General features: G+C 38.5%; 49 protein-coding genes (2 of these 49 cut by a window edge). 33 read left to right on the top strand and 16 right to left on the bottom strand.

Annotation, left to right across the window (positions count from 1 at the left end; translation table 11 throughout):
- The 4 genes from betB to I6F44_RS09635 form a co-directional block, all read right to left on the bottom strand.
- A protein-coding gene (betB, locus tag I6F44_RS09650) for a betaine-aldehyde dehydrogenase (RefSeq protein WP_101217061.1) crosses the window boundary here: on the bottom strand, nucleotides 1–1,211 show its 5' portion. 253 nt of this gene lie to the left of the window's left edge; 1,211 of the gene's 1,464 nt are visible here — the first part of the coding sequence; the start codon lies at nucleotides 1,209–1,211; its stop codon lies beyond the left edge, outside the window.
- Between the two features lies 1 nt (nucleotide 1,212).
- The gene (betI, locus tag I6F44_RS09645) at nucleotides 1,213–1,788 is read right to left on the bottom strand and encodes a transcriptional regulator BetI (RefSeq protein WP_010553010.1); all 576 of its coding nucleotides are present in this window, start codon (nucleotides 1,786–1,788) and stop codon (nucleotides 1,213–1,215) included.
- A gap of 378 nt (nucleotides 1,789–2,166) precedes the next feature.
- Complete coding sequence (locus I6F44_RS09640) at nucleotides 2,167–2,502, bottom strand: hypothetical protein (RefSeq protein WP_197173680.1); 336 nt, start codon at nucleotides 2,500–2,502, stop codon at nucleotides 2,167–2,169.
- Nucleotides 2,502–2,759 carry a DUF3081 domain-containing protein gene (locus I6F44_RS09635; RefSeq protein WP_002958616.1) on the bottom strand — a complete coding sequence of 86 codons (258 nt, stop codon included), beginning with the start codon at nucleotides 2,757–2,759 and terminating at the stop codon, nucleotides 2,502–2,504. Before I6F44_RS09635 ends, I6F44_RS09640 begins: the two co-directional genes overlap by 1 nt.
- A 146-nt stretch (nucleotides 2,760–2,905) precedes the next feature.
- Here I6F44_RS09635 and I6F44_RS09630 point away from each other — a divergent pair, with 146 nt between their 5' ends.
- The gene (locus I6F44_RS09630) at nucleotides 2,906–4,186 is read left to right on the top strand and encodes a flavohemoglobin expression-modulating QEGLA motif protein (RefSeq protein WP_197173679.1); all 1,281 of its coding nucleotides are present in this window, start codon (nucleotides 2,906–2,908) and stop codon (nucleotides 4,184–4,186) included.
- Between the two features lie 71 nt (nucleotides 4,187–4,257).
- Here the strand turns inward: I6F44_RS09630 and I6F44_RS09625 are convergent, their stop codons facing one another.
- The 4 genes from I6F44_RS09625 to I6F44_RS09610 are packed head-to-tail and all read right to left on the bottom strand — an operon-like array spanning nucleotide 4,258 to nucleotide 8,862.
- Complete coding sequence (locus tag I6F44_RS09625) at nucleotides 4,258–5,061, bottom strand: DUF1338 domain-containing protein (protein ID WP_197173678.1); 804 nt, start codon at nucleotides 5,059–5,061, stop codon at nucleotides 4,258–4,260.
- Nucleotides 5,062–5,097: 36 nt separating this feature from the next.
- Entirely contained in the window at nucleotides 5,098–6,564 is a 1,467-nt protein-coding gene (astD, locus tag I6F44_RS09620) for a succinylglutamate-semialdehyde dehydrogenase (RefSeq protein ID WP_169060575.1), read from the bottom strand.
- A 7-nt stretch (nucleotides 6,565–6,571) separates the two neighbouring features.
- On the bottom strand, nucleotides 6,572–7,606 hold the full coding sequence (gene astA / locus I6F44_RS09615) for an arginine N-succinyltransferase (protein WP_007580762.1): 1,035 nt from the start codon (nucleotides 7,604–7,606) through the stop codon (nucleotides 6,572–6,574).
- A 50-nt stretch (nucleotides 7,607–7,656) separates the two neighbouring features.
- Nucleotides 7,657–8,862: an aspartate aminotransferase family protein gene (locus I6F44_RS09610; protein ID WP_007580760.1), complete on the bottom strand. Its 1,206-nt coding sequence runs from the start codon at nucleotides 8,860–8,862 to the stop codon at nucleotides 7,657–7,659.
- Nucleotides 8,863–9,056: 194 nt separating this feature from the next.
- Between I6F44_RS09610 and I6F44_RS09605 the strand changes: the two genes are divergently transcribed.
- The 3 genes from I6F44_RS09605 to I6F44_RS09595 all read left to right on the top strand — a co-directional run bounded on the left by I6F44_RS09605 (nucleotide 9,057) and on the right by I6F44_RS09595 (nucleotide 11,405).
- Nucleotides 9,057–9,485, top strand: coding sequence for an Lrp/AsnC family transcriptional regulator (locus I6F44_RS09605; RefSeq protein ID WP_002958609.1), 429 nt, complete (start codon nucleotides 9,057–9,059; stop codon nucleotides 9,483–9,485).
- Nucleotides 9,486–9,762: 277 nt separating this feature from the next.
- Nucleotides 9,763–10,134 (top strand): hypothetical protein, encoded by a 372-nt coding sequence (locus I6F44_RS09600; RefSeq protein ID WP_197150310.1) that lies wholly within the window; start codon nucleotides 9,763–9,765, stop codon nucleotides 10,132–10,134.
- Between the two features lie 101 nt (nucleotides 10,135–10,235).
- Nucleotides 10,236–11,405 (top strand): cache domain-containing protein, encoded by a 1,170-nt coding sequence (locus tag I6F44_RS09595; RefSeq protein WP_197173677.1) that lies wholly within the window; start codon nucleotides 10,236–10,238, stop codon nucleotides 11,403–11,405.
- Between the two features lie 59 nt (nucleotides 11,406–11,464).
- Here the strand turns inward: I6F44_RS09595 and I6F44_RS09590 are convergent, their stop codons facing one another.
- A complete protein-coding gene (locus tag I6F44_RS09590) occupies nucleotides 11,465–12,397 on the bottom strand; it encodes a hypothetical protein (protein ID WP_007580756.1) in 933 nt (310 codons plus the stop codon).
- 383 nt (nucleotides 12,398–12,780) lie between these two features.
- Here I6F44_RS09590 and I6F44_RS09585 point away from each other — a divergent pair, with 383 nt between their 5' ends.
- The 10 genes from I6F44_RS09585 to rluF all read left to right on the top strand — a co-directional run bounded on the left by I6F44_RS09585 (nucleotide 12,781) and on the right by rluF (nucleotide 28,343).
- Nucleotides 12,781–13,083 carry an isoamylase early set domain-containing protein gene (locus tag I6F44_RS09585; protein WP_007580752.1) on the top strand — a complete coding sequence of 101 codons (303 nt, stop codon included), beginning with the start codon at nucleotides 12,781–12,783 and terminating at the stop codon, nucleotides 13,081–13,083.
- 9 nt (nucleotides 13,084–13,092) lie between these two features.
- Nucleotides 13,093–15,087 (top strand): 4-alpha-glucanotransferase, encoded by a 1,995-nt coding sequence (gene malQ / locus I6F44_RS09580; protein ID WP_197173676.1) that lies wholly within the window; start codon nucleotides 13,093–13,095, stop codon nucleotides 15,085–15,087.
- Nucleotides 15,088–17,295 carry a 1,4-alpha-glucan branching protein GlgB gene (glgB, locus tag I6F44_RS09575; RefSeq protein ID WP_165725470.1) on the top strand — a complete coding sequence of 736 codons (2,208 nt, stop codon included), beginning with the start codon at nucleotides 15,088–15,090 and terminating at the stop codon, nucleotides 17,293–17,295.
- Nucleotides 17,288–19,351 carry a glycogen debranching protein GlgX gene (gene glgX, locus I6F44_RS09570; RefSeq protein WP_197173675.1) on the top strand — a complete coding sequence of 688 codons (2,064 nt, stop codon included), beginning with the start codon at nucleotides 17,288–17,290 and terminating at the stop codon, nucleotides 19,349–19,351. The genes glgB and glgX overlap by 8 nt, the downstream gene beginning before the upstream one ends.
- Nucleotides 19,344–21,881: a glycogen/starch/alpha-glucan phosphorylase gene (locus I6F44_RS09565; protein ID WP_121954772.1), complete on the top strand. Its 2,538-nt coding sequence runs from the start codon at nucleotides 19,344–19,346 to the stop codon at nucleotides 21,879–21,881. The genes glgX and I6F44_RS09565 overlap by 8 nt, the downstream gene beginning before the upstream one ends.
- A 14-nt stretch (nucleotides 21,882–21,895) precedes the next feature.
- Nucleotides 21,896–23,197: a glucose-1-phosphate adenylyltransferase gene (gene glgC / locus I6F44_RS09560; RefSeq protein ID WP_197173674.1), complete on the top strand. Its 1,302-nt coding sequence runs from the start codon at nucleotides 21,896–21,898 to the stop codon at nucleotides 23,195–23,197.
- A gap of 81 nt (nucleotides 23,198–23,278) precedes the next feature.
- Nucleotides 23,279–24,814 (top strand): glycogen synthase, encoded by a 1,536-nt coding sequence (locus I6F44_RS09555; RefSeq protein ID WP_197173687.1) that lies wholly within the window; start codon nucleotides 23,279–23,281, stop codon nucleotides 24,812–24,814.
- Nucleotides 24,815–24,903: 89 nt separating this feature from the next.
- Nucleotides 24,904–26,118 (top strand): EAL and HDOD domain-containing protein, encoded by a 1,215-nt coding sequence (locus tag I6F44_RS09550; protein ID WP_101216972.1) that lies wholly within the window; start codon nucleotides 24,904–24,906, stop codon nucleotides 26,116–26,118.
- Between the two features lie 30 nt (nucleotides 26,119–26,148).
- Complete coding sequence (locus tag I6F44_RS09545) at nucleotides 26,149–27,219, top strand: DUF418 domain-containing protein (protein WP_197173686.1); 1,071 nt, start codon at nucleotides 26,149–26,151, stop codon at nucleotides 27,217–27,219.
- A gap of 86 nt (nucleotides 27,220–27,305) precedes the next feature.
- Nucleotides 27,306–28,343 carry a 23S rRNA pseudouridine(2604) synthase RluF gene (gene rluF / locus I6F44_RS09540; RefSeq protein WP_197173673.1) on the top strand — a complete coding sequence of 346 codons (1,038 nt, stop codon included), beginning with the start codon at nucleotides 27,306–27,308 and terminating at the stop codon, nucleotides 28,341–28,343.
- Nucleotides 28,344–28,365: 22 nt separating this feature from the next.
- Here rluF and I6F44_RS09535 read toward each other — a convergent pair whose 3' ends face one another.
- A complete protein-coding gene (locus I6F44_RS09535; RefSeq protein ID WP_197173672.1) occupies nucleotides 28,366–28,950 on the bottom strand; it encodes a hypothetical protein in 585 nt (194 codons plus the stop codon).
- Nucleotides 28,951–29,009: 59 nt separating this feature from the next.
- The gene (locus I6F44_RS09530) at nucleotides 29,010–29,267 is read right to left on the bottom strand and encodes a MetJ regulator of methionine regulon (protein WP_197173671.1); all 258 of its coding nucleotides are present in this window, start codon (nucleotides 29,265–29,267) and stop codon (nucleotides 29,010–29,012) included.
- A 242-nt stretch (nucleotides 29,268–29,509) separates the two neighbouring features.
- Between I6F44_RS09530 and I6F44_RS09525 the strand changes: the two genes are divergently transcribed.
- Nucleotides 29,510–29,842 carry a PBPRA1643 family SWIM/SEC-C metal-binding motif protein gene (locus I6F44_RS09525; RefSeq protein WP_024592175.1) on the top strand — a complete coding sequence of 111 codons (333 nt, stop codon included), beginning with the start codon at nucleotides 29,510–29,512 and terminating at the stop codon, nucleotides 29,840–29,842.
- Between the two features lie 109 nt (nucleotides 29,843–29,951).
- Here I6F44_RS09525 and I6F44_RS09520 read toward each other — a convergent pair whose 3' ends face one another.
- On the bottom strand, nucleotides 29,952–33,020 hold the full coding sequence (locus tag I6F44_RS09520) for an efflux RND transporter permease subunit (RefSeq protein WP_197173670.1): 3,069 nt from the start codon (nucleotides 33,018–33,020) through the stop codon (nucleotides 29,952–29,954).
- 2 nt (nucleotides 33,021–33,022) lie between these two features.
- Nucleotides 33,023–34,105 carry an efflux RND transporter periplasmic adaptor subunit gene (locus I6F44_RS09515; RefSeq protein WP_197173669.1) on the bottom strand — a complete coding sequence of 361 codons (1,083 nt, stop codon included), beginning with the start codon at nucleotides 34,103–34,105 and terminating at the stop codon, nucleotides 33,023–33,025.
- 122 nt (nucleotides 34,106–34,227) lie between these two features.
- Between I6F44_RS09515 and I6F44_RS09510 the strand changes: the two genes are divergently transcribed.
- Nucleotides 34,228–35,130, top strand: a complete 903-nt coding sequence (locus tag I6F44_RS09510) for a LysR family transcriptional regulator (RefSeq protein ID WP_197173668.1) — start codon at nucleotides 34,228–34,230, stop codon at nucleotides 35,128–35,130.
- Nucleotides 35,120–35,425, top strand: a complete 306-nt coding sequence (locus I6F44_RS09505; RefSeq protein WP_165741271.1) for an MGMT family protein — start codon at nucleotides 35,120–35,122, stop codon at nucleotides 35,423–35,425. The genes I6F44_RS09510 and I6F44_RS09505 overlap by 11 nt, the downstream gene beginning before the upstream one ends.
- A gap of 57 nt (nucleotides 35,426–35,482) precedes the next feature.
- Here I6F44_RS09505 and I6F44_RS09500 read toward each other — a convergent pair whose 3' ends face one another.
- Nucleotides 35,483–36,061 carry a DJ-1/PfpI family protein gene (locus I6F44_RS09500; RefSeq protein WP_197173667.1) on the bottom strand — a complete coding sequence of 193 codons (579 nt, stop codon included), beginning with the start codon at nucleotides 36,059–36,061 and terminating at the stop codon, nucleotides 35,483–35,485.
- Between the two features lie 264 nt (nucleotides 36,062–36,325).
- Here I6F44_RS09500 and I6F44_RS09495 point away from each other — a divergent pair, with 264 nt between their 5' ends.
- Nucleotides 36,326–38,230 (top strand): DUF4365 domain-containing protein, encoded by a 1,905-nt coding sequence (locus I6F44_RS09495; protein WP_197173666.1) that lies wholly within the window; start codon nucleotides 36,326–36,328, stop codon nucleotides 38,228–38,230.
- A gap of 513 nt (nucleotides 38,231–38,743) precedes the next feature.
- On the top strand, nucleotides 38,744–41,266 hold the full coding sequence (locus I6F44_RS09490; protein WP_197173665.1) for a metallophosphoesterase family protein: 2,523 nt from the start codon (nucleotides 38,744–38,746) through the stop codon (nucleotides 41,264–41,266).
- 133 nt (nucleotides 41,267–41,399) lie between these two features.
- Here I6F44_RS09490 and trhA read toward each other — a convergent pair whose 3' ends face one another.
- Complete coding sequence (trhA, locus tag I6F44_RS09485; RefSeq protein ID WP_197173664.1) at nucleotides 41,400–42,029, bottom strand: PAQR family membrane homeostasis protein TrhA; 630 nt, start codon at nucleotides 42,027–42,029, stop codon at nucleotides 41,400–41,402.
- A gap of 219 nt (nucleotides 42,030–42,248) precedes the next feature.
- Here trhA and I6F44_RS09480 point away from each other — a divergent pair, with 219 nt between their 5' ends.
- The 3 genes from I6F44_RS09480 to I6F44_RS09470 all read left to right on the top strand — a co-directional run bounded on the left by I6F44_RS09480 (nucleotide 42,249) and on the right by I6F44_RS09470 (nucleotide 46,911).
- Nucleotides 42,249–44,600, top strand: a complete 2,352-nt coding sequence (locus tag I6F44_RS09480) for a TonB-dependent receptor (RefSeq protein WP_197173663.1) — start codon at nucleotides 42,249–42,251, stop codon at nucleotides 44,598–44,600.
- An 88-nt stretch (nucleotides 44,601–44,688) separates the two neighbouring features.
- Nucleotides 44,689–45,039: a hypothetical protein gene (locus I6F44_RS09475; protein WP_101216961.1), complete on the top strand. Its 351-nt coding sequence runs from the start codon at nucleotides 44,689–44,691 to the stop codon at nucleotides 45,037–45,039.
- Nucleotides 45,040–45,426: 387 nt separating this feature from the next.
- Nucleotides 45,427–46,911: a cellulase family glycosylhydrolase gene (locus I6F44_RS09470; protein WP_197173662.1), complete on the top strand. Its 1,485-nt coding sequence runs from the start codon at nucleotides 45,427–45,429 to the stop codon at nucleotides 46,909–46,911.
- 65 nt (nucleotides 46,912–46,976) lie between these two features.
- On the opposite strand, the gene I6F44_RS09465 is transcribed toward I6F44_RS09470, so the two are convergent.
- Complete coding sequence (locus I6F44_RS09465; protein WP_197173661.1) at nucleotides 46,977–48,668, bottom strand: alkaline phosphatase D family protein; 1,692 nt, start codon at nucleotides 48,666–48,668, stop codon at nucleotides 46,977–46,979.
- A gap of 298 nt (nucleotides 48,669–48,966) precedes the next feature.
- On the opposite strand from I6F44_RS09465, the gene I6F44_RS09460 reads away from it, so the two are divergent.
- The 11 genes from I6F44_RS09460 to I6F44_RS09410 form a co-directional block, all read left to right on the top strand.
- Nucleotides 48,967–49,239 (top strand): hypothetical protein, encoded by a 273-nt coding sequence (locus I6F44_RS09460; RefSeq protein ID WP_197173660.1) that lies wholly within the window; start codon nucleotides 48,967–48,969, stop codon nucleotides 49,237–49,239.
- Nucleotides 49,240–49,474: 235 nt separating this feature from the next.
- On the top strand, nucleotides 49,475–50,053 hold the full coding sequence (locus I6F44_RS09455) for an LON peptidase substrate-binding domain-containing protein (protein ID WP_121955582.1): 579 nt from the start codon (nucleotides 49,475–49,477) through the stop codon (nucleotides 50,051–50,053).
- Between the two features lie 68 nt (nucleotides 50,054–50,121).
- Entirely contained in the window at nucleotides 50,122–50,745 is a 624-nt protein-coding gene (locus I6F44_RS09450; RefSeq protein WP_010552978.1) for a sigma-70 family RNA polymerase sigma factor, read from the top strand.
- Nucleotides 50,738–51,418, top strand: coding sequence for a ChrR family anti-sigma-E factor (locus I6F44_RS09445; protein ID WP_197173659.1), 681 nt, complete (start codon nucleotides 50,738–50,740; stop codon nucleotides 51,416–51,418). The genes I6F44_RS09450 and I6F44_RS09445 overlap by 8 nt, the downstream gene beginning before the upstream one ends.
- Before the next feature lie 8 nt (nucleotides 51,419–51,426).
- Entirely contained in the window at nucleotides 51,427–52,380 is a 954-nt protein-coding gene (locus I6F44_RS09440; RefSeq protein ID WP_007580711.1) for a YbgA family protein, read from the top strand.
- The gene (gene phrB, locus I6F44_RS09435) at nucleotides 52,380–53,774 is read left to right on the top strand and encodes a deoxyribodipyrimidine photo-lyase (protein ID WP_197173658.1); all 1,395 of its coding nucleotides are present in this window, start codon (nucleotides 52,380–52,382) and stop codon (nucleotides 53,772–53,774) included. The genes I6F44_RS09440 and phrB overlap by 1 nt, the downstream gene beginning before the upstream one ends.
- A gap of 1 nt (nucleotide 53,775) precedes the next feature.
- Nucleotides 53,776–54,204, top strand: coding sequence for a nuclear transport factor 2 family protein (locus I6F44_RS09430; protein WP_197173657.1), 429 nt, complete (start codon nucleotides 53,776–53,778; stop codon nucleotides 54,202–54,204).
- Between the two features lie 2 nt (nucleotides 54,205–54,206).
- The gene (locus I6F44_RS09425; RefSeq protein WP_024591087.1) at nucleotides 54,207–54,917 is read left to right on the top strand and encodes an SDR family NAD(P)-dependent oxidoreductase; all 711 of its coding nucleotides are present in this window, start codon (nucleotides 54,207–54,209) and stop codon (nucleotides 54,915–54,917) included.
- On the top strand, nucleotides 54,914–56,170 hold the full coding sequence (locus I6F44_RS09420) for an NAD(P)/FAD-dependent oxidoreductase (protein WP_197173656.1): 1,257 nt from the start codon (nucleotides 54,914–54,916) through the stop codon (nucleotides 56,168–56,170). Before I6F44_RS09425 ends, I6F44_RS09420 begins: the two co-directional genes overlap by 4 nt.
- The gene (locus I6F44_RS09415; protein WP_197173655.1) at nucleotides 56,163–56,900 is read left to right on the top strand and encodes a DUF1365 domain-containing protein; all 738 of its coding nucleotides are present in this window, start codon (nucleotides 56,163–56,165) and stop codon (nucleotides 56,898–56,900) included. The genes I6F44_RS09420 and I6F44_RS09415 overlap by 8 nt, the downstream gene beginning before the upstream one ends.
- 37 nt (nucleotides 56,901–56,937) lie before the next feature.
- Nucleotides 56,938–57,671, top strand: partial view of an SAM-dependent methyltransferase gene (locus I6F44_RS09410; RefSeq protein ID WP_165735776.1) — the 5' portion only. The gene runs 529 nt beyond the window's last position; the window shows 734 of its 1,263 coding nt (coding positions 1–734); the start codon lies at nucleotides 56,938–56,940; the stop codon falls past the right edge of the window.

Genomic DNA, 57,671 nt, shown 5'->3' with positions numbered 1-57,671 from the left:
CGTGCAATAACATCGTCTTCGTCGTCAAAAACAAGCACGCTCATTACAGGGCCAAATATTTCTTCTTTAACGATAGTCATATCGTCATTACAATCAATAAACACAGTCGGTGCTACAAAGTAGCCATTAGGTGCAGATTTAGGTGAAAGCGTTGTACCACCGGTTAATAGCGTTGCACCTTCTTCAATACCTTTATTAACGTAGCTCATTACTAGTTCTTGGTGCTTTTTAGAAATAAGTGCGCCAAAATTAGTATTTAAATCTTGTGGGTCACCAGCAATAATGTTTTTCTCAGTGCGCGCTTTAAGCTCATCAATAAACTGCTGATATACATTTTTATGAACGTAAATACGTGTACAGTTAGTACAAATTTCGCCTTGCGTATAAAAGTTACCTAACATAGCAGCGCTAACCGCTTGCTCAATGTTGGCATCATCAAATACTAATAGTGGAGATTTACCACCAAGTTCCATCGTGACATCTTTTAAAGTACCGGCAGCACTTGCTACTACTTTTTTACCTGTGCCTACTTCACCCGTAAATGATACTTTATCAATATCGCTATGCTGCGTTAGCCACTGGCCTACATCGCCCGCGCCTTGAACAACATTAAACACACCTGCAGGTACGCCAGCTTCAACAAATACTTCTGCAAGTTTAATTGCGCCAAGTGGTGTTTCTTCAGATGGTTTAAATATAAATGCATTACCAGCTGCAAGGGCAGGGCCCGACTTCCAACATGCAATTTGTAGTGGGTAGTTCCATGCACCAATACCCGCACAAATACCTAATGGCTCTTTACGTGTGTAGTAAAAATCATCACCAACCATTTGTTGTTGGCCTACTTGTGCTGGCGCGAGGCCTGCAAAGTATTCAATTACATCAGCGCCGGTTTCAATATCAACACAATTTGCTTCTTGCATTGGTTTACCGGTGTCGAGTACTTCTACAAGTGCCAGCTCATCGTTGCGCTCGCGTAAAATAGCCACTGCTTTTAATAAAATGCGACTACGTTCAATGGGGGTCATTGCTGACCACTGAGCAAAACCTTGCTTTGCACTGGCAATGGCTGCGTTTTGAATAAATTCGTCGGCAATTTCTACTGCGTAAATAACCTCGCCCGTTGCTGGGTTTGTTACATCAAATGTTTTGCCGTTCTGGTTTGCAAGAAAATGGCCGTTAATAAAATTTTGATAGACAGGTGTAGTCACGCTAGGCTCCATATTGCTTGATAAGTGAAAGTACGTAGCTTTTTGCTAACTTTTCACTGTGTTTAAACTGATTATTGTCTGATTTACTCAGTACTGCTCTTAACCATAGGCCATCGATCATTGCGGCGCTAAGTTCTGCAGCTTGCTTTGCTTGCTCAATAGGCATTAATTGCTTAAAAGAAAATGCTAAATTACTTTGCAAGCGTTTACTGTTTACGTTTTGTAGTCTGTGTAATTCTTCATCATGCATCGATTGCGCCCAAAAACTTAACCACGTTCGGGTTGTATCATTACGCTGTTGTACAAGCGCAAAGTTGGCTTCGATAATAATCATTAAACGTTCAATGGCATTCGTTTGGTTATTTACTTTACTTATCAAGCCTTGTTTTAAGCTTGTTAGTAAGTATCTAACAGTGGCTTCAATTAACCCCTGCTTACCACCAAAATAATGACTAATAATGCCTGACGATAAACCGGCATTTTTACTAATGCTGTTTATAGTTGTGCCTTGTAGTCCATTAGTTGCAACTGACTCTATAGTCGCGTCAATTAGCTGCTGACGTCTGACAGGTTCCATTCCGACTTTAGGCATAATTTTTATTAATTGAACGTTCAATAAACATAAGCTTAAGGTAATAGCTCTAACAATTCAAGGCTGAAGTAAATATCTAGATGCCAAAATGTAGATTAATCATTAATAAAAGCGCAACTAATGCGATAATGAAGATAAGGTTTTACTTTGTTTTATTTTATTTAAAACAAAGGCTTGTGAATTTTATTTTGAAATTAAATAATAGTAATGATTTGTTTACAGCAATAAATGAATAAAATGATCAATAATCATTAGTGCAGTAATAGTTAGAGTACTAATAGTATTAATTTAATACAAAAGCGCACTAAACCTGCAATTGCTTAGTGCTCTAATAAATTTATATAGAGAGTAAACTTTGTGGTTTTATCGTTTTAAAGCGCTTGGTTTTGGAAGGTCGGCATTATTAATAACGCCTTTAAAAAGTAGGGGGTAACGTCTTAGTCTATTGCCAATATAGTCATCAGCTAAAATTTGCTGGCAAATAAAGTCTATATCTTTGCTTGCTTCAAAAACCCAATCAAAGCGCTCTATAGCCAGTAAAAAACCACGCTTTAAATGAGTTTGAGTACGGTACTGTTCTAAATTGTCTTGAATAATTGAGACTTTGCTTGGATCAGCTCTAAGCTCTTCTACTACTTGGTTTATAAAAGTAGTATTGAGCTTACTGGTAGGGCGGTGTCTGCGTTTTCGTGGGTGCATTAGCTCTCGTTTGCAATGTTATATAATTTTTTCAAAAAGTCGTCTTTATGCTTTTCATGTTCGTAGTCAAGGTGATAAGTATTATGAAAACCAAAGCGCAGTTCAACGCCGCTACCTTGTAGGTATACTGTGTAGCCATCTACGTCTGAATAAGCAGTAACACCTTGATAATGCTTGCCTTCATCAGTCATTTCACCTTTTTGAATTATACGTTCATATACGGCTAAAATCTGTTTATTGTCGATTTCGTTTTTCATGTTTTATGCCCTTCGTTTAGTAACTCATACGATACAGATATGAGGGTCGATCATCTTAAAAACAATAGCTATAAAAGTGTGATATTGCTTTGTAATTTCGCTTTTTTAAATTATGCTCAAAACTCATTTATTGTTGAGCTTAGAGCATGATAGACAAGGCGTTACTACTAAAAACTCGTGAGTTATCGGATCAATTAATTGCATTGCAAACTCCAATTAGGATACTCGATGCTATTAATTGGGATAAACAAACTAAAGAGGAGTTTTTTAGACAGAAATGTCAAAAAAAACCACTCATCGATCGTGCATATTATCAACAGCGCGACCTTGGTTTTGTACCTAGCGAGCTGCGCCAAGCATTTTCTACTTTGCACCGTAACATTATTAACCAATTGGGACAGTTAAATCCGATTGCTCAATATATGGGAAAAATGTGCACCGAGTATAAAACGGTATTAAGTATGCTTGAGTATCGTGGAACGCCAGAGTTTCATGACTTATCAGTGGAGTTATTTGGACACCCTAAAGACTTATTCCATGCTGGTGAGCCCTCACTTTCTGAGCTAGCTAATATGCTAGATAAACCGCTGCAAAATTTACTTATAGCCGACATACTGCCTGACGACCCTAAAAATATTGATGCTGTTGATGCTGTGCGTATTTTGTCTGAGCAAGTAAATGCCAGTATGGCAGGCATAAATGTAGAGGTAATGCTTAGCGATGGTATTGTCAGTGATGCAGCCGCAGGTGCTAATAATATAAAGCTTAATCAAGATGTTAAGTTTTCTCAGCGTGAACTTGATATTTTAGAAGTTCACGAAGGGTGGATACACGTAGGTACCACTCAAAATGGTTTAGCACAGCCGTATTTAACATGTTTGAGTAAAGGCACGCCTAGCTCTACTATTACCCAAGAAGGCCTAGCGGTATTAACCGAAATTATTACTTTAAAATCGACCCCAAGGCGCTTATCTAAATTAGTTAACCGTATTCAAGCGGTTACAAAGGTAATTGACGGTGCTGAATTTGTAGATATTTACCGTGACTATGTAGCGCAAGGTTTATCAAAAGATGACAGTTACACACTAGCGCAGCGTGTATTTAGAGGCAGTACGCCAACAGGTTTGCCTTTTACAAAAGATATTGCTTACATTAAAGGCTTTGTACTAGTTTATAACTTAATACGCGTTGCAATACAGCTTGGTCGAATAGATAGACTCCCTTTATTACTGGTAGGTAAAATATCAATAGATGACTTTAGATTAATATCGCAGCTTCATGATTTAGGTGTAATAGAGAGCCCACAATTTGTGCCTCCACACTTTAAAGACTTACGCGGTTTGGCAACTTGGTTGAGCTTTGGCCGCTTTATTGGCGATTTATCGTTTGAAAAGTTAGAAAACGATTATAAACCGTTATTTTTATAATTAATCAACATAACCTACCGACATAAAAAAAGCCCATAACGGGCTTTTTGAATAAAGTACTTTAGGTTTTGCTATCGAGCATTGGTGCTTTCAAATATTTTGTCAGCTGAGGCTGCAACAAAACCAGTATAAAGCTCACCGTCGGCTTTAGGGTAACGAATAGCAAACTCATAAAAACAGCTAGGGGTGCTCATATCACCGTCACTAAAGGTAACAGAGTATTCATCAGCAAGTGTTGACGATTGCTCTAGTAACACCTCTGGTGAGCCTTTAACTTCGCCGCCTGACGTATTAAGCGAAAAGCCAGCGTCTTTTAGGGCTTGGTTAACATCATGAATGTTATCAAACTTAGCAAGCGTATTAATATTTACGGTAAAGTGATTGGCGCGGTAGCCCCACGCCGACATCCACGCTGCATATTCGCTTTCAGCTAGCAGCTGCTTATAAGTATCGGTGCTTACTTGCCAATGCGTGCCTGAATACAAAAAGTTATCAGCTGTTACTGCGCTTTCATCAATTTTGTCAACCATGTCGGTTACGATGGCTTGTAACTCAGGCGAGCATTTTTCAACTAATAGCTCAGAAATAAACACTTTTGGCTGGTTAGGATCGCTATGCTCGTAGTGCTTTGCATAGAGTTTTTTAGCTTCAAAATGGTACTCACCACATTCTTTGTAACCAATAGCTAAAAAGTGAGCAGCGAGCTTTTCAAGACCCACTTTTTCAATATTAAACGTACGCAGCGCAATATGATCGTTAATAATGTCATCTTGTTGCGTTGACCCTAAAAGGTCATGAATTTTGTCTGCCGATGGTGTTACGTTTAAGTAGTTTTTCCAAAGGCTCTCAAATAATGTGTTTACATCAGTATGCATGTTAAATCCTTAAATCTAAAATTTTGGTTTTATTGCTTATTCAATTACCAAGCCTGGCGCTAGGGTTTGCGGTAAGCTCACTTTGTCTGACTCAACAGATGCCACAGGGTATGCACAATAATCAGCGGCGTAATAGGCACTTGCTCTGTGATTACCACTGGCGCCAATACCGCCAAATGGAGCTGCACTAGAGGCACCCGTAATAGGGCGGTTCCAGTTAACAATCCCTGCACGAATGCGCTTTAAAAAGTGAGTGTAATCATCTTCACTGTCGCTAAGTAAACCTGCAGATAAACCAAAGCTTGTGTTATTGGCTTCAATGATTGCGCTGTCAAAGTCGTTGTAACGATACACTTTAATAAGCGGACCAAAATGCTCTTCATCTGGCATGTCGGTAATGTTTGTTACATCAATAATGCCTGGACTTACAAAACCTGTGCCTGATTTTAATTGCTTAAGTTCAACAAGGATTTGCGCGCCTTTTGAGACTAATTCACTTTGCGCAGCGACCATACCCAGTGCTGCTTTTTCGCTTATCATTGCACCCATAAAAGGCTGCTCTGTAGCAAAGCTGTCGTCTACAACTATATTTTTAGTCGCGCTTATTAGCTTTTCTAAAATAGCATCGCCATTGAGCGATTTTTCAATAAATAAGCGGCGTGCACACGTACAGCGCTGACCTGAGGTAATAAAACCTGATTGAATAATATCGTGCACACCAGCGCTTACATCACTCACGTCCTTTACAATAAGAGGATTATTACCACCCATTTCAAGTGCTAAAATTTTGCCAGGGTGTCCTGCAAATTGCTTATGTAGTAAGTGACCTGTGTTTGAGCTACCGGTAAAAAACAATCCATCTATGTCTTTGTGAGAGGCAAGTGCTTTACCTGTTTCAATTTCACCTTGCACAAGGTTAATAACACCTGCTGGTAAGCCCGCTTTTAGCCAAAGTGAGAGCGTAAATTCTGCAACGTGCGGGGTCAGTTCTGATGGCTTAAATACCACGGTGTTGCCTGCTAAAATTGCAGGAACAATATGCCCGTTTGGTAAATGCCCCGGAAAGTTATACGGGCCAAAAATAGCCACAACGCCATGCGGTTTGTGTCTAATAAACGCTTTTGCACCTGGCATTGGGTTTTCGGTTGTACCGGTACGTTCATGGTATGCTTTTACAGATATAGCTACTTTGCCTGTCATTGCGCCCACTTCTGTGCGGGTTTCCCATAATGGTTTACCTGTTTCGCGTGCAATTATGGTCGCAAATTCTTCACTGTGTTCTTTTAATTGAGCTGCGAAGTTTTCAAGAATGGCTATACGCTCTTCAAGTGGTTTGTCTGCCCATTGTAATTGCGCAGCTCTGGCTGCTTTTATAGCTGAATTTACTTGCTGGGCGTTTGCGCCATTACCTTGCCATACCACATCGCCATTACTTGGATTGATTGACTCAAATGCTGGACCTTGCCCTGCATGCCACTGGTTATTAATTAGGTGTGTATTCATAAATAATTTACAGGCGGAAAAATCGCGCTGCATCTCCTTGACTTAAATTAAGTGCTTTAGCCACATCTTGGCTAATGACGAGAGTATGTTTTGCATGATTGTAATGTGCGTCTTTGGTAAATGTTGCTCTAAAGCCACTTACGCCTTGATTACATACAGCCAGCGTATCAGAGCTATTTTGTGATATGTGATCAAGCTCACCAATAGTAATAGGGCAAACTTGAGAGTCGCGAATGCTGCGAATATTACCAAGCTTTGCTTCAACCGTTGGGCCTGCGTCAAATAAGTCAACGTAGCCTCTGTGCTCAAAACCTTCTTTTTCTAATAATTTTAGCGCAGGTTTTGTTTTTTCATGCACATGCCCAATAACTGCTTGGGCTTTCTTGCTAAGCAAGTTCACATAAATAGGATATTTAGGCATTAACTCGCTAATAAATACCTTATCGCCTAAGCCAACTAAGTGATCCGCTTCTGGAAATTCAATACTAAAAAAGTGCTCTTGCAGCCATTGCCAAAAAGGAGAATGGCCGTCTTCGTCGCTAACACCGCGCATTTCTGCGATAACAGTATCGGCAAAACGCTCGCTATGCTGAGCCATAAATAAAAAGCGTGAACGCGATAAAAATCGACCCGTTAAACCTTTGCGGCTATTTTCGCGCAAAAATAATGTGCATATTTCAGAGCAGCCTGTGTAGTCGTTACACATGCTTAAAATATCAACGGTGTTATATACATTTAAAGTAGGCGAGTGGTGTACTGTTTTACCTAAATGATAATGATATAAAGGCACCGATAAACCTACCGCAGCTTCTATAGCGGTTGTGCCAATAACGTCACCTGTTTCACTGTCTTCTAAAACAAATAAATAGCTTTCATCAAGTGGCTGGTTAATGTTTTTGGCAAAGCTTTTTTCAGCACGTTCAATTTTTTCTTTAAGCTGTGCATCGTCCACAGGTAAAGAGGTAAACCCATGACCGGATTCAATCGCTATTTGTTTAAGCGCGTCAAAATCATTGGCAGTAATAGGACGTAATACTTGCATTTATTGCTTGCTCCAATAGCACGCCTGTAGGCGTGCTAATTTAAACTATATTAACCGTTTACTACATCGCTAACGGCTTTTTCAAAGCGCGCTAAGCCTTCTTTAATATCTTCAAACGGGATAACTAAAGACGGTGTAAAGCGAATTACATTCATGCCCGCTACAAGGTTCATTAAACCATTATTAGCACTTGCTACTAAAAAGTCGCGTGCACGTCCTTCAAATTTATCATTTAGTACTGCGCCAATTAATAAGCCTTTACCACGTACTTCGCTAAATACGTTGTATTTTTCGTTAATTGCGTTTAATCCGTCACGGAATAATTGCTCGCGCTCTTTAACACCGTTTAGTACGTCTGGTGTATTTACTGTATCAAATGCCGCTTCAGCAACAGCACAAGCAAGTGCGTTTCCGCCATAAGTAGAACCGTGAGTACCAATTTTTAAATGCTCAGCAATTGGTGTACGAGTGATCATAGCGCCAATTGGAAAACCACCACCCAATGCTTTTGCCGTTGTTAAAATGTCAGGAACAACGCCTAAACCTTCATAAGCGTATAAATCGCCTGTGCGACCAACACCCGTTTGTACTTCATCAAAAATAAGTAACGCGTTATGTTTAGTACAAAGTTCACGTACTTTTTTAGCAAATTCATCTGTTGGTGAAATAATACCGCCTTCACCTTGTAATGGTTCCATCATAACAGCACATGTTTTATCGCTGATCAGCGCTTCAAATGCTGCTATATCGTTAAAATCACAATGTACTATGTCAGCAGGTTTAGGACCAAAGCCGTCAGAATATGCAGCTTGCCCGCCCACAGTGACTGTAAAGAATGTGCGACCATGAAAACCTTTATTAAATGCAATAATTTGCGTTTTTTCAGCGCCATATACATCCAGTGCATAACGACGCGCTAGCTTAAGGGCTGCTTCGTTTGCTTCTGCGCCTGAGTTTGCAAAGTAAACTTTATCAGCGAATGTTGCTTCAACCATTTTTTGAGCTAAACGAAGTGCTGGCTCATTAGTCATAACATTCGATAAATGCCAAATTTTTTCGCCTTGCTCTTTTAATGCTTTAACTAATGCAGGATGACAGTGACCCAAACAGTTAACGGCAATACCACCAGCAAAATCGATAAACTCGTTATCATTTTGATCCCAAACGCGTGAACCTTCACCACGAACTGGAATGATTGCTGATGGATTATAGTTTGGTACCATTACGTCGTTAAATAAGTCTCTTGTTACTTGCATTTTTACACCTAAATTTAATGGGCTTAGATAAAAGATTAGTTGCTAACTCAAAGAAGAATATAGCCTTTATTCTTCAGCAAACACGTTATTATTTCTTGTAGAGGTCATTATCGAAGGTTAGCTATTAAAATTGCAGTGCTATTTTGTGAAAAATGATTAAAATAAAAGACAAAATAACGAAGAAAATAACCATTATGATAACTCCACAAGATGAAAAGCTACTTTCTGTACTAAAAACAAACGCTAGAGCGAGTATTTCTGATCTTGCTCGAATGCTTGACTTATCTCGTTCAACGGTACAAAGCCGTATGCTCAAACTAGAAGAAACGGGTGTAATTAAAGGCTATAGCGTTGATTATGGAGATGACTACCTCAGTAAAATGGTATCAGCTCATGTGTCTATAAAAGTAAGACAAAAACTAACAACTAAAACAAATATTGAGCTTAAGCAAATTGATGCAATTTCGCAGCTCTATGCCATAAGTGGTGAGTTTGATTTAATTGCTGTAGTACAGGCTCAAAATTTAGAGCAGCTTAGCCATTTACTAGACGATATAGGAAATCTGGATGGAGTAGAGCGCACAACATCTTCTGTTATTTTAGAAACTAAATTTAAGCGTTAATCGCCATTTAAGCCCCGAGTTGTTTAATACTGTTTATATATTAGAAATGACTATAAACATTACTAAATAACGTGTAGTAAATAGTTTATAAATTCTTGATTTATTTATCTTGCATGCTAAAATTAAAAAAAGTTGGTAATTGCGTTTTTAGTAATTACATAACAAGGATTTATTTGCTACTTACATGGATGTAGAGAGTCTCCCTCCCTCGTACTTATGTAAAAAATCGAACTATTTTATAAACAATGCAATACTAATTATTGTGTTAAGGGTAATTATGAAAACGGTTTTTACAGTGATATTATCAATCATACTTATAGGCTATTATTTAACTGCCAAAGCTAGTCATTTTTCGTCAAAGAATACAGAAGTTAATACGTATAGTGATATCTATTTTAAACTCGAAACATCCTCAGTAAATATCAATGAAATAATTGCTGGCGCTACAGATTTTGCTTTAACTATGTGCGCAGATAAAGCCTATCAGGAAGCTTTAGGTAATACTGTTGTTAGCTGCAATTCTCAATTTGAAGAATCTAAAAATGTTTGCTCAAAGCATATTATGAAGAATGCTAAGCAGCACTATACAGACAAAGCTACAGTAACACTGCTAACAGAACGGTTTATTAAGTGTGTAAGCGCTGCATAGCTAGGAAATTAGAGCTGTTACCTAATAATTACAGCAAATAATGCAATTTTAATCTGTTTGGCTACACTTATTTTAATTTGTACATTATTTAGCAATGAATTATGCCTGCATATTTTTTTACCCTCTTATTGGGTTTAACTGAGCCTCTTCAGTTTGGAACAAACTTACCCACCACTGCACCTGATAATGCAGTCAACCAAGTTGAGTGTATTTTATTTGAAATGGGAGCCCCTTTTCAGCTACAAACCTTGCCATGGTTACGCGCACGTCGAGAAGTAAAGTTAGACCGCTTAGATGGTTATTTCACAACTCATTTAATGCCTGAAATGAAGGCCTATGGGCGCATATCATCCCCCATCTTTTTAGAAAGCTGGTACTGGTTTACTCATCCAGAGAGCATTAATAAACCAAAAAATAAAATGCGTTATGGTGCAGTAAGAGGGAGTTACCAGGCTAATTGGTTTAAAACTCAGAATATTATTGCTGAGGTAGAAGTAAATTCATTAGAAGAAATAGTAAATGTTATGCACCATAAGCGGATTGATAGAATTCTACTTGATTTAGACGATTTTGAATTAGCAGCCTCAAAGCTAGGCATTAATGAAGATGAGTATCAAAGAGAATTTTTTAGGTATGTACCTTTGGGATTATTTGCTTCGCATTCACTTATTAAACGCTTCCCTAAATTTATGCAGCAGTTTGATGAAAATATAAATACTTGCGCGCAGGCACCATTTTCACTATCAAAAAGTGAAGAAAAGCAAATACTTGATAGATTGTCCAGTAGTGCTAAAACCTTACTAAACTTACCTAGTTTAGTAGAACAAGTTCAAATAAGTAATGAGTCTCCCTTAAGTGAATCTGAAATTAAAAGACTAGACCAGCTATGGATAAAAGAAAGTAAACAAGTAAAGCACCCTGATGGATTAGCTATGCTTAATTTACCGTTATCTAAAGTATTTAAAAAATGGCAATCTCAATTCAAAGGTGTTGTTACTGAGCTAATATTGACTGATAACCAAGGAAAAAACATCGCTATTAGTAAGCTAACCAGTGACTACTGGCAAGGAGATGAAAATAAGTTTACTAAAACATTTAAACAGTCAAAATATTTTAACTTTGATAGCGTCACATATGATGCATCAACACATCATTTTCAAGTTCAGCTAAGTTTTCCTGTTTTAGATGATAATAATAGTCATATTGGAGTGTTGATTTTAGGTGTTGATGTAGAAAAAGCACTTCATTCGTCAAATGAAAAGAGTAATTAACTCATTACCTTTCACATAAGTTAGCTAAGCTTTAATGCTTTAGCTTAGCTAACTAGATGCTATGGAAGTGTTTTTTCTGAAATAGGTTTTTTTCTTATAACTTCTTTTTTGGCTTTATCAAGCTTTATAAAATAAGCATTACCGCCTATGCCTTTAAACTCTTCATCTGTAAATACAATCGTGTTGTCATCAAAAAAGGTGACTGCTTCTTTTTGAGTAACAATCCCTAAATCTATTTTTGATACATCACCAGAGAAAAACTTATCACCTTCAAAGTTTTCAAATAACCAAAGACTTGTTGAATCAAGTAAGACTAATTTTTTACGATCGGGGCTGAGCGCCGCAGAGGTTATCCAGCATAGTTTTTCAAGCGTGGTACACGTTTTAAAAGAGTCAATTAGCTCAGCATCAAAATTTGCTGCATGATCGCCCACTTTATACACTTTAGTAATACCATCGAAAGGTTCTGTGCGGTTTTTAGTAAATAAATATAAATGACGACCTAGTGCTACAAATGCTTCTAAATCAAAATTGCGGTCATTGGGTTTTATTGGACTGCCATCCATTTCAGGGTAGGTAAACTTAATTATTTCGGCTTGGGTTGTGTTTGTTTTTATATCTATAGGGTTTTCTATTTTATAAATAGTGAGCCATCTACGATCATTTTTGTTATTACCAAAATCCCCTAAAAAAAAGTGCCCAAATTTGTTTTGGGTCATGTCTTCCCAATCAATGTTTTTAGCGTTTTCAACCAAAATTTCTTTGGCGATAGAACCATCTTTGTTAAGGCGGTAAAGCTTGGGTTCGTTGCCTCCGTCGTTAATAGCCCATAGACGTTTTTGTTTATCAAATTCAATACCTGAGATTTCTTTTAATTTAGGATCAACTGAGATTTCTTTTTTACTATAAAGGGTATAGATTGAAGAACCAACAAGTGTGGCTATTATTAAAAAGATGATGGCTATAGTTATTAAAATGCTTTTTTTCAACATGAAAATTATGATATTTCAGAGTATTAAGATGCTGTGTATTATCGCTGATGAAAGTACAGAACAAAAGAATTTTATAAATTTAGGCAATACTTTTGGATTATTTAACTTTAAATTCGATTAAATAAATAATATGTGATGTACGCTTAGTTGGTTCAAATATTGCTCTGTACTACTGAGCTTTTTAAAAAAGATTGTTTATATACTAACCGCACTTTTTAAGTGCAGAAAAAATGAATTGTTGCACTGTAATAATGCGTAAATAAAGTTTTGGTTAACTTACAACGTGTTTAATGATTTTGAATGGAATCCACATCGCCTTTTTGTTTAGTTGTATGGCCTGTGGCAAAGATTAAGTACCCTTTTTGGTTTAGTTGGAGCCTGCTATGTTGAATAAACGTTTTTTTAAAACAAAAGATGAAGCTGAAGTAACCTTTGAATTTTCTCATCCAGAGGCAGAAGAAGTTTGCTTATTAGGCGAATTTAATGATTGGCAACCTGTGCCAATGAAGCTTAATAAAAAACAAGGTGTGTTTAAATTTAAACAACGCTTACCTATCGATCAACAATTTCACTTTCGTTATTTAATAAATGGAGACATTTGGGATAACGACCACCAAGCTGATGGTTATATTGGCAATACATTTGGCACAGAAAACAGCATAGTAAATACTCAACGCATTAATTAAGGCGATTCAATGGATGCTCTTTCGCAGTTGTTTTACCTGCATGGTATTGGCTTTGAATTCACTAAGTATACAGGTGAACAGGTGTTTTTTAGCGAAGACACGCGTAAACGTGCTTTGCAATGTTGCGGTGTTGATACAAATAACGAAGCCGAAATAACTCAACTAACTTATGATTTAGATGCATCGCTTTGGCTGGATTTAGTACCCAGTGTGAGTTTGGTTGACCAAAAAAAATGCGCTTTAAAGCTTCGTATAGACGAACGTCAGCAGTATTTAGCCGCCAACATTAATGTCCCTTCTCTTGGGATTAATATAGCGGTTGAGAACCTTTATAATTTGGCTGTCACTGGTGAATATTACTTGCATGGCGTTCGCTATATTGAGCTGGCACTACCCATTGGTAATATGCCAATTGGCTATCATGACGCTAATGCTCAGGTAGGTGAGCAACACGCTATTACACAAATTTGGTGCGTGCCTGAGCAAGTCTATCAAGTTGAAGACACAAAGCGCACTGGATTATCTATTCAGCTTTACACATTAAAAAATAAAGCGCATTTAGGTATTGGCGATTTTGACGATTTACTAACGCTTACAAAATTATGTAGCTCGCAAAATATGGATTACATATTACTTAATCCACTGCATTTGTTATTTGCTGATATGCCAGAGCGTGCAAGCCCTTATAGCCCTAGTAGTCGGGCTTTATTAAACCCTCTTTATATTTCTATAGTATTAAGCGAAGACGCACAAAATAACGCAGTTCTACATGACCTCATGCAACGAGACGATGTAATTACACTTATAAAAAGTAATGATCAATTTATAGATTATGAAAATGTAAGCCATATAAAGTATGCGTTATTTGAAGCGCTTTATAATCAGTTTGAATTAACGGCAAGTGATGAGCGTCGCCAAGCGTTTACTGATTTTTGTAATACTCATTCAACTACGTTAAATACCCTCGAATCAGATAACTTAACATTTGCTTATTACCTGCAGTGGCAAGCGCATACGCAATTGGCACTGTGTCAACAAAGTTGTGCAGAGCGAGGTATGGCTATTGGCTTAATCAATGATTTAGCTGTTGGTTGTGCGGGTGATGGGGCCGAGTTTAAAAATCAAAAGCCACTGTTTAGCCAAGGTGCAAGTGTAGGTGCTCCACCCGATCCATGGGCCGAAGCTGGCCAAAACTGGGGGCTTCCAGCACTAAATCCTCAAAGTCTTAGTAATAATCACTACCAATTCTATCGCTCGCTCATTCGCGCAAACATGCAAAATGTAGGTGGACTTAGAATTGACCACGTAATGGCTATTAGGCGCCTATGGTGGTGCTTTGAAAGTAATAGTGAACAAGATGGCTGTTATGTTTACTACCCGTTTGAGCACTTACTCGCCATCTTAAAAATTGAATCACATATTAATCAGAGTATTGTTATTGGAGAAGATTTAGGCGTTGTGCCGCCAGAGGTAAGGCAGGCTTTGGCATCTAGCGGTATTTTTTCTAACAGCTTATTTTATTTTGAAAAACAACACAGTGGTGAGTTTTTATCGACTGATGAGCTAGCAACACAGTGTTTGTTAATGATAGCCAATCATGATGTACCGCCTTTTACAGGTTGGTGGCAGCATGCTGATTTAAATATTAAGCAACAATACAAGCTTATTACTTGCAATGAATACGAGCAATTAAAGCAACAACGAATAGAAGAGCAACATAGGATACTACGATTTATTAATCGCCATACCAATACAACCGAGCTTCTATTACATAGTAATTCAGTCGAAGTATATAACGCACTAGCATTATGTTTGGCGGGTTCTCAATCGCGTTTATTTGCAATACAAATAGATGATTTAGATGAGCAGAAGTATCCGGTTAATATCCCCGGGACAGACAAAGAATATCCTAATTGGCGACGTGTATTAACGCATACCAGTGAAGAAATTTTTACCAAAAATGCCTCACTTTTAGCTGCTATCGATTCAATAAGGAAAGGTTAAATGAGCAGTACAACTAATGAAAATAGTTACGATGCACAGGTGCATGCATTAAATACAGGACGATTTAAAGACCCATTTAGCTTTTTAGGGGCACATAAAACGGATGCTGAGGTTGAAATTCGTTTTTACTTACCTTGTGCAATAAGTGTGAGTGTTACATTAAACAATAAAAGTATTAAGGCGCAGCGCTACCAACAAAGTGACTTATTTATAGTCAAAGTTGATGCGCTGCCCACTGCGCCTTATCAATGCATTGCTCAGTACACAAATAGCAGCACTACCTTTTATGATGAATACAGCTTTGAAAGCACACTTGATGCAGAGGCAATGTATTTATTTAACGAAGGCAGCCTTGAACATGCGTACTCTCATTTTGGTGCACATTTTAGCACTCAACAAAATGTAGAGGGTGTGCGCTTTTGTGTATGGGCGCCTAATGCTGCAAGTGTCTCTATTATTGGTGAGTTTAATTTTTGGCAAGCTAATCGCCACTTTATGCGTTTTCATCCTGCAAGTGGTGTATGGGAGTTATTCGTACCAGGCCTTAAAGCCGACATGTGCTACAAATTTGCTATTACCGCTCAAAGTGGAGAAGTACTCGAAAAAGCCGACCCCTATGCATTTAAAATGCAACAAGCCCCGGGTACTGCAAGTGTACTGCAGTATAAACCAGAGCCTATAACGCTCGGCGCTCAGGCACTTCAAAACCGACAAAAGCGTAATCATATTGATGCGCCAATTAGTATTTATGAAGTGCATTTAGGCTCATGGCAACGCGCTGAAAACAACCGCTATTTAAGTTACACAGAGCTTGCCGACAAACTCGTTAGCTACGCCCTTGAAATGAATTTTACTCACCTGCAACTTATGCCAATAAGTGAATACCCGTTTGATGGTTCGTGGGGCTATCAGCCTGTTGGATTATTTGCACCTACCAGCCGCTTTGGCGACTACAACAGCTTTAAATACTTTGTAGAGCAGTGCCACAAAGCTAATTTAGGTATTTTACTTGATTGGGTACCAGGGCATTTTCCAAGCGATCCGCATGGCTTACATCGATTCGATGGCACTCATTTATATGAGCATGCCGATAAGCGCCAAGGTTTTCATCCTGATTGGAATACCTACATTTATAACTACGACCGCCCTGAAGTTAAAAGCTTTTTGATTTCAAATGCTATGTATTGGTTACATCAATTTGGTTTAGATGGTCTGCGTGTAGATGCCGTAGCTTCTATGTTGTATTTAGATTACAGCCGAAAAGAAGGCGAGTGGATTGCTAATTGTTACGGCGGGCGCGAAAACTTAGGTGCGATTGAGTGCCTAAAGCAAGTCAATATGCGCAGCTATAAAAACAACCCAGGCATTATGATGGTGGCTGAGGAGTCAACAGCGTGGCCGGGCGTCACCCAAAGTGTTGAGCACAACGGCTTAGGCTTTGGCTATAAGTGGAATATGGGTTGGATGAACGATAGTTTGCATTACATGCAGCACGACCCTTTATACCGTCAGCATCATCATCACGAAATGACTTTTTCGATGGTATACGCTTTTAGTGAAAACTATATATTGCCATTAAGCCACGATGAAGTAGTCCACGGTAAAGGATCGTTAATTGAAAAAATGCCAGGCGATGATTGGCAGAAATTTGCAAATTTACGCGCTTACTACGCATTTATGTGGGCACACCCGGGTAAAAAACTCTTGTTTATGGGCGGTGAAATTGCACAGCGAAAAGAGTGGGGACACGATCATTCTATCGATTGGCATTTACTTGAGCACCAAAGCCATAACGGTATAAAGCACACCGTAAAAGCGCTCAATACCGTTTATAAAAACCAACCCGCGTTGTATGAGTTAGATTCGAGCGCGGCTGGTTTTACCTGGATAGATAACAATAATAATCAGCAGAGCATTTTAAGCTTTGTTCGCTATGCTAAAAACGCAAAAGACTTTGTGGTTGTTATTGCTAATTTTACCCCCGCGTCATATGAAAACTACGTTATTGGCGTACCGAGTAAAGGGCGTTATAAAGTTGTTTTAAATACAGACGATACTCAGTTTTTTGGCTCTGGCGTTGAAGTAACTAAAGATTCATCGCAGATAGTTCAGGCAATAAATGAATCAAATCATGGCTTTAAACACAGTATTTCAATTGCCATTGGTGGCTTAACAACTATTTACTTACAAAAGGTTGATGATGAGTAACCAATTTGATGTAGCCCCCGGTAATGTAGAACCGCTAGGTTCTAGTGTTATTAATAATGGGGTTAACTTCGCGCTTTATGCGCCAGGTGCAAGCCAAGCCTATGTGTGTTTGTTTGATAAAAGTGGCCATTCAGAAATTCTAAAAATGGCGATGAATATTAACGAAGGGGGTATTTGGAGTATTCATATTTCGCCATTAAGCGCCGGCGCACTTTATGGCTTTAGAGTTGAGGGTGAATATAACCCTAAAAATGGTCAACTATTTAACGAAAATAAACTACTGATAGACCCATACGCAAAAGACTTGTTTGGTGAGTTTACATGGAGCGAACGCCATTATGGGCAAATGCCAATTGGCACTAAAAGCACCGTAAATAATGCGATTGATATACCTAAGTCAAAAGTAGCACCCCCTACGTTGTATGCGCATAAAAAGCCAAACCACCGTTGGTCAAACACGGTTATTTACGAGTGCCATGTTAAAGGCACAACGTGTCGTCATCCTAAAATACCTAAATCTCTACAAGGAAAGTTTTTAGGGTTAAGCCACCCAAGCTTTATTGAGCATTTACAAAGCTTTGGCATTACAGCAGTTGAGCTTTTACCTGTTCATTCTTTTATTAGTGAGCAATTTTTAACAGGAAAAGGGCTGCAAAACTATTGGGGTTATAACACGCTTAACTTTTTTACCCCCCATAAAGACTATTTAGTAAACGACGATATAAACGAGTTTAAGCAAATGGTGCGCGAGCTTCATGCTGCCGACATAGAAGTTATTTTAGATGTTGTCTATAACCATACCGCAGAGGCGGGGGCCGATGGCCCTATATTATCGCTAAGAGGCTTTGATAACTTAGCGTATTACCGCACAGTAGAGGGTCAGCCTAATGTATATATAAACGATACCGGCTGTGGAAATACCATAAATATTGATCACCCTAAAACGCTGCAACTTGTACTTGATAGCCTTCGTTATTGGGTTGAGGTAATGGGAGTTGATGGATTTAGGTTTGATTTAGCGACCATTTTAGGGCGCTCAAAAGCAGGCTTTAGCTCTGCACATACTTTTTTACAAGCAGTAGCCCAAGACCCTGTGCTTAATAAGGTTAAGCTAATAAGTGAACCTTGGGATATAGGTCCTGGTGGCTATCAGCTTGGGGCATTTCCGCCGCCATGGCGAGAATGGAACGATCAATACCGCGATGTAATTAGACGTTTTTGGCAAAGTGAAACGGGCATAATTGCCAACGTTGCAAAACGTTTGCATGGATCGTTTGATATTTTTGAGCATAGCCAACGTGGACCACTTAATAGCATTAACTTTATAACGAGTCATGATGGTTTCACGCTTGCCGATTTAGTGAGTTATGAAGAAAAGCATAACGAAGCCAATGGTGAGCAAAACAGAGATGGGCACAGTGCAAATCACTCGTTCAACTGTGGAGTAGAAGGCTTTACCAGTGACTCAAAAATAAACGTACTGCGTTTGCAACAACAAAAGAACTTTTTGCTTACTTTGATATTCTCAAAAGGTGTTCCCATGATTGCCGCTGGCAGCGAAATGGCGCACTCTCAAGGGGGTAATAACAATGCTTATTGCCAAAATAATCGCACTAGCTGGCTTGCCTGGAAAGATTCTCAGCTTAATCATTCGTTAACACGATTTATTGACGATGCTTTAAAAATTAGACGCGCGCACAGTGCGTTCAAACACAGTGTATTTTTAGATGATATAGACGAGCGTTTTACCGTTAAGTGGTTTACTGAACAAGGTAAAACCATGACCGACGCTCATTGGCATGAAGATACCAGACAGTTTTTAATGTATAGCTTACTTGATAAGCAAAATAATCATGCATTACTGATGGTATTTAATGCCAGTAAAAAAACAGTTTTTTGCCAAATGCCGCCTTCGCCTATTAATGCGCCGTGGCAAATGGTTTTATCAAGTGTAAATAATGCATCTGTGAGTAGTAATGAAGATGCGATGGTTGAAATTTCAGCACAAAGTAGTTGGGTTTTTAGTGCTAATTTAGAGGATGTAAGTCATGGCTAAACAAAGTGAACAAGTGTGTGTAGTAAAGGGCTGGCAAGAAGGTCCTGTTATAGATGAAAGTACGCTTAAAGATGACTTAACACGGCATTTTTATTATACCCTAGGTCGCGATAAGGTCGGCGAATCAAGACTGTATTTATACCATGCTTTAGCGCTGACTATTCGCGACAGACTTGTTGCCCGCTGCAGAGAAACGAATCAACAAATTAAGCAAGAGAAACGCCGTAAAACGGCTTACCTTTCTCTTGAATTTTTAATGGGACGTGCGCTAGGTAATGCAATACTAAACCTAGATTTAGACGACCAAGTTGCTGCTGCATTACAAGAATACTGCACAACAGTAGAAACGCTTGAAGATGCCGAGCACGACGCAGGTTTAGGTAACGGTGGTTTAGGCCGCCTAGCTGCCTGCTTTTTAGATAGCTGTGCAAGTCTAGCGTTACCTGTCATTGGTTATGGCCTTCGTTACGAATACGGGATGTTTAACCAATCAATTAAAGATGGTAACCAAATTGAGCAACCAGATAACTGGCTGCGCGAAGGGCACCCATGGGAGCTAAGCGCGCCAGAGCATGCAAAACGTGTGAAATTTGGCGGCTACGTGCAAAGTTACACAGATAAATTCGGCCGAGAGCATCGTCAATGGATGAGTTCACAAGATGTATTAGCTGTACCTTACGATGTACCTGTCCCAGGTTATAAAAACAATATTGTAAATACGCTACGCTTATGGAAATCAGAAGCGACAGATGAATTTAATTTGACCGAATTTAATGCAGGCAGTTACTCAGAAGCCGTCGCACAAAAAAACCTAGCTGAACAAATTACCATGGTGCTGTATCCAAACGACAGCAGCGAAAATGGTAAAGAGCTTAGATTGCGCCAACAATACTTTTTATCATCTGCGAGTATTCAAGACGTAGTTGATCAGTGGGTTTCCCAACATGGCGAGAACTTTAGCGACTTTGCTGATTTTCATGTTTTTCAGTTAAACGACACGCACCCAAGTATTGCTGTTGCAGAGCTGATGCGTATTTTAATTGATGATTACGAACTTGATTGGAACGATGCTTGGCAAATCACTACTAAAACAATGGCCTACACAAACCATACGTTACTTCCTGAAGCGCTTGAAAAGTGGTCTGTTTCGTTGTTTTCAAAATTATTACCACGCATTTTAGAAATAGTTTACGAGATAAACGCACGCTTTTTAGCACAAGTTGCACAGCAATGGCCGGGTGATGTTAATAAACAGCGTGCATTGTCGTTGATTGAAGAGGGCGATGAGCCGCAAATTCGTATGGCTTACTTAGCCATTGTAGGTAGTTACTCTGTAAATGGCGTAGCAGCACTGCATACCGAACTGTTAAAAGCGGGTTTATTTAAAGAGTTTTACGCGCTTTGGCCAGATAAGTTTAATAACAAAACAAATGGTGTTACACCAAGACGTTGGCTTGCACATTGTAATCCCGTTTTAAGTAAATTAATCAGCGAAAAAATTGGTCATGACTGGGTTAAAAACTTTTCAACAATTAGCGATCTACGTCGCTTTTACGACGACAAAGCATTTCATGGGCAATGGCAAAATGCTAAACGCGAAAACAAACAGCGTTTAGTTGATTTAGTTAAAGCGCGCTGCGATGTTGATTTTGACGTATCGATGATGTTTGACGTACAAGTAAAACGTATTCACGAATACAAACGTCAGCTATTAAACATACTTCATGTGATTCATTTATATGACCGTATTCGCCGTGGTGATACCCAAGGGCTTGTTCCTCGCTGTGTGTTATTAGGCGGTAAAGCAGCACCGGGTTATTACATGGCTAAAAAAATTATTAAGCTTATTAATAACGTGGCAGAGGTTATAAATAAAGATCCGTTAGCGGCCCCGTATTTACGCGTCGCCTTTTTACCTAATTACAATGTAACCGCTATGGAAGTGATTTGTCCTGCAACCGATTTGTCAGAACAAGTATCTACCGCAGGCAAAGAAGCGTCGGGTACTGGCAACATGAAGTTTATGATGAATGGTGCATTGACGATAGGCACGCTGGATGGTGCAAACATTGAAATTAGAGATGCTGTCGGCGCTGATAACTTCTTTTTGTTTGGGGCACAAGCTCATCAAATTGATGATATTAAATCGCGTTACAATCCTGAGCACTTAATCGCACAAAATAGCGATTTAAATAATGTAATGCAACTACTCGAAAGCGGCCATTTTAACTTGTTTGAACCATGCTTATTTGACGATATAACAAATGCAATTAAAAGCCCACACGATCCATGGCTTGTTGCGCACGATTTTGAAAGTTATGTAGCAGCTCAAAAAGAAGTTGATAAAGCTTACGCAGATCAAACCTACTGGACACAAATGAGTATTTTAAATACGGCAGCCAGTGGCATGTTTTCAAGTGATAGAACCATAAGCCAATACAGTGAAGACATTTGGCATTTAGAACCCCTCAATATTAGTGAAACAGACTTAACGACAACTAAAAGCCATGCCACTAACAGCCTAGACTAAATGGAGAGAGTATTATGCCCAATTATGCAAATCGCTACATAAGTAGCCTAACCAGAGAAACTTACGCGTTAATACTGGCAGGCGGACGCGGTTCTCGCCTGCATGAGCTAACCGATTGGCGAGCAAAGCCAGCAGTTTACTTTGGTGGTAAACATCGAATTATTGATTTTCCACTATCAAACTGTATTAACTCGGGTGTGAGACGTGTTGGTATTGCTACACAATATAAATCACATTCATTAATACGCCATGTAAACCGCGCGTGGGGGCACTTTAAAAAAGAGCTAGGAGAGTCGGTTGAAATACTACCTGCATCTCAGCGCCAAGGTGATGATTGGTATTGTGGAACCGCAGATGCTGTTTTTCAAAACATAGATATTATTCGTCACGAGCTTCCTAAATATGTGATGATTTTGTCTGGAGATCATGTGTATCGCATGGACTATGGTGCTTTATTGGCTGAACATGTGCAAAAGGGTGCAGATATGACAGTGTGTTGTATTGAAGTGCCCGTAGAGGAAGCCGCAGACACGTTTGGTGTAATGACCGTTGATGAAGAAAACAGAGTGTGTCGTTTTGATGAAAAACCAGCAATGCCTAGCTCCGTACCTGGCAAGCCAGGTACATGTTTAGCATCAATGGGAAACTACATTTTTAATACTGAATTTTTGTTTGAGCAACTTAAAAAAGATTCTGAGAATGAAGGTTCTGGCCGAGATTTTGGTCACGATATTATTCCAGCGATTATAGAAGAGCATAATGTATTTGCGTTCCCATTTAGAGATCCAAATCAAGAAGGGCAACCTTATTGGCGTGATGTAGGTACCCTAGATTCGTTCTGGGAGGCTAATATGGAATTGGTAATGCCTGAGCCACAACTTGATTTATACGACCCAACGTGGCCAATATGGACATATCAAGAGCAACTACCACCTGCTAAGTTTATTTTTGATGACGAAGATAGGCGCGGTATGGCATTAGACTCAACAGTGTCGGGTGGGTGTATTATTTCGGGCTCTGCGGTTAGAAAGTCACTCTTGTTTTCTAATGTCCACATTCGCTCATTTTGTACCATTGAGCAGTCGGTAATTTTACCCGGTGCGGTTATAAATCGGGGTTGTAAAATTAAGCGTGCGATTATAGATAGGAGCTGTGAAATACCGGCAGGTCTCGAAATCGGTTTTGACAAAAAAACAGATGAAGAAAACGGCTTTAGAGTATCTAAGAAAGGCATCGTTCTTGTTACTCGTGATATGCTCACTGAGCTTGCAAAAAAGTTAGAGCGCCAAGCGCGTGAGAATAAAAAGCTAGCGTAAAACACGTTAAATATTAAGCACGACAACAAAGCTTGCTCATTTATGAGCAAGCCCACACAGGTTAAAGGAAGTAGTAAATTAATGCATGTATTAATGGTTGCAGCAGAAAATGACGCGTTACCAGGCGCAAAAGTAGGCGGTGTGGCAGATGTAGTACGCGATGCCCCAAGGGCGCTCGCAAAGCAAGGTATAACGGTTGACGTTGTTATTCCTGACTACGGGTTTGAGCCGCTTGAGCGTATTTATATAGGTGAAGTAACCGTTGCATTTAATGCTCAACCCCATGTATTAACAGTTTTTCAAGTACAACAAGCCCAAAATAACGTAAGCCAAATTGTTATTAGCCACCCGCTATTTAGTGAATCAGGCAGTGTATATTGTAACGATGCACCGGGGAGGCCTTTTGCTACCGACGCGACAAAATTTGCTTTATTTAATGCAGCTGTCTGCGAAGCATTATTACAAGGTGTATTAAAGCGCCCTACAGCGCTACATTTACATGATTGGCACAGCGCCTGCGTTGCAGTTTTACTTAAGTTTGAGCCACGTTATAGCTCACTTAATACCTTACCCATTGCCTACACAGTGCATAATATTGCACTGCAAGGTATAAGACCTTTTAAACACGACGACTCAAGCTTAGAGGCATGGTTTCCGTCACTTAGTTATAATGGCCAGCAACTATGCGACCCGCGTTACCCTCATTGCTTTAATCCTATGCGCAGTGCAATAAATCTTTGCGATAAAATACATGTTGTATCACCAACCTACAGCCAAGAGGTTCTTGAACCTAGTAATTACGAGCATGGTTTTTTTGGTGGCGAAGGGCTTGAGCAAGATCTGCAAAATGCAGCAAGCCAAGGTAAGCTTGTCGGTATTTTAAATGGCTGCGAATATCCAAGCAATGCACTTGAAGGAGCAACTCTCGCTGATTTTTATAGCCAAGCAGAGAACACTTTATTTACTTGGATGGCAAATAGCGAGCAGTTACAAAGCGGCTACTATATTGCCCACCAACGACTACAGCAATTTAAAGCAACGGTTAATAATGGCCCATTAGTCACAAGCGTTGGCCGACTTACAGAGCAAAAAGTGTTGTTATTGTGCCAGCAGGTTAATGGAGTATTAGCTATTGATAAAGTGTGCCAAGTTATTAATGAATATAACGGCAGACTCATTGTTTTAGGTTCGGGCGACAAAGAACTCGAAAGCATATTTACCAAAGCAATGGCGCGTAATTCTAATCTTTTATTTTTGAAGGGTTATGGTCAAGGTGTTGGCGATTTAATGTATCAGCTAGGTGACTTATTTTTAATGCCAAGCTCGTTTGAACCTTGTGGGATTAGCCAAATGCTAGCAATGCGTGCCGGGCAACCGTGTTTAGTTCACAGTGTTGGCGGATTAAAAGATACAGTTAAACACCACGAAAATGGTTTTAGCTTTAATGGCGACACGTTAGTAACGCAAACGAGTAATTTAATTAGCTGTTTAGACGAAACTCTCTTAATTAAAAAGCAAAATCCTAAAAAGTGGCATAAAATTAAGCACAGCGCAGAGAAAATGCGTTTTTCGTGGCCACAAGTGACAACTGATTATATAACAACCTTATACCGGTAAATCGTTGCTGTACTTTAAAGTTTAGTGACAAATGTACCTGCTTAGGGTTTAATTACTTAGTATTATATAAAAACTAAGAAGTAGGTAATGTGTCTGTATTTGTTGCAAGGCAAGCAATATTCAATCGAAGTAAAAAAGTAGTAGCCTATGAGCTACTTTTTCGTGATAGTCCAAAAAATTATTTTCCAGATATTGCAGAAGGCCAAGCAACAGCAAGGCTTATTATGGAAAATCAATTAAATTTAGGTACACGCCATATTACATCAGGCAAAAAAGCACTTATTAATATAGGGCCTGAATCATTAAAACTCGATTTATGTGCTTTTTTACCATGCCAAGATGTTGTGATTGAGTTGCTCGAAACCATTGAACCCACCGACGATAACTATGAACTGTGCCGAGGTTTATTTCATAGTAACTACAAACTCGCACTCGATGACTTTGTATATAAACCACAGTGGGATCGTTTTTTAAAGCTTGTGAAGCTCATTAAATTTGATATTGCAATTACACCTCTTAGCGAAATACAGCCCATAATTAAAAAGTTACAAACACATAAACAAATAAAAATACTAGCCGAAAAAATAGAAACACAAGAAGACTATAAGCTCGCCTTTGATATGGGGTTTGATTATTTTCAAGGCTATTTTTTTGCAAAACCTACCATGATCAAACAAAATGACATTGATTATAATTATGGTTTAGTCGTCGCTATTTACGCCGAAATAATGAAAAACAGTCCAGATATAAAAGCTATATCTGGACTGTTTGAGCTTGATGCTGCACTTGCATATAAATTACTGCGTTTAATTAACAGCGGTGTTTTTCCTATACAAAGCCAAATATCGTCATTAAAGCAAGCGCTTGTGTATTTAGGGCATGAACGCCTTAAAAAGTTTGTGAGCCTTATTGTTACTGCTCATACAGCGGGTAAAAAACCTGCAGAGCTAATGCAAGTGTGTGTTGTACGCGCGCGTTTTTGTGAGCTTTTGGCAAAAAATGTTGATAAAAGTCAGTCAGGCGAAGCATTTTTAACAGGGTTATTTTCACTGCTGGATGCAATCCTTGATCAACCAATGAGCTTGCTTGTTGAAAAACTACCTTTCCCTGATGAAATAAAAACGGCATTATTAGGGGATAAAAACACACTTTATTATATTTTAAACGTTGTTAAAGCATACGAAACAGGAAGCTGGTGGGCACTTGAACAAGCTGTACTTTTGCTAAATATAGACAGTGCTATACTTCCTCCACTTTACCAGCAGTCAGTCGATTGGGCTGACAGTTATAAGAATAATATTTAACGGATAATAGCTTTAATGCGCAATTATAATATGGACTTTATTCGCGGCGTTGCCGTGCTTGGCCTAGTTTACATGAATGCTTACGCCTTCGGCCTTTTTGAATACGGGTATACCTCTTTAACTAATCCTCCTGTTAGCGACTCAATTATTCACACCTTTAGCAGCGTGTTTGTAGACGGGCGTTTTAGAACACTGTTTAGTTTGCTTTTTGGTGCTGGGCTTTACATTCAGTGGCAACGTTACAAATCTGAATTGCAGTTAAAAAGCAGGCTCTATTGGTTAATCCTCTTTGGTTTAGCGCATGGTTTTTTACTTTGGGCAGGTGATATTTTATTTGTTTACGGTGTATCTGGCTGGTTTGTTATTAAATATTTAGAGAGTGATAGCACTGTTCTTTTAAAAAGAGGACTTGAGTTTATTTTGTTATCGGGTGTAGCTACTGTGCTTATTGTATCTAGCGTACCCGATGAAGTGATTTACCGTGATTCAGCACAGTTTATAGATTTATATAACCCACACTATATTGATTACTTTATTAGTAACCTCGCCATGAACACATTGATGCTTGTTATGGTGCCAATAATGACAATGTGGATGTGCGTGGGCCTTATGCTCATTGGCATTTATTTATATAAACAAGGCGTTTTTAGTAAAGGCTTAACGACTCAGCAATTAATAGTTTGCGGTGCAATGACCCTTGTTTTTTGTGGGATCAGGCTTTATGCATCACAGCTTAATGGCAGCTTAGGATATGGGGTGCAAGAATTTGTAAATATGTTTGCGGCCCTAGGTATGGCTACGCTGTATATTCATTTAATTGTTAAATTTTGCAATAACAGAGCACACGTCGGCATGCTTATTCAACAAGCAGGGCGCTTAGCATTTACTTTATATATTAGCCAAACACTCATACAACTGTTGTTATATAAAGTGCTATTTACGCACTGGGTGCTCAGTTTTGATCGTATTGACTATTGGTTAGTTGCAACGGCATTAGTTGCGCTGCAGCTCATATTTACCTTTTTATACAGCCGCTATTTTAATCAAGGTCCGCTTGAATGTGTATGGCGTAAATTAACTAAAGTAAAAATTAGTGCTTAAACGCCTATAAATAGTAAATTAGGGGCGAAAAAATAGTGTGGGTGGTTTACACTACTCGCCTTAAAAATTACTACGCTATAAGTGCCATGACCGAATTAAAACGTTTAAATAAATTTATTAGTGAAACAGGATTTTGTTCACGCCGAGAAGCCGATAAATATATTGAGCAAGGTCGTGTCAGCGTTAATGGCTACTCACCAGAAATGGGCGTAAAAGTAGCCGTTACCGATGTTGTATTAATTGATGGTAAGCCGCTTAAAGCCACGCCAAAGCGCGTTTACATTGCCTACAATAAACCCGTTGGTATAACGTGTACTACCGAAAGTAAAATTCAAAGCAATATTATTCGCGCGGTAAATTATCCTACGCGTATATTCCCAATAGGGCGCTTAGATAGACCGTCTGAAGGGCTTATATTTTTAACTAACGAAGGCGATATCGTTAATAAAATTTTACGTGCGGGTAATAATCACGAAAAAGAATATGTTGTTACGGTAGATAAACCGCTTAATCGTCAGTTTGTTACAAAAATGGCTAATGGTGTGCCTATTTTAGATACCGTCACTAAAGAATGTAAAGTAACGCAAAGCGGCCCCAAAGAATTTAAAATAGTACTTACCCAAGGCTTAAACCGTCAAATACGCCGCATGTGTGAATACTTAGGCTACGAAGTTGTAACCTTAAAGCGTACGCGCATAATGAACGTAACACTTAAAGGTTTAAAAGTAGGGCAGTGGCGTCATCTATCAGATATTGAAATGGCGCAAATAAACGATTCGATTTCTGACTCAGGTAAAACCCAAGAGCACTCGCTTGATGCTAATAAGCAATCAGAAAATAATGCACCTTTAGCACCTAAAAAACGTGATTTTCAGGGCGAAAACCCACGACGCTTTAATAATGGTGATCGAAATAGTGAGCGTAGTACTGAGCGAAATACAAATCGTAACTCTGAGCGCAGCAACGCTAACACAGAGCGCAAAAATGAGCGCAGTAATACTCCTTACCAAAAGCGTTCTACAACGTATGTGGGTAAGCCAAAAAGCATTAAAGAGAACAAGTCGTCTAATGCTAAATCAGACTCAAAACCAAGCTCGGACCGTATTCTCAGTCTAAAAAAATAATGTGCAGCTAAGTGGTATTCTACTACCACTGTATTTCTTGTACTATATTACCAAGTGGGCTTTTAACGCCCACTAAGTTTACGTTGTTATTTTGCAAACCCACCAATCTACCTTTATCTAAATACCATCTAAAAGTGTGCTTTTTATAGCTTTTTAAATCCAGTACAGTCAGTTTTGCGCAACTGTATTCATAATCAGTTGGGCAAGTACCTACTTCGAGTAACTGATATTCTTGCTGCCATATATTATCGCCGTATTTATTAGCCAGTAACTTTACTGAAATACATACTGACGTCCACAACCATAAGTAAATTAAAATAGGTAAACCGATTGGTATAAATACTGAACGGAATTTCCCGTGCTCAACAATATAATCTTTAACCGTATGTTTAAATTCAAAGTTATTATTGTATTTTTTATATAGGTGCCTAAATAAAGCAACCGATAACACGATCGTCATTATTGGAAATAACGTAAATGTTAAGGTGTTATATATACCGTTGGGGATAAAAGCGGGATCGGCTTGTTCATCCCATGCAAGTAAAACCAGCGGAGGTGCTGTTACTAAAAGTAATAAGGCGCTGTTGAATAGTTGTTTAAAGGTCACAGGGGATTCACTTATAAAATGCTGCTTGTATAAAGCCCAAATTAGCGCTTAATGTTTAGCTATTGAATGCTAAAGCCAATATAAAATAAGAGTATACCTAAATAAACTGCAATCGCCGATAATGCGTTTTTAGAGCGCAGGGGCTTAACTAAGTCGCGTGTGCCATCAACCATACCGGAAATAACCAGTAGTATGCTCCCTGTAAAACGGTAGTTGTTTAAGTTCACGTTACCATTATCGTCAGTTATAAAGCGTAAATAACCAAAAAGTATAAAAAGGCTGCCCGCTATTAGTACTGCAATTTTAAAGTTTTCCAAGGCTTTTCCATAATATTGAGTTAGATATTAAAACGCCACTGAGTCTAGCTAGTATAATTTTACTATATATCGAATTCAAATTTTGCCTAAATCCATTAAATGGCCTCATTATGTCGCTATATTAGGCGTATATACACGAAAGCTTGATTTATATTGTGCATTAGCAAGTACACCTTAGTTATATGTTGGGTAAGCTGTTAAGATGCGCCGTCTTAATAATGTAGAAAGGTTATAGAAGTAACATGTCAAAATTTTTCTTTATGGGTAAGCCCGACATAATGGGTAAAAATAACAGTAATGGATTTGCGCCGAATCGTACCGCAAAGGTCGGCACAGAGTTACATCCGTTAACGCTAATTGTAAACTCAGCTGAACGACAATCAGAAATAGAAGCCATATTAGAAGAGCATTCGCTGTTTGCTTCAATTGAAGTTAAAGCAGAAGTACCAGAAGATATTCGCGAACTAGACTTTGCGCTTAGTAAATCAACGCCACAAGTATTTGATAAAGTACCAGAGCGTAACGCACCTTGTGTATGTGGTAGTGGCAAAAAATATAAAAAGTGTTGCGGTTAGTTTCTTAACAACTAAATATGTAGCCTTTCTTTTTTCATCGGTATTAAATAAAAATGCCACAGGATTTTGAACCTGTGGCATTTTTTAATGTTAACCGATTATATGTTAACTACTTACGTGGCTCGTAATCAATTCTAAATATCACGGTGTACAGTACTGGCACTACAATTAGAGTCAAAATTGTAGCAAAGCCTAAACCAAACATAATTGTTACCGCCATTGACTGGAAGAACACGTCAAATAGCAGCGGGATCATACCCAAAATAGTAGTTATAGCTGCCATTGCAACTGGTCGTACACGGCTCACACCAGAGTCAAACACGGCTTCATAGGGCGATTTACCTTCCCTTAATTCAAGATTTATTTGATCAACTAATACAATACCGTTTTTAATTAGCATACCGCTTAAGCTTAACAAACCAAGTAGCCCCATAAAGCTAAACGGAGCATTCATCGCTAGTAAGCCCGCGCTTACACCAATAATAGCCAAGGGTACAGTTGCCCAAATTACAAGCGGCTGTTTAAGCGAGTTGAAAAGTAGTACGGTTACTGCAAACATAGCTAAATAGCCCAGTGGTAATGAGCCAAATATTGCTTTTTGAGCTTTGCTTGATGACTCAAACTCGCCGCCCCATTCTAGTTGGTAACCACGTGGTAGTTCCATGTTCTCTATTGGGCCGCGAATACGTGCAAATAATTTAGCGGGTGTTTCATCCCCTAATACATTATTATCGGCCATTACTGTAATAGTTCGTTTGCGATCGCGGCGCATTATTAGGCTGTCTTCCCACTGAACATCAAATTCGTCTACAACTTGAGTCACTGGTATAAAGACACCAAGAACTGGGCTGTATATTTGAAGGTCGTGTACGCTTTCTACGTTTAAGCGCTCGTTAGCAGGAGAGCGAGCAATAATAGGTAGTAACTGTGTACCATCGCGATATACGCCCACTTGTTTACCCGATAAGCTCGTTAGCAACACATTATCTAAGTCTGATTTACTAATACCTAATCGACGTGCTTTTTGCTCGTTAAACTGCGGGCGAATCATTTTGGTACGTGCGCGCCAGTCATCACGAATATTATATGCACCTTCGTCTTCACCAATCAGCTCTTCGGCTTTAGCGGCTAGTTGTCTTAAAATAACAGGATCAGGGCCTGAAAAGCGCGCTTCTATTTTTGCATCAGTAGAAGGGCCAATTTCCATCGGTTTTATTTTAAGCTGTGCAGAGAGTGCATGATTGCTTGAGTAATCACGCACTGTTTGCATTACAGTTGCTACGGCTTCTCTGTCGGCAACACGAATAATTAATTGCCCATACGCGGGATATGATTTTTCAGGCGCGTAGGTAAGCATAAAGCGCGGTGCACCTTGGCCTGTAGTACTTGTCACTTCTTCAACAAGGTCTTCTTTTTGCAAAAACTCTTCAAGTTTTTTAACGCCCTCAAGGGTTGAGCGAATATCAGAGCCTTGCTCTTGCCAATAATCTACATAAAACATAGGTGTATTAGAGGCAGGAAAAAACGACTGTTTTACAGAGCCAAAACCAACAACCGCAGTACACAGCAAAACAACCATTAATATAAGCGTGGTTTTTCTAAAGTGCAGCGCTAAATCTAAAATCGCTTTGTAACCATTAAAAATAAAACCTTTATATGGGTCTTCATCTTCTTGGCCTTCTTCGTTTTTAAATTCGTTTTCTTTAAACATTAAATTGGCAAAAAATGGCGTTAGCGTAATGGCTGTTATCCAGCTTAATAAAAGCGAAATAAACAACACCCAAAACAAGCTACCGGCAAATTCACCACTGGCATCAGAGCTTAAACCAATTGGCGCAAAGGCAGTTACGGCAATTACTGTTGCACCTAATAAGGGCCATTTTGTTTGCTCAACAATATTAACAGCCGCTTTGAGTTTTGTTTGGCCACGTTTAAGGTTTATCAGTATGCCTTCAGTGACGACTATTGCGTTATCAACCAGCATCCCTAGAGCAATAATAAGTGCCCCAAGCGATATACGTTGCAAGTCGATAGCAAACAACTTCATAAATATAAACGTACCCAGTACGGTAAGCAGTAAAATACCACCAATTAAAATGCCGCTTTTTAGACCCATAAATAACAGTAGTACAACAATAACAATCGCAATGGCTTCAAGTAAGCTGATAATAAAACCATCAACCGATTTTTGAACCTCTTGTGGTTGGTTGTATACAGAATTTATGTCAATACCATGAGGGCGTTGATATTCAAGTGATGCTAAATGCTCGTCTATGTTTTTACCCACATCAACCACGTTAACACCCGACATAAACGACACGCCAATAAGTAAAGCTTGCTGAGAGTTATAACGAATAATGTTATTTGGTACTTCTGCGTACTCTCTGTAAACCTTTGCTACATCGCCTAAGTAAATAAGCTCATTGGCACCTGATTTTGAAATTAATAAGGTTTCGAGCTCTTTTACATCTTTAAATTCACCAGTAGGATGCAAGCGAATTGACTCATCGCCCACGCGAATTTTACCCGCGTTAGATACCGTGTTTTGCGATTGTAATAACTGGAATATATGGCTTGGCGCAATACCTAATTGAGCAAGTTTACGCGTAGAAACTTCAACCATTACTTGCGCTTGTTGTTGCCCCGCAACGGTTACTTTACTAACGCCTTTAACCAATACCAGCTCACGCTTTAAAAAATCGACGTAATCTTTAAGCTCGTCATACGAGTAGCCATCGCCGGTTACCGAATACATAACACCGTACACATCGGCAAAGTCATCCAAAATAGTACTTGGGTAAACACCACTGGGTAACGACGGAGAAAGGTCGTTAATTTTACGACGCATTTCATCCCAAATTTGGCGAAGCTGCTCTTTACGATAATTGCTTTTCATCTCTACTGAAATTTGCGACTTACCGTTAGATGAAATAGAGGTAACGTAATCAACATAAGGGAGTTGCTGAATCGCGTTTTCAATCGGAAAAGTAACTTCTTCTTCAACTTGCTGCGGCGAAGCGCCAGGGTACATGGTAATAACCATGGCTTTTTTAAGCGTAAACTCAGGGTCTTCTAATTGCCCTAAATCAAAGTACGATACACTACCGCCAATTAATAGCAGCAGCGTAAACATCCAACTGATTACTTTTTTCTCTATGGAGAGTTGTGCAAAGCTCATAATTATAAGCCTCGCTCTTTATTCCATGCTCTTACTTTCATGCCTTCTTTTAGTGAATGCACACCGGCAGAAACCACAATTTGGCCCTCTTTAATACCGCTTAATACTTCAATACCATCGCGGTGCAACTGGCCAACCTTTACAGCTTGTTTATGCACTTGGCTAGTTTTTGAATCAAAAAGCCATACGTAGGCGTTATCTTCAATTGATTCTTGCGGCTCAGAAAACACCGACTCGATAGGTAAGATTGTATAAGCAACTTGCGAGCGCGTTACTTTACTTAAATCAATAAGCACGCTACCCGTCATACCGGCTAGTAAATTAAAGTCCTCAGGTACTGGTAGCGAAAATACAACTTTATAAGTAAGTGTTGCAGGATCTGCTTGGGTATCCCACTCTTTAATATCAAGTATGTATTCTTTGTCGTCAAAGCCATCAAACTTTACAGTAGGGTGGTAATCGGTGCCTTTTTTAAAGCGAGCGACTATTTTTTCAGGAACCTGAATTTCTACGTCCATTAAATCGCGTGTTTCTAAGCGTAATATATTTTGCTTTGCTTGAATATTTTCAAAGTTTTTAACAAACACCTTAGCGACCGTGCCTGAAAATGGTGCGCGTAGTTCACTGTATTCAAGGTTCGTTTGTGCAATTCTAAATGCAGATTCAGCAATTTGCATATTAGCAGTGGCTTGATCTAATTCTGATTGGCTGGTGATTTTTTTCTCAAACAATTGCTCAATACGGCCAAGTTGTGATTTTGCCAGCTCAAAGCGTGCTTTACGTTCGTCAAACTGTAATTGAAAATCTTCTGGATCCAGTTTTGCTAATAAATCACCTTTTTCAACGTGTTCACCAGCAAGCACAGGAAACTTAACAAGTTCGCCGTTTACCCTAAAAGCAAGGTACGAGCCTTGGTTTGCAACAACTTCAGCAGGAAAACTACGAATGTTAATTTGCGTATCATGACCTATGTTGAATAATTTAACAGGGCGAATAGGCTCTTCTTTAACTTGTTGTTCTGGCTCAGAACAGGCTATTAAGCTAAGTAAGGTCGTTGTTAATAAACATAGACGAAAGAGTTTCATGTCTTCTCCGTTGCAATGATGGCAAAATAATTAAGTGCAGCATACGCTGCAAACATATAAAATAAAAATCATTAAATTTTAGAAACTCAATAAGTTTTACTTATGATGTTGCAGAGCGGTATATGAAGCTGAATCAATTAATAATTTTAGATGCCATAGTACAAAGCGCAAGCTTAAGCGGAGCAGCACTAAAGCTACATAAAACGCAGCCAGCGCTTACACTCGCCATTAAAAACTTAGAAGCCAAAATAGGATTTGAGTTACTGGACAGAAGTAAGTACCGATTACAGCTTACTGAAAAAGGGCGTATTTTTCACCGCGAAGCGAAGCAACTCCTGCATGCCAACGACGAGCTAGCACAGCTTGCTGAAGAATTAGCATTAGGCAATGAGCCTCAATTTAGAATTTGTTACGAACAACTGTGCCATATGCAAAGTTACAACGAGATCATAAGTAATACTTTTAGGTTGTTTACTAGCACCGAATTTAGCTTAACAAGCGGAAAACGCTTTATTTCGTTAGAGCAAGTAAATAGTGGGCAAGCCGAATTAGGCATTGGCCCGTGGTTTGATTTATTTCATGCGACAGGCGATTTAGAAAGTGTGCCCATAGGCAGGCTTGATATTGGTATTGTGAGCGCTAAAGGCGTACTTCCTCAAAAACTCACCTATAGCGAACTGCAAACGTATCCGTGTTTAGCCATGTTTGAAAGTGACTTGAGTATCGACAGCGACAGGCTATCGTACTCAAAAGGCTCCGCCATGATGAAAATTGATGATGTATCGACCCTAAAATCGTTTTTACTCTCAGGCGCAGGTTGGGCAATGATGAGCCTAGAGCACTGCGACCCTGAAATAAAAGCAGGCTTACTTCAAGAAATACACATAACTGACCGAGAGCATAAATTTAGCGCGCAAATTAGAGCCTTTAGGCAGCATGCAATGCACCACGGCCCTGTAGCGCGTACTATCTGGGAGCAATTTAAAACTCTTAGTGAGGAATATTCTAACAACAATGGATATTGATAAAGAAACACTTATTTATACTGTTATCGCAGGCATACCAGTAGGAAAAGTAGCAAGTTACGGGCAAGTTGCAGCACTTGCGGGCTACCCGCAAAACTCACGGTTGGTAGGGCGCTTATTAAAAATGATGCCAAACGACTCGGTTATACCTTGGCACAGGGTAGTGAATAGCCAAGGTAAAATATCATTCCCTGCAGGTAGCGAAAAATACCAAGAACAGCGCGAAAAGTTATTATCAGAAGGCGTACTGTTTAAAAGCGACAAAGTGAATATGCGCGAGTGCCGGTGGGAGTGATATGACTATTATGGGCAGGTAAGTGCCACTTGCTGACTACGACGACTTAGCCTGTTGTTATGTGCATTTTTGCCAGTGATACTCCATTTGCTTAGCTGTTTGCTCAGCTAAATTTAATGTCGATAGTTCTGACACTAAGTGTAAACTCATATCAATTCCAGCTGATATGCCACCAGAAGTTATATATTTACCTTGAGAGACCCAACGATGATCACTCACAACATTTAATTTGGGGTAGGTAGCACTGAGATCGGCTATATCTTCCCAATGCGTTGTAACTGTTAAACCATTTAGTAAATTAGCTTCAGCTAAAATGAACGCTCCTGTACAGACAGATGCGACTCTTTTTGATGTACTAGCAACATTCGAAATCCAAGATATTACAGTAGGCTTTTTAACTTCCCCTGTATGTATACCTCCAGCAACGATAAGCACATCAATATTCGGATGAGTCTCAAATGAGAAATGTGCGCGTACTGGAAAACCACCACGAGCTTGTACAACATCAGGTTTTTCAGAAACTAAAAATACATTCCAATTTTTATTGCCTAAACGATTTGCAGTACTTAACACTTCAAATGGTCCGGAGAAATCAAGAACTTCTGCATCATCGTATATGTATATTCCGATATTCATACTCTGTATACTCCATTACACATAACAATCTTAAAATGCGCTAATCACGAATACTTCTGTTGTTGTCACGCTCATTTTTCTGCTTTATATAGTTTTAACAAATTACCTAAAATATTACTATTACTAAGTTTTCTATTATCTTTGGTAAAGCTAAATGTAACAATATGCGGGTGTCGCAAAAGTGTCAGAAGAAGTCATTCATGATTAACTCGTTTCTGCCCTGAAGCTTGTTTTAGATGTCTTTAGCTTACTTAAAGTAATCCGATGTATCTCTCACCACAATTTGTTCTATTTGATTTAAATTATTGCAGCTTCCGGTTAGAATATAAGCTCTTAAAATTATCAGGTTTTATTATGAATGCGGGTGAGATTGGCGCAGCAGCAGGGCGAATTTTTAATTATAAAGCACCTCTAAACTGGATTATCCGAAGTCAAGAAGATCAGGATGATCATGGTATTGATTGTGAGATAGAGTTAAAAGATTCGAATGGCAAAGCTCTTGGCCAAGAGAGCGTTTTTAAGATTCAGTTGAAAGGTCAAGAGAACTGTTCATTTATTGAGGATAGACATAAGCTGTCTTTCTCAGTTTCTCGCGTCCGTCTTCAGTATTATCTCAAGTTCAATATTCCAGTAATATTGGTAGTTGTTGAAGTGTCTAACGAAGATATTTACTGGGCTTCTGTTACTGATAATCAAGAGATCTTGGAGAAAGTACAAGATTCATCGACTGATACTTTGACTGTCCATTTACCTGTTGAGAATAAGCTAGAGAGAAACGATTCCGCAGCATTCGATAAATTGTTGGTAGCTGTTAAAAAATGTTGGGACTTTCTGTCTTTACGAGATCTTAAGCTTGCGGTTAACAACTGTAAAACCCTGCAACCAGAAGCTTTGAATACATGTATCGATCAAGTTGGTGATGCTTTGTTTAAGGCTTACCATCTAAAGTTAGACCAACTCTTACTAGCTGGATCATTTAATGACCTTTATCAGCAAGCCAGTGACATTATTCAATCGCGCATTGTGCCAGCTAAAGATAGGTTCTTGGCTACACTTTACTTCGATTATGCTTTTAAGGTAGCTCCTTATAAACAAGTAAAAAATGAAAAGATTAAAGAACAACTTAAGTTATGTGAACTCTTAGTTGCCTTTGCAAGAGAGCAAAAGGAGTCAGCTTACCGTCTTACTGCTATAACTAAGGTAAGAAGTTCTCTGTTCAATTTTAAAGTTGAACAACTACATGCGCACCATCATTCAAATGAGAACTTTAAATCCGATAGCTTTGAATACTTGTGTATGAATCGAGAAGTACACCAGCAATACCATGATGCTTGTGCTCAGTTGCAGAAGATAATAAATATGTGCCACAGGCTTGTTAGCATCAGTCAGTTTAATATCTTGGCAGATTTGATGTGTGATGTTGCTTTATCTATAGGTATGTTTAAAACCATTCATAATGCACGTGGGTCAAATGAAGCTATCGCATTCCTAGATGAGTGGGTTGAAAAGATGCTTCATACAGTATTGATGTACTCTTCAGTTGTTAGTGAGAGGAGAAAAATTGAGCTGTTGTATCTTATGGTCAATTCACAATCTGAGCTTAAAACTATTGTTAAGTTTGACGTTAGATATTTAATTCTTGAGCATTGTCCGAGTGCTAAAGAGTTATTAGACGCACTTGATAATGTAATAGCTAATAAGGATAAACCAAAACCATTTTTTGAAGCCAGCATTGAAGAGCAAAAGCAATTCTTTGCTGATATGGCTAAAAACCTTGGTATGGACCCAGATGATCCTGCTTCGAGAGAAGGTAGGTTCGTCGCAATAGGTTTAGCCAACTATGACCCTACAAATGTTATTGGTCATTGTGAGCATATGTTTGTTGATTACCGACCTAGAGGGATGATAGCCCAGCAATTAGGAATGCACTCTCTGAGTATGCCAGTCATGACTTGCTTAAAGCATAAGCACACAGCTGGAACTGGGAACTTGTTAATTAAAGCATTCGATAAATCTGATGGGCCAGAGTTTGCGTTAGGATTTAAACAAAGACATTGTGATAAGTGCTTTGATTGTTCACCAAGAGCGGATAATTGGGTTTGGAATTTGAAATGGCAGCAAGAAGAACGCACAAAGCATGTCGAGTGGCTTGATAAGATAGACTTTTAATCTGGTTATGCAAGTCATCTAGAAGGTAGTGTTTAGCAAGTCAAAGAATAGAGGTGCCGTAGCGCACCTCTATGTAGGCAATTAAGCATCTTCTTGTCTGAAGAATCCAGGTGGAACTCTTTTACCATTCCATTCGTGGAACTCAATTTTTTCAAGCTCTGGTTTTCCATCGATAGTACGTGCTTTCGCACCATACAAGTGACTAGTATCTATCCTACGAGACGAACAAACCAAATAAATTCGAATTTAGTTATCATAACGGCAAATTAACAATGAAATTAACAATGACACCCATCCTAAATTTTGGTGTGGCTGTCTTGCTTAATTGTTGTTTAATTTGTTTGCGTATTACTCTTTGCCCCCAAATTAATAATTTTTCACTTCAGGTTTATATCACGTTAATTTCCATAAAATTGTAATATTTCCCCTGTACCTTATTTACTTTATTTCTATTTGGCAGCTGTGAAGCTAAGTTGCCATAAAATTATAATTAAATAATAGGTAAATACCCTAATGAAGGCTTTAAGCAAAACCGCTTTAATAGTTGTTATTTCAAATGCTCTTTTTGCATGTGGTTCTGATAATTCAAATACAACGGAAAGTACTGAGCAGGTTGTAAATGAAAGTACGGAAAATTTGCAAAGTACAACGGTGACGCAAGGGGCTAATAAACTTGCAGAAAATAATAGCGATAATGTTTGGCGCTTTGCTGTTATACCCGATACCCAAGGTCGAGATGATGATGATTATAAACAAACAATTACACATACCTACGATGGTATAACGTTATCTGTCGATATTGGTTATGACGTTAATAATGATGACATTTTTGATGGTGAAGGTTGGAAGATTGACGTGTCTGACCCTTATAATGCTATTTTTGTTGATGAAAATGGAGATCCGCTTGTTGCTGGCGGCGTGCCGGTCGAAATTGCAAGTAGCGAACGTTCAGATACGCCTTATGATTTTAAACACCTTCCCGCTTTATTAGTTGACCCTATTGTTTCTAAGATAAAAGAAGAGGGGGTTTCAGTTGTACTCGCAGTAGGTGATATGACCGATGTACGCACAGAAAATGAATATGTTGAATGGATGAATAAGGTTGGCACGCCTTTAACTGAAGCCGGAATGACTGTTTTACCTGTGCGTGGTAATCACGAAATTGTAGATGGTTATGATTGGCTAAGTTGGTTTACTACTTCAGTGGATACGACAGACAATCGCTCTGTTAATAATATGGATAATGATATTGATGCATATACCGATGCAGATTCACAGGAATTCGATCAAGGGTACAATTTGTATCAACAATACCCAGGAAAACTATTAAGCAAAGGGTTAGAAAGCGGCGAAATAGTGGGTTACGAAGGTATTGAAGATCTTATGTACTATACCGTTCAAAACAATACCCTATTTATTGCTATAGACTTTTATGCCAGTGATTTAGTGTCTGTTAACTATGAAGGTACTTGGCTTCTTATTTACGATTGGTTAAAAAATGTTTTAGAAACAAAAGGGACTACGGTTGATCATATCGTTATGTTTGGTCATGAAGCTTTATCAACCAAAAAGCGTCCGTCTGTTTATAATTATGATGAATATTTTGACTATATTAGTTCGTTAAAAAGCGATGGTACAAGTGGAGATGAGGATGAAACTGAGCCAGGTATATTAGGGCTTGATACTGGTCAATTAGGTTATTTACAGCTGCAAGATGAGTCTTCACCTGGCTTAATGGATAACGTCCTTAATTTATTGAGTGAATATAAAGTTAACTATATTGCTGGGCACGATCATCAATACTCTCGTAGCTTAATTCATCCAGATAATTCGAATCCATCCGTTGGCTTTACGCAAATTGTTGCCGGTAATGCATCTTGGAAAGCGTATAACAATCGTTATGGTATTCATGATAAATATGAAACGGGTTTAGCGCAGGATAATTTTGCTCAAGTAGGTGACTATGAAGGAACAAATAGTCAGTACACTAAAGATTTAACTAAGTATGAAAAATCAAACAAAATTTCATTTGTGATTGTTGAAGTTAATGGTCGTCAAATTACGTTTAAAAACTATTATGCACCGGTTAATTTCTCAGAAGCAGATATGAACATGGGTACATACTGGGATGAACCTCAAAATGCTTGGGTGCAATATGATGTTGATTCAGCAGGTAAAACCATTGAAGAAATTATCCCTATTGAATGGAATGTAGGTGATAGTGCAAGCTATACAAGCGATGCGCTACAGCGTGTTGTTTCTCCTTACGAATCTTATTGGGCAACAACAAAAACACCTGATGAAGCAGGTTATATTGGTACGCAAGCGGCTATTTTAGATGGTTTTAATTTAACGTATAACAGTGTTGAAGTGTTAAAAACCGATACCCAAGATAAAAAGCAGGTGGGCGTTGATGCAAACTATCAAGATGATTTAGGGACAGGTAAAGGGGAATATACAATCTTTGCTGATGCTTATAGTATTCCTCGAGAAGAGCAAGCAATGAATGAATTGTTGTCATTAAGCTGGTTTACCGACGAGGATGCTACAACTGTATCTGATATTTTGTACATTAATGGTAATTTAAACCAAGATGGCTCATATAAAAACACAAACGGATTTGTGCAAACCAGCTCTCCTTCAGAGTTGTTTTTTGATAAAGATGCAGTGGAAACCGATAATCCAACAAATGTTATTCGAGATGGTGTGATCACCGCTGAAGATGACGCTGATGCTATGGCGATTGCAATAACAGCTCCCGAAGGCACTGATTTATCTACTTTAACCATTGGTCGATACAACGAAGAAACGGGTGTTTGGGACGCGTTTTTAGATGAAAACTGCTTTACTGCTACCTCTTACTCGGATGACTTTAGTGTTATGTTTAAATCGGGTGCTGGTAGTGCGCCAAGTGATGTAAGCAGCAGTTGTGGGACTTATTTGTGGGGTTATAATTATAATAATAACTCTGTTTGGGGTTTTACACATAAAGACGGTCGATTTGCTTTGGTTTTAAAAGTTGATAATGCTGGGTAAAGACCTCATTATTTTTGAATTTATATAATTTAGTGTGTTTTAAATCGATATAGAGCCTGACTTTATATCGATTTTACATATGTGATCCTCTAAATATTTCGATGTGCTGCTTGTTGTGCACTTTAAGTCGTTATCAATAAACGTAATTGCTAATTGAAATATAATGGCAAACACACCCAGCAATAACAAATAAGTGCCAAATAGCGTGGCTAAATTGGGTGCTTTTAGCGCTGTAAAATAATGTACCTAAACTATAAAAAATGCCGCCGGCAAGTAGCCAGTAAAGTGCTTTTACATCAACACTAGAGTAGAGCGGATATACAATAGCCAGTGCAAACCAACCCATGAGTAAGTAGGTGGCGAGTGATATTTTTTTATTACCGTTTTTTACAAATACTTTGTACGCAACGCCCGCCAGTGCCACAGTCCATATAAATGTAAGTGTTGCCCATGACCAAGCACCGGTTAATGAGATTAATAAAAAGGGGGTGTAGGTGCCGGCAATTAATAAGTATATGGCGCAGTGATCGCACTTTTTATAAAAGGCTCTTAAGCGCGGTTGAATACTGGCGTGGTACAAAGTGGATGACAAAAACAGTACAAATAGGCTACTGCCATAAATTGCAGTACTAATATACGCGTTAGTGCTGGTGGCTTGGCTAAATAAATCCCACATAACAAATGCGGCAAATACAATACCAAGTGCATGACTAATTACGTTTAGTTGTTCTTCTTTTTTAGAATAGGGCGCTTCTAACGACATAACAGATCCTACCACTATTTGAATGAATTTTAGTGTACAAGTGTACGCTGAGTTTTTCAATATTATAATTTTTATATGAATACAATAATTTATTGTTTTTCATAAAGTTGAAACATCAATTTAACCAATGCGTAATTAATAAGACGTAAAAAAGTCGTAATAGTTCGTTAGATTACTGGTAATTCCTAAAAACAATTAACCGGACGAACAGTGAAAAACATGAAAAATAAATTAACAACACGGCCTTTTCTTAAACTTACTAAATTGTCTGTGGCGATGATTTGCGTTACATCAACAAATAGTTTTGCAGATCAAACCATAAATAAAGAACTTGATGAAATAGTGGTTGTTGCTCAAAAGCGTGCGCAATCAATACAAGATGTGCCCGTAACAATAAGCGCCTACGATGGCGACTTTTTAGAAAGCTTAGGTATTGGCGAACTCGACACTTTATCTGAAATAACACCAGGGCTTGTTATTCAAGAGCAAAGCCCTAACAACCCGGGCTTTGTAATTCGTGGTATTACGTCTGATAGTGGGTCGTCTCAATCATCCCCTCGTGTGTCTATTTATTATAACGGAGCAGATGTATCACGCTCTCGTGGCTCATACTTTGAGCTTTTTGATGTAGAAGGGATTGAAGTTGTTAAGGGACCACAAGCAACACTGTTTGGAACAGCAGCTTCTGTAGGTGCTATTAGTGTAGCAACACGTAAACCAGAAAAAGATTTTTCGGCTCAATTAAAAGCATCCGTTGGTAATTACTCGGCCAAAGGTGCTAGTGGCTTTGTAACGGGTGGCAATGATTTATTGCAAGGCCGTGTTGCTTTTACTTATCGTGAACGTGACGGGTTTATAAAAAATATTGCAGGAAATAGTAACTCCCAAAATCCGGCTGGGTTTAAGCAAGATGATATGCATGCTATTGAGCGTTTTTCTTATCGTCCGTCTTTACGTATTACACCTAGTGACGATGTAACGATTGATTTGGTGTATACGTATGAAAAAAATGATGACTCGGGTACATCTTTTAAAAATGGGCTTTATGCGCCAACCGGTGGTGATACAAGTCCATATAGCTTTGTTGAAATGCCAGGTAGTCCGTATGCAGAGTCTGTGTTTGGAAAAAAAGACTTAGGTGTGGAGCGCACAGTTAACGATTTAAATTTGACTGTAAATTGGGATGTAAGTAACGATTTAACAATCACCTCAATTACTGCAGGGCGTAATTTTGATTCTTTAGAAGTGTTTGATGCTGATGGTACGCAAGCATGGTTTTTAGAATTTGCAGAAGCTGCTGAGGGCGATCAATTTAGCCAAGAATTACGCGCTGTTTATACGCAGAATAAGTTCACTAGTATTTTTGGTGTGAGTTACTTTGAAGAAGATGGTAGCCAGCGTATTCCATTTAGTACAGAGGAGTCTATATTTTTAAATTGCTTAGGCGTATTGGGTTCTGGTGTTCCTTGTATTAATAATGATGGTAGCGTTAATATTTTAACGCCAGCATTAACAGGTGGTGTAGTAAACGAGTTGCCATATTCACTAGAGTTTACAAACTATGGTGAAAACAAAGCGTACTCAGCGTTTGCTGATGTAACTTATGCTACTACTGAAGCATTAGAGTTAACAGTGGGACTTCGTTATATAAAAGAAGAAAAGCGCAGTGGCTATAGCTCTGCTGCACCCAATAGTGTTTTAACACAAGCGCCATTGTTTACGGTTGATACAAATGGTGAAACATTTTATGGCGATGCTGATTATGATGATTGGCTGCCACGTTTTAATGCGCTTTATATAATAAACCCTATTACAAATATGTATGCGACTATTTCAAAAGGGCGTCGTTCGGAAGTACTAGAAGTGAGTTCGGCTAACAACGAACAAGGAAATGTCGAAGCCTCTATATCAGAAGTCCCAGCGGAAATTATTTGGAACTACGAAACCGGTATTAAAGGCAAAGCGCTTGACGGGCGTTTAGATTACTCTGTCGCTGTATTTTATCAAGATTATTCTAACTTTCAGGTTACGTTACAGGATGATGAAGGCGTTGCGTTTTCTGCTGATGCGGGCTCTGCCACTAATGTTGGCGCAGAGGCTGAGGTAAGGGCGTTAATTAATAATGAGTTTGAGGTTTTTGCCAATGCGGCTTACCTTGATGCTGAAATAGATGATGATAGTAATAACGGTAACCTCGCAGGCAATAAATTTAGACTACAACCAGAGTGGACGTTTAGTACGGGGCTGTTTTATTCAACAGAATTGTCGAACTCACTTAATTTAACGAGCTCTTTAATATATAGCTACCGCTCTGAAGTGTTTTTTGAGCCAGCAAATGCGCCAATATCAGGCTTAGATATTAGCCAACCTGGGCTTGGATTAGTCAGTGCGCGCTTAGGTATCGCAAATGGTGATGACTGGGCTGTTAGTGTATTTGCTAGTAACTTATTAGATAAAGAGTATTTAGTTGATGCAGGTAATACTGGAGGGGGATTTGGCAACCCAACATTTGTTGCAGGAGCACCTCGCTTTGTTGGTATTGAGTTAACTCTCGGGTTTGGTGGACAATAATACATTTAACTACTTGATATTTTAATTGAGCCACTGCAAAGTGGCTTTTTTATGTGATCACGTTAAAGTGAATTTATATTAGGTAAAAATGAAACAAGATCTAAAAGCTGCTTTACTTACCGCCATTGTTTATCCTGGAGCGGGGCATTTTTCTTTAAAAAAACACCTTATAGGCGCTATTTTTGCGGGTGTATTTTCTGTTCTTTTAATTTTAACCCTTCAAGATATATTTGCGATTGCACAGTGTACTGCAAATGAAATTGTACACGGAAAAATCCCCATGTCGGTTACGGCCATTTTAAAAGCCGCGCAACAACCTTCTGACGCCTGCGCTAAACTCGCTGAATATAAGTATTTACCTTTAATGATTATAATTTGGGTGCTGAGCATGATGGATGCATACCGTTTGGGCAGAAAAGCGCTACCCACTAAAAAATAAGCCACTTAATCAGAACTCGGTTTGGTTGGCTTATTAATATTTCACCCTGATATTTAGCTATTATTGATGGCGGTAATAATTATTATTACCGCCTTTTCATTTTTATACATATTTTTTGTAACCGAGATTTTTTGCCAGCACCATGTAAATATCGTGTAAATGCCTGTATATACCCAGTAAAATCCTCAAACCTCGTTAAATCGCTCACTTGTTGATATTTAGTTAATTGAAATCCTTCTCCTTGTACCTTTTTATTCATTTAATGTTAATAAATAAATGATACTTTTTGCTCGCCAAATTAACTTTGTTTAGCTATTAAGTATTGGTTTGCTATCAATTTATTACGTCAAGCAATGACGACTGATAATTTCAATTTAAGGAAATACGATGAATAACAGTTCAAATAATCACAAAAGAAAGGATTTTAAAGTGGCGAGCTTATCGTTAGCTTTATTATTAGGATGCTCAACAATGGCCAATGCCGCTGTTGAGAAGTTAACGGTGAGTGGGAATCAAATTCTTGCGGGCGGAGAAAACACAAGCTTTGCAGGACCTAGCCTATTTTGGAGTAACACGGGGTGGGGCGCTGAAAAATTTTATACAGCAGAAACAGTAGCAAAGGCAAAAACTGAATTTAATGCAACATTAATTCGTGCAGCTATTGGCCATGGTACGAATACTGGTAGTAGTTTGAACTTTGATTGGGAGGGCAATATGAGCCGTCTTGATACTGTTGTAAACGCAGCTATTAGCGAAGATATGTACGTTATTATTGATTTTCATAGCCATGAAGCACATACCGATCAAGCAACTGCAGTTCGCTTTTTTGAAGACGTAGCTACCAAATATGGGCAGTACGACAATGTTATTTATGAAATTTATAACGAGCCGTTACAAATCTCGTGGGTTAACGATATTAAGCCTTACGCAGAAACAGTTATTGATAAAATTAGAGCAATCGACCCTGATAACTTAATTGTGGTTGGAACGCCTACGTGGTCGCAAGATGTCGATGTGGCATCACAAAACCCAATTGATCGCGCCAATATTGCTTACACTCTGCATTTTTATGCTGGCACACATGGTCAATCGTATCGAAATAAAGCACAAACAGCACTCGATAACGGCATTGCACTATTCGCCACAGAGTGGGGAACAGTCAATGCTGATGGTAATGGTGGTGTTAATATCAATGAAACCGATGCATGGATGGCATTTTTTAAAACAAACAATATTAGCCACGCTAACTGGGCTTTAAACGATAAAAACGAAGGTGCATCGTTATTTACTCCAGGCGGTAGTTGGAATTCACTAACATCGTCAGGCTCTAAAGTTAAAGAGATCATTCAAGGTTGGGGTGGTGGTAGTAGCAATGTTGATTTAGATAGTGACGGGGATGGCGTAAATGACAGCCTTGATCAGTGCGATAATACTCCCGCAGGTACAACGGTTGATAGTATTGGCTGCGCGGTAACCGATAGCGATGCCGATGGTATAAGCGATAATGTTGATCAATGTCCTAATACAACAGTAGGTGAAGCTGTTAATAATGTAGGTTGCGTTGTCGAAGTAGTTGAGCCACAAAGCGATGCGGATAACGATGGTGTGAATGATGATATTGATCAGTGCCCAGATACACCCGCTGGTACAAGTGTTGATACAAACGGATGCAGTGTTGTAAGTTCAACAGATTGTAATGGTATTAATGCATACCCTAATTGGGTGAACAAAGATTACTCAGGTGGTCCGTTTACTCACAATAACACCGACGATAAAATGCAATATCAAGGCAATGCATACAGCGCAAATTGGTATACAAATAGCCTTCCAGGAAGTGATGCTTCGTGGACGCTTCTTTATACTTGTAATTAAGCACGTTTTATAAAATATGCGAAGAAGGTAAATAATACATTTACCTTCTCTTTTTATACAAAATGTTAGCCCTTATAGACACTTTGGTGTTGAGCAGCAATGTTGTAGCTTGGAGAGTTTATGTTATCTATATAGCGCCAATCGGTTGTGATTTGCTCTTTAGTAATAGTCAGTAACATATATCCACGGTGTGATAAGTCACAATAGTTTAAGTCGTTTATTAACAATGAAAGTGAGTCAGCCATCTGCTTTGCTTGTGCTGTATTAAGCGCTAAATAATGCTCCATACCCGGGGATGTAACACCAGGTGTTGCAAACTCTACTCCTACGCTTTCGCCTTTTGCATTTTTTAATGTGCCATGCCACGCATTGTGCGTATCACCTGCAACCACTACTAACTTTTTATTTAATGCAGTAACGCTTTTGTATAATGCTTCGCGCTCGCTTGGGTAACCATCCCACGCATCTAAATTATAAGGCATTAAAGTATTTACGCGTGCGAGTTGCGCGGGTGTTACCGCTTTATTTTCTAACACGGCTTTTTTAATGGCAACAAGCTCTTTTAACACCTGCGGTATTTTAGTGCGATCGGATTGCGAGAATATTTCAGTAGGTAGCCACATTTTAGTCATCAATACTTGCTGGCCCAATACTTGCCATTTTGCATTTGATTTAGTTATTGCACTCGTGAGCCAGTTTAGTTGTGTGTTACCTAGTAACTGCCTATTTGGATTATTTAAATCACTGGCAAAGCGAGCAACATCCATTTGTTTGGTCTCTAGGTTTTTATAGTCGCTGTAAGCGAGTTGTTTATCGCGTGCTATTACGCGCGTATCTAGCATATGTAAGCTTATTAAATTACCAAAATCGAAGGTGCGATATATTTGCGGGCTTTGTTCGCCCATAGGCGGTCTAATTGGCAGCCATTCGTAATAGGCTTGAATAGCTGCTGCACGGCGCTTAAAAAAGTCACCTTCATCAGGGGTATGATTTTCAGCACCACTTTTATAGGTATCGTTGGTAACTTCGTGATCATCCCATATTGCGATAAAAGGCGCTGCAGCATGAAGTGCTTGAAGGCCTTGGTCTGTTCTGTAAATAGCATAGCGCTTACGATAGTCGCTAAGGGTAATAATTTCACCGCTGTTATCGGCTGCTAATTGGCGGCCAATTTTTTCAGCATTTTCGGTAGCGTATCCGCCCATTGGGTATTCGTAAATGTAATCTCCCAAATGCAGGACCACATCTAAATCTTTTTGCTTAGCGGCATCTGTGTAGGCATTAAAGTACCCAGCAGGGTAGTTTGAGCACGACACAACAGCCATTTTAATTTGTTCAATGTTATTTATTGGTAGTGTTTTAGCACGGCCAATAGGGCTTTGTGTTTGCAAACCTATAAAACGATAAAAGTACTCTGTGTTTGGAGTAAGTTCTTGCACATCTATTTTTATTGTAAAGTCTCTGCTTTTATCTGTTTGTTCGCGCCCGCTGCGAATAATGTTTTTAAATTGAGAGTCACTTGCCAGCTCCCAAGCAACAGTAACTTCAAAATTTGATTGAGAAGGAGTTGCACGTGTCCAAATTATTAAAGCATGACTAAGCGGGTCGCCACTCGCTACACCGTGTTTAAATTCAATAGCCGATAGAGGTTTGTTTATTAATGTTTGAGCACAACCTGTAATGGCACTCGATACTGCGACGGTAAATATGCTTGCTGCTGAGGTTTTTAAAAAATTTCGACGTGATGAAAGAGTCATACTGCACTTTTTAAATTATTTATAGTGGTGCGTATTTTAACGATTAGATATGACGTTTTTATAAACGCTAAATGTATTTAGTGTGACGGTATTAATACATTAAAACCCTTTTATTTATTAACTAAAAAGTAGTCAAAAAATTAAATCAAATGGTTAAATTAACGAGGGATGAATTTTTTAAATTAAAGTGATGCGTGTAAAGTTGTTTAATTACAACTGGTTAAGATTTGTTTTTATGTTGGCACAACCCTTGAGTATATAACTACGTCTAAACAATACACAAACAAGGAATACCATTATGAAACATTCAATTAAAATCGCTATGGCAAGTTTATTAGTATTAGGTTCTGCGCAAGTACACGCAACAGAAGTGGACCTAGATGTAACTGATATATTAACTCAAAGTGTAGCAAGCTATGTTAAGCAAACCACAATCGAGCTTGAAAAATCACTAAAGGAAACGCTTTATTTTGATGCTAAAACTGTTTTAGAGGGTTTATTAGATGAGCCCGTTTTAACAGATAGCACAACGCTTAAAAATACTGACGCTAGCGTTAAAAACGTAAAATAAACCACTTAAAGGATTAAAACGATGAGCAGTGAACTTGGATTATTTGCATTAATGTTAGCACCCGTAGTCAGTATGATTAGCGCTTATTACTCGGTTCAAGTGTTTAAAGCTATGGGAGGTTGGTTTAATCTTTAGCCAATTATATAGCTGGTAATTAATTCGATTCATACAAAGCTGATCGACTTAGCAAAAGCGCACGTAAATAAAGGCAGAGTGTTTGAAATAAGTAGACTTTATGAAACGTGCGATTTTTCCATTACCCATTTTTATGTTACCTGAAGGTTATACGCGATTACGCATATTTGAGCCTCGCTACTTAAATATGGTTAAAACCGCATTAAAAAATAATACAGGGTTTGTGCTTTGTACGTTCGAGCATGACACGCCTTTTAATATAAGTGCGCAAGGTTGCCTTGTTGATATTATTGATTTTGACCAAGACGATAACGATGTATTATTAATTGATGTATTTGCATCGCAAAATGTGCAAATTAATGATGTTTATCAAGACGAAGACGAATTACGTCATGGCCTAGTATCGCCTTGTAATACGCCGTATTGGTACAAAAATTCTAACAACCAAATTGGTGAACATTATCTATTACACGACGCGCTTAAAAACGTGTTTCAAGGTAATCCGGAACTTAATTTGTTGTACAAGAAAACTCATTTTGACAAGCTTCCATGGATTGCAGCACGTTGGCTAGAACTCCTACCTGTTTCTATTGAGAAAAAACAGCAACTTGCATTTGAAACGAATTTTGATAACTTACTGAATTTCCTCCATACTGTGATTAATAACGAATTTGCCTAAATTTTATGATCCTAAATTAATTATTGCCCGTATTACTTAATACAAAAGCAATAACGGGATAAATTATTATGGTAAGTCAACAACAGTCACCACGTTGTGAACCTAATACAGGTAAGTACACTGCCATGCCAGAAACGCCGAGTAAAGAGCTCATGCAAGCGCTTATAGATGTTGCGCAATCACGCGATAAAAAAGCGTTTTCATATTTATTTGAATACTTTGCGCCAAAAATTAAACGCTTTGGAATTAAGCAGTTTGGTGTTGAAGCCCAAGCCATGGAGCTTGTGCAAGAAACATTAACGTCTGTTTGGCGTAAAGCACATTTGTATCATAGTGAAAAAGGCGCTGCTACTACGTGGGTTTATACCGTTATGCGTAACGCTTCGTTCGATATGCTTCGTAAAATGAAAAGTAATAAAGAAGAAAATATAAGCGAAGATATTTGGCCGTTACTAAACGACTCACAAGATACGCATCACGAATACAGTGATCATTTAGAAGATAAGCAAATTAAGCGCTATTTAGACAAATTACCAATTGCTCAACGCGAAGTGGTAAGAGGCGTTTATTTTCAAGATATGTCGCAAGAGCAACTTGCACATCAACTTAATATTCCAGTAGGCACGGTAAAATCACGGTTACGTTTGGCCTTGCAAAAATTACGTAATGAAATGGGAGATCAGCATGATTAAACATCACCCGAGTGAAACTTTACTGACACAGTATTGCGATGCATCACTTGCTACATCATTGAGTTTAGCCGTTTCTATTCACGTAGACATGTGCTCTGTGTGCCAAGCTAAAGTAGCTAAAATTGAAGCAAGTAATGCAAATGCATTATTTAGTGAAGAGCCTGCTCAATTTGAGAAACCTCAAACTGAGAGATCTGATTTACTTGAAGAATTTGAACTAAATGTACTTGATATGATAATGTCTGATGATTCTATTGATGAAGTTTACGAAGTAGAGCCTGTCTCTATTAAAGTGAATGAGCATAACTATCAGCTTCCACGTGCTTTAACACGTATTTCTCATAGCAAATTTACACAAGTTGGTAAGTTGGCACGATCTCGCGTTTCGCTTGATGATGGTGCGCTGCGTTCTAGCTTGCTACATATTGATGCCGGTGGCGAAATTCCTGAGCATACACATACTGGATTTGAAGTTACTTTACTACTAGACGGTGAGTTTAGTGATGAAGATGGTAATTACGTACCAGGCGACTTTATTTGGCAAGATGGTAGTCATCAACACACACCTTTAACGAAAGATGGATGTTTATGCTTTACAGTTGTCAGTAGTGCGCTACATTTTAATAAGGGCTTCAGCAAGTTACTAAATCCAATAGGTAATTTGATTTACTAAGAGAATATATGCATACAGATATAATAAAAATAGGTATAAGCGCCTGCTTAGCAGGCGAAAAAGTTAGATTTGACACAGGACATAAAAAGTCAAATTTTTGTATGGACGAGCTAGGTAAACACGTTGAATACACACGGTTTTGTCCGGAAGTAGCTGTTGGTTTACCGATACCTCGTCCAACTATTCGCCAAGTTAAAGTGGGCGATACTATTAAAGTATGCCGACCAGATGGCACCGGCGAAGTAGGCCAACAACTTACTGAATATGGTAAAAAAGTTGCAACTGAACAAGCTAAAGAATTAAGTGGATTTGTATTTTGTGCAAAAAGCCCAAGCTGCGGCATGGAGCGCATTAAAATATACAACGAAGCAGGAACAGGTAATACCTCAGAAGGCGTTGGTTTTTTTGCTGAGCAAATAATGAAGCACAACCCATTATTGCCATGTGAAGAAAACGGACGTTTAAACGACATGCATTTACGTGAAAACTTTGTAATGAGAATTTACGTATTTAAAAATTGGCAAAAGTTAGTACAAGAACCACTAACGGTTCACAAGCTTACTCAATTTCATTCTCAGTATAAGTACTTGTTAATGGCTCATAATTATCAAGCTTATCGTGATTTGGGTAACCTGCTTGGAACATACGTAGGTGATGATATAAATGCAGTTGCTGATGAATATATTCTAGGTTTGATGACGGGTCTTAAAAAACCGGCTTCTCGCAGAAATAACTGCAACACGCTAATGCATTTACAAGGTTACTTTAAAACAGATTTATCGAAGGTTGAAAAACAAGAACTTCGTGATGCGATAGATGAATACCGCGAGGGGTTGGTGCCATTGTATGTACCACTTACTTTGTTAAAACATCATTTGAAAGTTCATCCAAATGAGTACCTTGAAAAACAAGTGTTTTTTAACCCATACCCTCACGATTTAAAACTACGATTTGGTATTTAATGGATACATTATTTTGGTTTAGGCGCGATTTGCGCCTTTTTTCTAACGAAGCGTTAATTCAAGCGCTAAATAATGGCGCTAAACACGCCATTTTTTTTGTGTCTGAAAAACAGTGGCAACAACACCAAACTGCGCCCATTCAGATTGACTTACTCAAGCGCCGAGTTACTTACCTTCAATTTCAGCTTGCTGATTACGGCATTATTTTACATGTTATTGAAGCGCCAAGCTTTTCTGATTGTGAGCGTGAGCTTATTGATTTTTGTAAAGCAAACGATATAAAACACGTAATTGCTAATACAGAATATGAGCTTAATGAAGCAAATCGCGATAAAGCAATTTTGCATAAATGCGATGAGCTTTCTATTACTTTTACTTTGTACGAAGGTGATTTAATTGCACCTGTTGGAACGGTTAAAAATCAAAGTAATGAAATGTATAAAGTATTTACTCCTTTCAAACGAGCATGGTTAAAGCAGTATCAAGATACACACTTTAGTTTGCCTCAATGGCCTTTAACTTCTGAGCCAACAAAATTTGATGAAAGCGGCTTACTAAAAAGTGATGGATGCTCGGATAAGTGGCCGGTTGACGACGAAACACTTTCTACTGTGGTCGATAACTTTATATGTGACAAACTTACAAGCTACGATGATCAGCGTGATATACCCAGCGTAAAAGGCACATCAGGTTTAAGCCCGTATTTAGCACTTGGTATTGTAAGCACAAAACAGCTGCTTATTAATATTCAGCAGCGTTATCCTGATATTTTAACTACGTCAAAAAGTAAAACGTTTACGTGGATTAACGAGCTTGTTTGGCGCGAATTTTACAGGCATTTGATTGCTGAATTTCCGAAGCTTTCGCGCGGTGACAACTTTAACGAAAAGTATAACGCCGTAGTGTGGCGTAAAAGCGAAAATGAATTTACAGCATGGTGTGAAGGGCGAACAGGTTATCCGTTAGTGGATGCTGCAATGCTACAATTAAAGCAAACCGGTTGGATGCACAATCGTTTACGTATGGTTGTTGCGAGCTTTTTAACTAAGCATTTATTAATAGACTGGCGCGAAGGTGAGCGCTTTTTTATGCAGCACCTAATTGATGGCGATTTAGCCTCAAATAATGGTGGCTGGCAGTGGGCTGCAAGTACCGGGTGTGATGCTCAGCCTTACTTTAGAGTTTTTAACCCTATCAGACAAAGCGAGCGCTTTGATCCAACTGGCAAGTTTATCCGTAAGTATTTGCCAGAGCTTGAAAACGTGCCAGATAAACACATTCATTTTCCACACACTTATTTAGCCGCAATAGGTAAAGATAAGGAATGTTACTGGCCAGCAATAGTTGATCATAAAGCGGCACGAGAACGTGCACTTGCTGCATTTAAGGTGTGATATGGATAACCAGTTACCAGTAGATAAATTTGTTGAAATATACCAACAGCTTGATAGCACTAATCTTGATTTATTGAGTGATATTTACTGTGACGACATACAGTTTATAGACCCAATGCATGAAATTAACGGCATTGTAGAATTGCGCAGGTACTTTGCTAACTTATATAGCAATGTTAAGCATTGCCAGTTTGATATTAGTGATTCGTTTAATAGTGGAAACAATGCTTTTATTTATTGGACTATGCACTATGCACATCCAAAGCTTTCATCAGGTAAAACTATTTCGGTAGAAGGTCATAGCAAGCTTATTTTTAAAGACGGCAAAATTATAAAGCACAGAGACTACTTTAATATGGGCGAGTTGTTATACAAACACATTCCTTTACTTGGTAGCGTTATAAAGCTAATTGATAAAAGGGCAGGTTAATTATGATCACACTTATAACGGGTGCTACTTCTGGTATTGGTGAGCAGTTAGCAATTAAATATGCGCAGTTGGGAGACACTGTTATTGCTTGTGGCCGTAATAGTGAAAAGCTCGCTGAGCTTGCTAAATACGACAATATTCAAGCGTGTAAATTTGATGCAACTAATCTACAAGACATTAAAGAGTCTACTATTGGCTTTCCTCATTTTGACCGTGTTATTTTAAACGCCGGTAATTGTGAATACATAGATGACGCGCGAAATTTTGATAGTGCATTGTTTGAACGTGTAATAAACGTAAATTTACTCTCTATGGGGTATTGCCTTGAGGCGTTACTTCCTAAAATAAATTCAGGTGGTCAGCTTGTTTTGGTCAGCTCAAGTGTTACCTACCTTGCGCTACCTCGTTCAGAAGCTTATGGTGCATCAAAAGCGGGTGTAAGTTACTTAGCAAAAAGCTTAGCTGTTGATTTAGATGATGTTGATGTGACTTTAGTTCACCCTGGCTTTGTGAAAACTCCGCTTACTAATAAAAATGATTTCCCGATGCCTATGGCCGTTACCGCTGAAAAAGCCGCAGACTATATGATTAAGGGAATACATAAGCGCCGAAAAGATGTTCACTTTCCGTACCGTTTTACACTTATATTAAAGGCATTACGTATTTTGCCACTCCCAATTTGGCTTAAAATCGCAAAAGGATTAGCCCGTTGAAAAAAATAGCAATAATAGGAACTGGTGTATCTGGTTTAACATGTGGGCATTTGCTTCATAAACATTACGATGTAACCGTATTTGAAAAAAATGATTATATGGGTGGCCACACTGCAACGGTTGATGTTGATGTGTGCGGCATAAAATACGCAATAGATACTGGTTTTATTGTATTTAATGACAGAACTTACCCATATTTTGAAAAGTTACTATCGCGTATTGGTGTAGATAAACAAACAACGCAGATGAGCTTTAGTGTTCATAACGAAGCCACTGGCTTTGAATACAATGGCCATACGTTTACAAGCCTGTTTGCACAGCGTCGTAATATTTTTAGACCTAAGTTTTGGCGATTATTGTACGACATTGTTAGGTTTAACAAATTGTGTAAAGCACTACATGAAAAAGATGATTACCAGTCTGATCAATCATTAGGGCAATTGCTTAGTGACAATCACTTTAATGACTTTTTTAAATACCATTATATTCTTCCGATGGGCGCAGCTATTTGGTCTACCAGTATTAAAGAAATGGAAAATGTAGGCGTTGAATTTTTTGTTAAGTTCTTCTTTAATCATGGCCTTTTAGATGTAACAAATAGACCACAGTGGTATGTAGTACCAGGTGGCTCTCGTCAGTATATTAAGCCACTGATCAGAGGCTTTGCTGATAAAATTAAACTTAATACAGATATTAAATCTGTTACGCGTCAAAATGATGAAGTAACAATAGAGTTTGCCAATGGTGAATTAAGTAAGTTTGATAAAGTAATATTTGCTTGTCATTCAGATCAGGCGCTTGCACTACTTGGTGATGCTACTGAGCAAGAAAAGTCAGTATTGGGTGCAATAGTTTACACTGAGAATTCAGTTGTGCTGCACACCGATACAAACCTTTTACCTGATAGAAAAGCGGCATGGGCAAGTTGGAACTACCTACTTAATAACAACACTGATAAAGCAGCTGTTGTTACTTACCAAATGAATATTTTGCAAGGTATACAATCGGATACACAGTTTTGTGTAACGCTTAATCACCTTGAAGGAATAAGCCAAAGTAAAATTTTGCGCGAGTTTACTTATCATCACCCTGTATTTAACCAAGAGTCAATTGCTGCTCAAAAGCTTAAACACAGTATTGATGGACAAAACAATAGTTATTTTTGTGGTGCTTATTGGTACAATGGTTTTCATGAAGATGGCGTACACAGTGGTGTAGATGTAGCCAAGCAACTTGGGGTCGAATTTGACTAGTGCAGTGTATTTAGGCGATGTAAAACATCGCCGTTTTGCTGTTAAAGAACATCGTTTTAGTTACCCTTTGTATATGATGTGGGTAGATTTAAATAATCCTCAACATCTAAATGGTGTGCATAAACACCTAGGTACGTCAGGCTTAAAAGCGTTAAAATTTAATGAAGCTGATTATCTTAAAGGCACTTCAGAACTTGCTAAACGACCTCTTATTGAGCGTGCGCATGATCAACTTGCCAATTTAGGTATTACTGAAACCTTTTCTCATATTTACATGTTAGGGCAGCTTCGTTGTTTTGGTGTGTATTTTAGCCCTGTTAATTTTTACTTTTTTGGCCACAACGACACCCGTTTTAAGTATATGATAGCTGAAGTAAGTAATACACCATGGAACGAACGTCATTATTATTTAGTCCCTTTAGAAAAAAAAGTGAACTTTAAGAAGGTTTTTTCCGTATCACCTTTTATGAATCTAGATATGAACTATCATTGGCATGTTAAACAATCGCCTGATAAAACATTGATACACATTGAAAATAAGCGAAATGAAGAGTTATTATTTGATGCAACACTTCGCTTAAAACGTAAAGAACTCACTAACGAAGAGATTAATAAGTTGTTTAAACGTTTTCCGGCCATGACATGGTCTATTTTCAAAGGTATTTATTATCAAGCATTAAAGTTGTTTATAAAGCGAGTACCTTTTTTAGGTCACTCAGGTAAGCCATAAAGCACATAGGTAGTCAGGACAATTAATAGGTATTTTAATGGATAAAGTGTCGAGCTTAAATTGCGAACAAAGCACTAGTTGGTTAACTAATATATATAAAAAATTAGTGACTAAAGCCTTTTCGTCAATTGAAACAGGTCAAGTTGTTTTAATTGAAGGAAATGAGCGCACAGTTTTTGGTGATGTATCGTCTGCGTTAAAAGCAACAGTAACAGTTAATGATAAAGCTATGTATAAAGCGTTTGCGTTATCTGGAAGCGTTGGCGCTGGCGAAGCGTATATTTTGGGACATTGGTCTTGTGACAACTTAACTTCATTCATTGAGATATTTGCTATAAATGAAAAGCAACTTGATGAGTTTGAAAAAAAATTCGCATTTTTTAGTAATATCGCACACCGATTTAATCACATAAAAAACAAAAATTCAGAATCGGGTTCTAAGAAAAATATTGTTGCTCATTACGACTTAGGTAATGATTTGTACGAATCATTTTTAAGTAAAGAAATGCTTTACTCAAGTGCTGTATATCCTACAAAAGAAGCCACACTTGAAGAGGCTCAACAATACAAGCTTAAACGCATTTGTGAGCAAGTTGAGCTTCAAAAAAATGATTCAGTAATCGAAATTGGTACAGGGTGGGGGGCATTTGCTATATATGCAGCCACACATTACGATTGCCATGTAACAACAACAACCATATCTGATGAGCAACATGATTATGTAGCTAACAAGATTGTTGAGCTTGGTCTTGAAAGTAAAATAACATTACT

This window comes from Pseudoalteromonas sp. NZS11_1, assembly GCF_015864275.1.
Taxonomy (GTDB): domain Bacteria; phylum Pseudomonadota; class Gammaproteobacteria; order Enterobacterales; family Alteromonadaceae; genus Pseudoalteromonas; species Pseudoalteromonas arctica.
Note: the sequence above shows the minus strand (reverse complement) of the source record. Positions and strands in the feature narration are given on the sequence as shown.

Excerpts from the sequence above, each read along its gene's own strand:
- betI (WP_010553010.1), bottom strand. The coding sequence starts at position 1,788 with ATGGAACCTGTCAGACGTCAGCAGCTAATTGACGCGACTATAGAGTCA.
- I6F44_RS09640 (WP_197173680.1), bottom strand. The coding sequence starts at position 2,502 with ATGCACCCACGAAAACGCAGACACCGCCCTACCAGTAAGCTCAATACT.
- I6F44_RS09635 (WP_002958616.1), bottom strand. The coding sequence starts at position 2,759 with ATGAAAAACGAAATCGACAATAAACAGATTTTAGCCGTATATGAACGT.
- I6F44_RS09630 (WP_197173679.1), top strand. The coding sequence starts at position 2,906 with ATGATAGACAAGGCGTTACTACTAAAAACTCGTGAGTTATCGGATCAA.
- I6F44_RS09625 (WP_197173678.1), bottom strand. The coding sequence starts at position 5,061 with ATGCATACTGATGTAAACACATTATTTGAGAGCCTTTGGAAAAACTAC.
- astD (WP_169060575.1), bottom strand. The coding sequence starts at position 6,564 with ATGAATACACACCTAATTAATAACCAGTGGCATGCAGGGCAAGGTCCA.
- astA (WP_007580762.1), bottom strand. The coding sequence starts at position 7,606 with ATGCAAGTATTACGTCCTATTACTGCCAATGATTTTGACGCGCTTAAA.
- I6F44_RS09610 (WP_007580760.1), bottom strand. The coding sequence starts at position 8,862 with ATGCAAGTAACAAGAGACTTATTTAACGACGTAATGGTACCAAACTAT.
- I6F44_RS09605 (WP_002958609.1), top strand. The coding sequence starts at position 9,057 with ATGATAACTCCACAAGATGAAAAGCTACTTTCTGTACTAAAAACAAAC.
- I6F44_RS09600 (WP_197150310.1), top strand. The coding sequence starts at position 9,763 with ATGAAAACGGTTTTTACAGTGATATTATCAATCATACTTATAGGCTAT.
- I6F44_RS09595 (WP_197173677.1), top strand. The coding sequence starts at position 10,236 with ATGCCTGCATATTTTTTTACCCTCTTATTGGGTTTAACTGAGCCTCTT.
- I6F44_RS09590 (WP_007580756.1), bottom strand. The coding sequence starts at position 12,397 with ATGTTGAAAAAAAGCATTTTAATAACTATAGCCATCATCTTTTTAATA.
- I6F44_RS09585 (WP_007580752.1), top strand. The coding sequence starts at position 12,781 with ATGTTGAATAAACGTTTTTTTAAAACAAAAGATGAAGCTGAAGTAACC.
- malQ (WP_197173676.1), top strand. The coding sequence starts at position 13,093 with ATGGATGCTCTTTCGCAGTTGTTTTACCTGCATGGTATTGGCTTTGAA.
- glgB (WP_165725470.1), top strand. The coding sequence starts at position 15,088 with ATGAGCAGTACAACTAATGAAAATAGTTACGATGCACAGGTGCATGCA.
- glgX (WP_197173675.1), top strand. The coding sequence starts at position 17,288 with ATGAGTAACCAATTTGATGTAGCCCCCGGTAATGTAGAACCGCTAGGT.
- I6F44_RS09565 (WP_121954772.1), top strand. The coding sequence starts at position 19,344 with ATGGCTAAACAAAGTGAACAAGTGTGTGTAGTAAAGGGCTGGCAAGAA.
- glgC (WP_197173674.1), top strand. The coding sequence starts at position 21,896 with ATGCCCAATTATGCAAATCGCTACATAAGTAGCCTAACCAGAGAAACT.
- I6F44_RS09555 (WP_197173687.1), top strand. The coding sequence starts at position 23,279 with ATGCATGTATTAATGGTTGCAGCAGAAAATGACGCGTTACCAGGCGCA.
- I6F44_RS09545 (WP_197173686.1), top strand. The coding sequence starts at position 26,149 with ATGGACTTTATTCGCGGCGTTGCCGTGCTTGGCCTAGTTTACATGAAT.
- rluF (WP_197173673.1), top strand. The coding sequence starts at position 27,306 with ATGACCGAATTAAAACGTTTAAATAAATTTATTAGTGAAACAGGATTT.
- I6F44_RS09525 (WP_024592175.1), top strand. The coding sequence starts at position 29,510 with ATGTCAAAATTTTTCTTTATGGGTAAGCCCGACATAATGGGTAAAAAT.
- I6F44_RS09520 (WP_197173670.1), bottom strand. The coding sequence starts at position 33,020 with ATGAGCTTTGCACAACTCTCCATAGAGAAAAAAGTAATCAGTTGGATG.
- I6F44_RS09515 (WP_197173669.1), bottom strand. The coding sequence starts at position 34,105 with ATGAAACTCTTTCGTCTATGTTTATTAACAACGACCTTACTTAGCTTA.
- I6F44_RS09510 (WP_197173668.1), top strand. The coding sequence starts at position 34,228 with ATGAAGCTGAATCAATTAATAATTTTAGATGCCATAGTACAAAGCGCA.
- I6F44_RS09505 (WP_165741271.1), top strand. The coding sequence starts at position 35,120 with ATGGATATTGATAAAGAAACACTTATTTATACTGTTATCGCAGGCATA.
- I6F44_RS09500 (WP_197173667.1), bottom strand. The coding sequence starts at position 36,061 with ATGAATATCGGAATATACATATACGATGATGCAGAAGTTCTTGATTTC.
- I6F44_RS09495 (WP_197173666.1), top strand. The coding sequence starts at position 36,326 with ATGTATCTCTCACCACAATTTGTTCTATTTGATTTAAATTATTGCAGC.
- I6F44_RS09490 (WP_197173665.1), top strand. The coding sequence starts at position 38,744 with ATGAAGGCTTTAAGCAAAACCGCTTTAATAGTTGTTATTTCAAATGCT.
- trhA (WP_197173664.1), bottom strand. The coding sequence starts at position 42,029 with ATGTCGTTAGAAGCGCCCTATTCTAAAAAAGAAGAACAACTAAACGTA.
- I6F44_RS09480 (WP_197173663.1), top strand. The coding sequence starts at position 42,249 with ATGAAAAATAAATTAACAACACGGCCTTTTCTTAAACTTACTAAATTG.
- I6F44_RS09475 (WP_101216961.1), top strand. The coding sequence starts at position 44,689 with ATGAAACAAGATCTAAAAGCTGCTTTACTTACCGCCATTGTTTATCCT.
- I6F44_RS09470 (WP_197173662.1), top strand. The coding sequence starts at position 45,427 with ATGAATAACAGTTCAAATAATCACAAAAGAAAGGATTTTAAAGTGGCG.
- I6F44_RS09465 (WP_197173661.1), bottom strand. The coding sequence starts at position 48,668 with ATGACTCTTTCATCACGTCGAAATTTTTTAAAAACCTCAGCAGCAAGC.
- I6F44_RS09460 (WP_197173660.1), top strand. The coding sequence starts at position 48,967 with ATGAAACATTCAATTAAAATCGCTATGGCAAGTTTATTAGTATTAGGT.
- I6F44_RS09455 (WP_121955582.1), top strand. The coding sequence starts at position 49,475 with ATGAAACGTGCGATTTTTCCATTACCCATTTTTATGTTACCTGAAGGT.
- I6F44_RS09450 (WP_010552978.1), top strand. The coding sequence starts at position 50,122 with ATGGTAAGTCAACAACAGTCACCACGTTGTGAACCTAATACAGGTAAG.
- I6F44_RS09445 (WP_197173659.1), top strand. The coding sequence starts at position 50,738 with ATGATTAAACATCACCCGAGTGAAACTTTACTGACACAGTATTGCGAT.
- I6F44_RS09440 (WP_007580711.1), top strand. The coding sequence starts at position 51,427 with ATGCATACAGATATAATAAAAATAGGTATAAGCGCCTGCTTAGCAGGC.
- phrB (WP_197173658.1), top strand. The coding sequence starts at position 52,380 with ATGGATACATTATTTTGGTTTAGGCGCGATTTGCGCCTTTTTTCTAAC.
- I6F44_RS09430 (WP_197173657.1), top strand. The coding sequence starts at position 53,776 with ATGGATAACCAGTTACCAGTAGATAAATTTGTTGAAATATACCAACAG.
- I6F44_RS09425 (WP_024591087.1), top strand. The coding sequence starts at position 54,207 with ATGATCACACTTATAACGGGTGCTACTTCTGGTATTGGTGAGCAGTTA.